Origin of the sequence: Escherichia sp. MOD1-EC7003 (assembly GCF_002965065.1) — a bacterium.
Taxonomy (GTDB): domain Bacteria; phylum Pseudomonadota; class Gammaproteobacteria; order Enterobacterales; family Enterobacteriaceae; genus Escherichia.
On record NZ_PTRE01000081.1, the window covers coordinates 1 to 44935 of the forward strand.

The following is a 44935-nucleotide window of genomic DNA, read 5'->3' on the forward strand; positions in this document are numbered from 1 at the left end:
TGATCGATAAATCCATCAATTTATGGACGTTTTCGTCGTCCCAGGTCTGGCAGAAAGTGGCCATGTTCTGACGCGCGTTGCCATCAAGATATAATTCATCATTGATAATCTGGAATGCGACATCATCGCGCATTTCGTGCAGCGGGAATCGTTTTGACTCCGCGATAGTAGAAATGGCCTTTGCGCCAAAACGTGAATCGAGTAGTTCCGACCTTAAATCCATTACTTGCTTCTTATCCATTTTAAACTCCTTAAAATGATTGGATTGCATTAAAAAAGTAGGATTTATCGATAAAGTAAGCAAGTGCAAAGGGCTCGGGGTTAAATAACAAAATCCTAATATCATTTATCGCAAGATATTGCGTGCATGATATTTTTATATTGAGAAAACAATGAGATAGAAATATAGTAGGTGTAGTCAGGTGTTTCATGGTGTTATTTTGATGCGAATTTTGACTCACCTGAGTTATCACATAAAAATCAGACCTTAAAATATCACTATTAGTACTCGATTATTATTTTGAACGCCTTTGTAAAATAATTACATAAAATATCGACTATTGCTAAAATCCCCGCCAACGAGATGTTGACGGGGCTGTTATTATTTTGGCAATAATACTCCGGTATAGGTATTCACTGGATGAGAAAGATATTCTTTAACTGCAGTGTTAACGTGCTCTACCGTCATGTGTTTCAACAATTGCTCCTGTTCAGTCCAGGCGGCAGGATCGTCATATTGAATAAGACTATTTACAATGGTGTTCGCTAATTGTTGAACGCTACGCTGTTGGATATCGAGGCGGCGCTGAACGTTTTGCTGGTATTCGTTCAGTTCTTGCTCACCGATCCCTTTAGCCAGACGCTTAACCATCACTTCATTCGCTAACCTTAACAGTTCATCATGTCGTTCTGGTTGACAAGTAAAAGCCAGCAAATGGCTGATATCTTTGGCCAGAGGATCAACCGAGAGGCGAGAAGAAACGCTGTATGCCCCAGATGCCTGTTCACGAATATTAATTCGCAGATCTTTTGCCAGTGCGACGTTAAAAGCATCCAGCGCCATACGCGTTGTCAGATTAACAGGTGTTCGGGAATCATAACGATTCCACTGTGAGACATGTGCCACAGGTTCATTTTGTTCTTTTACCGTAACCGATGCGTTGTCTGTCGCGCGGGTTAATGGTTTACCTGCGGCTAATGGTGAATCAGAGTGTTTGATTGATCCTAAGTAACGTGTAATTAACGGCAGGAGTTTGTCTTCAGCCACATTACCGACAATGACAAAAGTGATATCGGCTGGAGATGCAAACAAGTGGCGATCGGCAGCCAGTGCGTCTGCGGCAGTAAACTGTGCAATCTGTTTTTCTTGCAGTAATTTCGTGCGGTCATCAGCATAGCGCGTCTCATACATCTGCTGGGTGAATTTCTCCGCTGGACGCTGGTCGAGCGTTTTCAACGCCTGAATTTGAGCATTTTGTAGCGATGCCCAAATATTGTCGTTAATCGTGCTGTGGGTGATTCGTTGGTTAATCAACTGGAAACCAGGTTCAGGGTTATTAGCCCGCGCGCTAACGGAGAGCAACGTATTCATACCACTGACTTTAGTGCTCATGGTTACCGAATTTTCCGCGCTCCAGCGTTTCAGGCTGGAAGAAGTGAGCTCACCAACGCCGCTGCCGCTTACCGCTTTATTTGCCAGCGCGATAAGTGATTTTTGCTCCGCAGGGAAACTTAAATCACCTTTATTAGATACGGCAATAATTTGTAGCTTTTTCTCTTCCCCGGCGGGTTTTGCCAGAATAACCCTGGCACCATTAGAAAGTGTTAATGAGGTCAGATTTTCAGCCAGCGTTTCTTTGCTGCTAATTTCTGCCAGGGAAGATGTAAGCTGCCAGCTTTTTGTTGGCGTACTCTTTTTCCAGTGCCAGGATAGCGTCAGGAGACAATGCTTTTTGGGCTGCAACCTCGTTGTTCACCATTTGCTCCCAAAATGCGTCCTGGTTTTTTCTTAACTGCTGCCATTTTTCCACCAGACTTTGCACGGTAATTTTCTGCCACAGACGTTTAGAAAGCTGATATGTCTCTTCTGGCGACAAGAATGGCGTGTTATTTAACGAGCTGGACGCCAGGCGACTGGTCAGCATACGTAAATCACGTTCTGCTTGCTGATCAACCGCATTTTTCAGCCAGGTGAGGCGGGTCGCTTTGACATCATCGAGTTCTTCAGCAGAAAAACCATGTTGGTCGATGGTTGCCAGCTCGGCCATCAATGCATTTGCAGCATCCTGCATATTATCGTCACGTGCATTTACACGGAAAAATAGCGACTGATAATCGGGGGCAATTTTAACGCTGCGTGCAGTGCCACCAGAAATAGTCTTCAACTCGCCCGACTGTATGCGCTCCTGCAGACGTTGATTGAACAGCTGAACTAACATGCTCCATTCCGCTTGTTCGATAAAGCTTTGCTCATCGTTCACTTGTACCATTGGCAGGCGATAATAGAGTGCGATGCCGTTCACCCGGTTTTCTTTATCATTAATGATATTAAAGCGTAGGCGGTTTTCTGCTTTTATCGGCCATACCCGATTTTCAACGGTTTTGTTAGCCGGAAGCTTACTTAAATTATCCTTTATCAGCTCCAGTGCTTCTTTACTGTCGATATCGCCGACCACAATAAAGGTCATATTATTTGGTTGATACCAGCGTTGATAAAATTGGCGTAATTGTGTTGGTGTTACCGTGGCGACAGTATCCATCAGGCCGATAGGTTCACGGTCTAAATTACGGGTATTTGCCAGCAGGAAAGGGCGGCGTGCCTGAGAGGTGCGCCATTTCACATCCTGATGTGCACGCCATTCCTCAGTAATTACGCCGCGTTCAGCATCTACTTCAAGTTTTTCAAAGGTTGCGGCATGACTCCATTCACTGAAGATTGCCATCACTTGTTGCAGATTTTGTTTCTGCGTAGTCGGCAAACTCACCTGATACACCGTTTCGTCATAGCTGGTATAGGCATTAACATCGCGACCAAAACGCAGGCCCATCGACTCAAATGTTTCGATGACTTTATTACCTGGCCATGTTTTTGTGCCGTTAAACATCATATGTTCTACAAAATGAGCCACACCGCGCTCATTGTCTTCTTCCTGTAATGAACCGGTATGAATTTGCAGCCATAAATTTACTTGATCCTTTGGTTGAGCATGCGGATAAATCATATATCGCAAGCCATTGTCCAGTTGCCCGGTAATTAATTTTTCATCCTGCGGTAAGGCGGCGGCAATCAGTCGCCCGGGGAACAACAGCGTTGCCACTAACGTCAGTAAGAAACAGAGGTTTCTCATAATCATCTCCATGCGAAAACCGGGCGAATTTACCCGGCCATATAAAATCCGAAGTATTAAAATTTCATGCTGACATCAAGCCAGAAAGTACGGCCAGGGGCGTAGGTCGCCACACCGGTATTCGTTGTATCAACAGCGGTTTTGCTATCCAGTACATTGAGAATATCGGCACTGATCGTCAGGTTTTGTTGTTTAAGAAATCGTGGCGTCCAGGGCACGCGGGTGTCCCAGGTCAGGCTGCTATCCAGTTTTTCGTCAACATACTGCTTGTAATCTGAATATTCGCTGATGTATTGCGCATTTGTCTTACCGAGGATAATGCGAGCTTTACGTGCTTCTTGCCAGGCCAGCGTATTTGCCCACACCAACCCGCTCGGTTGATGCGTGAAATCCATGTTTAAGGAGATCTTTTATGGGTTATTAAAATCTGCCACCGGAACACTATCGTAAGAGACCAGATTACCGTTATAAACCACCTGGTTATCATCGGTATTACTCTCTTCATAACCATTGTTTAACGACAAGTTGCCCTTGCTCTTGATATAGCTAAAGACAATTTGCGGGTTAATATCTACCTGGCTGATATGCAGGGGCTCGGCCAGTTCAAAACTGAGGTTGAACGAATGCGTTTTGGTTTTGCCGTCGTTGTTATATTCAGTAATGGTGGTTTTAGTGGCGCTATCGGTACGACTGCTTTTGCTGATTTGATCATGCGCTTCACGGTAAACATAGTTTGCGCGCGCAATAACGTTCTTACCTATTTTTTGCTGCAATCCCATTGCCAGTTCATCGTTATAAGGCGTTTTCAAATCTTGATAACGCGTCAGGGTTTTATTGCCTGATACCGATTCCGTCCAGCTATTGCGGATATCACGTAACCCCATATCAAGAATATTCCCGCCATAGTAGCGGTTATAACCCGCGGTAATCATTGAGGTTTGATCAGCAAAAATATCCCATTCCGTCATAAAGCGTGGGGAGATATTGTGGTTTGACAGGTAGTTGTCATAGTCATAACGCACGCCAGGCATCAACGACACATTGCGCCAGCTAATGCGATCAGCCATATACAGCGTGTAGTTGTCAATTCCCAGGCTGCCTTTACCTTTATGGTAAATAGTATGGTTAGTTTTCTTTCCGGCAGCATTAATCACATAAGATTCAGACTGATTATGGCGTTCGGTCCACGCATCTGAATAGATGTATTCTGCACCGAAGTAGGGTTGATGCGAAACATTACCCATGGCGAATTTTTGCCAGTCCAGGCGTGTTTTAAAGGTGTAATTATCTACAGCCTGTGAAATGTGTCCTAACCCGCCACGGGTGCAGCGCCCTGAAATATCACCATATGTACATGAAAGTTCGGTGTACCAAATGTCATGATCGTGACGGGTATAATCGCTAATATGATCCCAACCAACGGTGGTACGCAGTTTTGCCCATGCGAGTTGCGTATCCATATCCCATGCCAGACCGTAGGATTTATTACCCATTTCGCGGTCAGACTCCGGGAAGGTACTGGTATTATAATCACGGCTGGAGCCGGTATATTTTAAGGTTAAATCGTGGGTAAAGCGGTCGCTGGCAAACCAGGTAAATTTGCTCACTGCGGTATCGATAACGTTTTTATACTGTGCCCGACCGGCGATAATGCCGTCATTCGAAACATAATCCGCGCGGATAATATCAGACTGGCGGCGCGATAAACCGGCGGTGACGCCAAAGTTATCAGCGAGTTCCTGATTAAACGACAAGGTATAAAAGTTCTTTTTAAAATCTGGAGAGTAATAAGTACTTCCTGAAGAACCTTGATTGAATGCGCTCTTGTTATTCTCATCGATATGAGATGTTAACCAGTCCGAACGCGTTGTACGATAACCCAGTTTCACGCTGCTATCATCAGCGTTGAAGCGTTTGATCTTTGCATCAATTACCCCGCCATTGAAGCGACCAAATTCAACCGGCACAAAACTGTCATAAAGCGTCACATTGTCCAGTAAACTGACATCAAGATAATAACCCTGTGACATCCCACTAATATTGGTTGCACTACTGGCGTCGGACTCATTTGCCGGGTTCAGATTGTTAGTTGCACTAATACCGTCAATCAAATAGGCATTCTGATAGGGCGACGCACCGTGAATAGAGATTTTCTCTGGACGAATATCTCCCTGGTTTAACGAGGTACTTTGCGTTGAATCCATGCGCACCGCAGGGTTGGTTTTCAGCAGATCGCTGATATTGCCATTTCCGGTCGGTAAACGCTCGATGCTTTCACTGGTATAATGTGTGTTGCCGTTTACGGGCACAGGGACCGGAGCATAGACCGTCATCTCTTCAAAAGCATGCATGTACATGTTTTTGTCATCGACGGCCTGCGCCACATCAGCGCCACATAAAATGACGCCAGGAATAAGAACTCGCTTCATTTATTTTTATCTCCGTACAGCAGGGCTTTTATTGTTTTTATAAAACCGCGCTAATGTCACAAATATCATCAGCCAGGTTCCAGACACCGGATTGATGTGTAACCATAATGACGCCGCTTGTAGGTAACTTTTCACGTACTAAACGCAGTAAGCGGATAGCCTCTTGTTCCTCAAGATGAGAGGTGGTTTCGTCGAGAAATATCCATTTCGGACGTCGTAAAATTAATCGTGCCAAGGCGATACGTTGTTTTTCTCCGCTGGAAAGAATATCGCCCCAGCGATCATGATCATGAATACGTGCAGCCAATTTTCCCAGACCAACCTGGTGCAGTACTTCGCTCAACGATTTATCGTCTACGGGCAGGGGAAGTGCTTTACAAATAATCTCTTTCAGTAGGCCGGTTTTGATTAACGGTGTTTGTGACACATACCAGCTGTCAGCAGGAGAAGAAATATCACCTTTAAACCACGGCCAGCAGTGGGATAATGTTTTAAGTAGTGTGGTTTTTCCCGCACCAGAGTAACCTTTCAGTAATAGCCATTTGCCTGGTGAAACATGAAAGTTCAGGTTCTCTAATATGACCTTATTATCAGGAGTACGAATACTCGCGTCAGCCACTTGTACCGCATGTTGACAATTTTTAGGTTTATGCGTAGGACGCTGTTCGGTGAGTTGATGGAACTCATACAACCGATCGATAACCGCAGCCAGTTCAGCGAGTTCGCCATATTTATAAATAAACCAGCTTAAATTGTTGGATACCAGCATAAATGCCTGGCGCGATTTCATCAGGCCGCCCAGATTGATCTGTCCGCTAATAAACTGAGGCAATAACAGAAAGTAGGGAAGAACGCTAAGCGAGCGCGAATAAATATTCTGCTAGTAATCAAGCCACCGCTGGCGATTCATTAAACGATGCCAGTTCTCTTTAATGGTATAAAAATTGTCGCTCAACTCCTGGCGTTGTAGAGACTCAGCATTGCTTAACGCAATCAGTTCTGCTTGCTTATTATGCTGCACAAGATTAGTTCGAAATGTCGCTTCGCTACGTTGTTTTTCCACATTAAGCGGGCGAATACGTTTACCAACCTTATGGGTAAATAAAGTTCCACCGAGCACAATGAGCACGACGGTATAGACCATATACCCCTGGATATTCCATTCTGTGCCACCAACAGTGAATGAGAGCGTACCCGCGCTTTGCCAAAGAATAACGGTAAAGGTGATCAGCATGCTAAGTGACTGGATGAATCCAAATGAAAGACTGAGTGTTTTGTTGATCAGTAAGTGAATGTCTTCAGCGATACGTTGGTCAGGATTATCTGTATTTTTATGCTCGCCGTAGATCTGCGTGAAGTAGTAGTTTTTATCTGCAAACCAGCGATCAAGGTAGTAATCCGTTAACCATTCGCGCCAGCGAATAGTCAGTAGTTTAATTAACCATGTTTTGTTTACGGATATTAATACAAAGATCCCCAGCAGGGCAGGGAACCACAGGACAAGTTGCCAAAGTTTATCTGTTTCTTTCTGGCTTAGCGCATTGAAAAAATCATTATTCCAGTCGTTTAACCAGACCTGAATTTTAACCACGGCAAGGATCATGGCGAGGATAATAATGATTAATAATACTGAAGTGTTATTATTCTTACGTAGCCAAAAGGGCTTCAGCAGGCAGAGATACTTTGCGATCAACATACAAAACGTAATGGGAATGGTTATCATTAACGAAAATTGATTGTGCCATCCAATGATTGTCTATGGCAATGATTTACTGATAAAATATATTTAAGTGTTGCTTAACACTATGAAATACAAAGAAATATTTAATTTCAGCGGTTATGATTATACTATTGATAATCAAGGGTATTGTTAATGCCCTGACGCAAACAACGTAAGCCAGGATTCGCACTCTTGCTTCCCAGGAGAAGATAATGATGACGGAGCACCCGACAGGAATTTATGTCGGGTGTCTTGCTAAGAGCATAAGACGGCGGCTAAGACTGGAGCTAAGAGGGGCTTTATTTATTATTCTCCATTTGCTTTGCAACATCCATAATGTGGTAAAGCGGTACTCTATTTTTAGCTAACTCCACCATGGCATTCATATAAGGCACCATGGTTGAAAAAAGGATTTTATAACCTTCGCAAAAATAGGAAACAGTCTCATTGTTTACTTTAGTAATACGATGCTTAGGACAACCGCCATTGCAGATAGGTTTATAAGCACATTGTTGACATTTCTCAGATATCAGTTTTTTTTGCGCTGTCAGTTGTGCGCTGTTCATCGTTTTGAGTTCAGATTTATTGATGTTTCCAATTTTGTACTGTGGATATACAAAATGGTCGCATTCGTAAATGTCACCATTACTTTCAACAACCAGATTATCCTTGCAGGACTCCTGGAAAATACAACTGGTATGCCCATTCCCCAAAAAACGGCTGACAAAGCTTTCAAACTGACGGATGAAAATTTCACCTACATCGTTTTTAACCCATTGCATAAAAATGGATGACATAAACTTGCCATAAGCCGTGGGAGGCACAGAAAAGTCGATAATACGGAATGCGTTCTCACTATGACCACTGAAATCAATATTCGGCGTCCCGGTTTCCAGCAATTCGATAAATTGCATATGTTTACTGCCGATAGATTTTAAAAAATTATAAACCTCAAGAGGGTAATGGACATTAATGTTATTAATGACGGTTAACGTATTAAATTCAACTTGATATGATTTCAGACGCTCGATGGCTGCTATCACTTTTGCAAAAGTTCCGTTGCCTGAATTACTGCGTCTGTAACAATCATGTAGCTCTTGGGGTCCATCAATTGAGATGCCAACCAGAAAATCATGTTCTTTGAGAAAGGCACACCATTCATTACTCAATAAAATGCCATTTGTTTGTAACGCATTAAAAATACGTTTTTGGCCTGCATAGCGTTGTTGATAGTGAATAACTTTACGGAAAAAATCCAGACCAGCCAGAGTAGGCTCGCCGCCTTGCCAGGTAAAATAAACCTGATTGCCAGACGCTGCGATATATTGTTTGATGAACTCTTTCAGAGTGCTGTCATCCATCCATTTTTCATGAGTAAACTGCGACTCTTTTTCAAGGTAAAAACAGTAATCACATTTGAGATTACATTGAAAACTGGAGGGCTTGGCTGTAACGTGCATCGCTATCTCGCTCAATAAGGCGGCGGAAAAATCCGCCGCATGAAGGTTTAGTTATTTCGTTTCGCTTAGTGCTTTCTTGATATTGTTAAACTTATCCTGATTTACCTCGCTAAGCGGCGGCTGGCTGTTGTTAATAAACTCTCTCACCACACCTTGCATTTCTTTAACGACCTGCGGATTGGCGGTGGCAAGGTTATCTTTTTGCTGTAGATCGGTCAGTTTGTATAGACCTAATTTATTGTTTTCTACTGTATAGACAAGCGAATAATCGTTATTTCTCACCGTATATGAGAATTGGCTTAAATCCTCGGTGTTGGGGTTATGCGGGTAATCGTCTGACTGATGTCGGACAAATTTGTGGTAATTATCCCAGAATGGAATATTTTCCTCATCAAACCAGTGAGAATAAGATGTTATCCATGTCAGGTTTTTATGTGGCTCACCTTGTTTCTTATCTTGCAACCAGGGCAGCAATGAAACGCCATCCAGTTTAAGGTCTTTTGGAATGCTGATATCGGCTGCATCAAGAGCTGTAGGGTAGAAATCCATTGCAGAAATCAACTTGTCATAATTACCGGGCTGAAGTTTTCCTTTCCACCACATAAACATTGGTGTGTGAGTCCCGCCTGGATAGGTCTGGCTCTTATAGCCTTTTTGCGCCCCATTCAGTGGCAGAGGACCATCGATAACCGCACCATTATCGGAGGTAAAGAGAATAATGGTATTATCATACTGCCCGTTTTTCTTCAGTTGTTCGAGAATGCGTTTTACGCCCTGATCAACAGAATAAACGGAAGCGTAGTAGTTATCTGCTGTTTGGCTACCGGTATTAAATTGCTTCTGATATTGCTCCGGTGCAGGATTGTCATTTGGCAGGTGCGGAGCATTATAAGCCAGGTAAAGCATAAAAGGCTGGTCGAGCGTTTTAGCACGATCAACAACGCCAATTGCCTCATCGGTTAACTGATCGCTGATATAACCTTTTGCGGGAACGCGTTCACGGTTTTTGAAAAGTGAAGGGGAGTTGTAATATGCCGTTCCTGCAGCATGGAATCCCATAAAGTAATCAAAGCCACGGTTTTGAGGTTGCCATTCTTCCGCAGAAAAGGTGGTGAAGTTGTCATGATAGTCACGCGTTTGTTTATCTTCCGGTACCGGCACATTACTGATTTTTGACAAGTGCCATTTACCTACTGCTGCAGTGTAATAACCATGATTCTGGAATAATTCAGGCAAGAAAGTTTCTGTTAGTGGAATACCATCCTGAGCATCGGTATTGGAATAGACACCAAAGCGAGCGGGCGCTCTACCGGTCATTATTGCGGCTCGGGAGGGGCCGGAAACACCGTGCGCCACATAGCCGTTTGTAAAACGTACACCTTCATCCATTAATGAAAGGAGGGTTGGTGTTGATTTTTGTGCGGCTTCAATGGCTTTGTCTATCCCTATTTTGTAGGTATCGACAACTTCACGATTTTCCATTGTTTTTGGGTCAAAAGAACCCTTATCAAAAGGAAGTTGTCCATAACCAAGATCATCCATGGTCAGTACGATAATATTTGGTTTTCCTTTAGTACTGTATTCAGTCGGCGTAAAGTCTGAGAAAGCAACGTTAGTTTTGGTTGCTTTCAGCTTTACATCATCTGCCGCGTGAGCGGTAAATGCAGCCATACCAGATGCCAGTATCAAAGATATCGAAGTACTTACGACACTTTTCTTCAATGCAGACTTCATAAATGTTCCTCTTCTTATTGTACTTAATTCCAAAGTAATTTTATGAAGAGAAATAAGTTCGTGTAAGTGAAGTGAGTCACATAAAGAGATAGCAGATTTATCTAAAAAATGGAGATAAGTTCTCATAAAGCGTTGACATTATTTTCGGATCTACTAAGTAATTTCTCGTCGATAAACAACTAATTTATTGATATTTAATGAGTTATTGTATTTTGCTGACAAAGCTACAAATTGAGATCATAAATAATCATGCAACAGGTTATGCAGATGCATAAATATGTGATATCTGTCACTTATGTATTTCATGAAATGCAACGCCTAAAATATCAAGGGGCAGGGAATGGCAGTCCCCATTTAATTCTTTCGCATGACTACTCGTTAGCGAATAATCAAATTGCTAAAACATTCATTGTATTGTCCGTGTTCATCCCCGTGTGCCTATATGAAAAATAAGACTCTGGCTTCAATTGCGCACGGATTTTCTTACGGGGGTAGGATATAGGAGCAGATTTTCTTCCATTAATTATCTGAACTATCCACCACTTCAAATAGATCCGTGACGCCTTCGTAGTGAACGCGATTCTGCACCTCAATTGTTTGTATTCAAGGGCAAAAAGGGGTCAGCAGTGTGCGGATTTCACCGTCAGTATTTGCTTCAGAAGACAGCACATAACCTGTCGTTGAGCTTCGTCACGGCGCAGTCACTGTGCGCTTGTATTGTTTCTAGTCTGCACCTCACGCAAGAAATAGGAGGGATGCTTTAGTGAGAAGCCATGAAGAGAGATGAAGTTGTTTATCACTGCATGGCATTTAACATAATATACATTATGCGCACTACAATGAGCCAAGGAAGAATCCAGTCTTTAGCGGTTAGATTGGGTATCTCACTTAATTCCGTAATCTCGGTTTAGCCGACCGTGCAACCTCAACACATTGGTTTCAATTGCCGCCACCACATTCTCCGGAAAATCTGCCGGTAATGAAGTCTTCACGTTCTCCAGTGCTGCGGGAATCATTCTGGCAAAGTCTCTCAGGATTTCATGCATCTGCACCTCCGGAAATTTCAGCGCCTTTGCTGTCGCCAAAAAATGTCGCGGATAAATTTTATCGATTGCCGTTTTTCTGCCTTTAGATGCGTTAAGCCCCATTGCCAGTTTGAGATCGCTGATATGTATTCCCGCGCCACCCAATACCGGAAATGCTGAAATGATGTCGTAAAATGGCGTGAGTCGGTAACTGCCACCGGCCTGGATAAAAACTGAGAAATTTTTCGCATGACCGTCCGTGGCGCCAATCAACCACTGGAATACCTGGAATTTCATAAAATCATAACGATCGCGAAGCGCCTCGCTGGACCCCATCAAAAACGCCATGATCCGCGCGATGCCAGGGCCTCCATCTGATTCATATTTCACCGATGAAGGTAAACCGAATGTCTGACACATATCTTCCTGTGGCAAGCGAAGTAAAACCGTTCGCTCAGTATTCCAACGCCTGTCAAAACGTTCGACCGCTAACGCACGCACCCTTCCCGCTTTTATGATTTCTGCGCCTGGAACATTCAACCCGAGTTCTTTCGCCAGTAGCAAACAGTAATACTCATTATCAACACTCTGACTGAGATCGAGCGTCGCGTTGGGCTGCCTGATTTCCCCAATCGGTAATTTAATGATGTGCGTCGTAGGCGTTATTCCTTTTGGAATACACCAGTCATTGCCCATTCTGAGCAGCGCCGTCTTCTCCTGCGCGCCAGCAACCGAGATGCGAAAGTCATTTTCCTCCCTAATCATGCCTAGCGGGATATCTGTTTTATAAGCCGTTAATACTTCTTCAAGCCTGTCTTCAGTGAGCTTTTCCCATGCCATTATCGGGCGTGTTACGGTTTCATCTTCGGGTAATAACGTCACGGCACCAACGCTGTCTCGCCCTATTTCTGACAATAAATCAAACGGCTGCCTGGATTTAGCATGATAACGTTTAACGATCCGGTCGCGTACAATCGGGCTATCGGGTAACAGGTTATCGAAGAAATTAAACACGGCATCAGAGGTGATATTCCCCCTCTGCAATGGCAGCGAAAGTGACAAAGGTCTGGCATAACGGTTGGCTAACCACTCCGCTGCATACTTAAAAGTGTGCGCGCCATTGGCTAATTTCGTTAACTCGCCTACCCGCTGGTTGTTCATCCATGTGACAAGTTTAGGCATTACCACTCCAGATCTTGCTGTTTTGTTGATTCTGGCGAGGCATTTTTCGTGTCACATAGCGTCATTGAGAGTTCTAATGACTGTAATATCTTAAAAAATGTCGTCAGCGTGGTGTTATCGGGATTATTCTCGAAATTCGAAATTGTCGCCTGCTTAATGCCGATTTTTTTCGCCAGCTCGCTCTGCGTCCAGCCATTTTGCTGACGTACAAGTTTCATTGCATTCGCTAATTGCTTTGGGCTATAGATCATCGGAAAGCTTATCATGCCATAGGTCCACAAGATGTTTATCCGCTTAAGGGGATATTGTCAGTTTTATCCCTTAGTAAGGATAAAGTCAATCTGCAAACGCATTTTATCCGCGCTACGGGATAAACGTTGCGATATCCGCAATCGCGGATAAAAGAGAGGATTTAAAAAACGACGCTATTTGCTGCAAGTTACACGCTTATAGGTGTCGATGCCTAAACAGTTTTTCTTCGGCACAGAAAGCATTGTGGAACCTGCGCATGGTATGTCCGGTAAAAAAGTTTATAGATTCAGCTTGTACCATGTCAGGTCTTTATGACCGGGCCGCGAAAAAAACGTCAGTTTAATGGTCTGATGCCGTGAGGCGAATTTATCAGTTTTATCTACAATTGGAGTAACACGCTGACGGGAGTAAAAAATGTCTGACTGGAACCCCTCTTTATATCTGCACTTCGCTGCTGAACGATCGCGGCCGTCGGTGGAGCTACTTGCCAGAGTGCCGTTGGAGAATGTCGAATACGTTGCCGATCTTGGCTGTGGCCCAGGTAATAGCACCGCCCTGCTGCATCAACGTTGGCCCGCTGCCAGAATAACAGGCATCGACTCGTCTCCGGCGATGGTTGCCGAAGCACGCCGTGCTTTGCCGGACTGTCAGTTTGTGGAAGCTGATATCCGCAATTGGCAACCGAAACAGGCACTCGATCTGATTTTTGCTAATGCCTCACTGCAATGGCTGCCCGACCACTACGAATTGTTTCCTCATCTGGTTTCGTTACTTAATCTGCATGGCATGTTGGCAGTACAGATGCCAGATAACTGGCTGGAGCCAACCCACGTGCTCATGCGCGAAGTCGCCTGGGAACAAAACTACCCGGATCGCGGGCGTGAGCCGCTGGCTGGCGTTCATGCTTATTACGATATTCTGAGTGAAGCCGGATGTGAGGTAGATATCTGGCGAACTACTTACTATCACCAGATGCCGTCGCACCAGGCGATTATTGACTGGGTTACCGCCACCGGATTACGTCCGTGGTTACAGGATCTGACCGAGAGCGAACAGCAGTATTTTCTTATGCGCTACCATCAGATGCTGGAAGAGCAGTATCCACTGCAGGAGAATGGTCAGATACTGCTGGCATTTCCGCGTCTGTTTATTGTTGCCCGGCGAACGGAGTAATTATCACGTCAGCTGGTAATGACGAGCGGGAAGAATCTTCGCTGGAATTTCTGCTTCATCGTTCATCTGTAACAGGTTAATTTCAATGGTATTGCCGATGGCATCCAACGGTAACTCATTGTTTTTAACCCTCTGTTTTTCTGCAAGACAAAGATACGGCGCAGTCAGTGTTGTTGTGGACGAACAATCATGGTTATCTTCAGGTGTTACATATGGCACCTGTGAATGATAAAGGTGTATAGGATGTTGTAACTAACATGAGTCGGTGAAAAACCCGGTCGAAACCGGGTTCAGAAGTAACGGTGTTATTAGCACAACGGGCGTACCGCTTCGCGCATTCCTTTTTCGAGAATCGCATCCAGGTCATGAGCTACCTGCTCGACCAGACCTGGTACTTGCGTCAGGTCCTGTTCCCAGTGGTCCTTTTCAGCCAACACAGCAGCAACCAGTTCCTGGGTACCAATAACACGGTCACCATGCTGGCTCCAGAGTTGCTGATAACGTTCCAGCCAATGTGCATCGTCCTGTACCGGATACGTTTCACCGTTACGCTCACCGCGATAGAATGCAATCAATGCCGCTAATGCGAAAGTGAGGCGCGCTGGTAGTGTGCCGGTTGCTTTCTGCCCTGCCAGCAGCTGCGGCAGGATGCGGGTGCGGAACTTGGTCATACCGTTGAGCGCGATAGACAGCAGCTGATGCTTGATGTACGGGTTACGGAAACGCCCGGTGACTGCACTGGCAAAAGATTCCAGCTCATCACGAGGCAAATCCAGTACCGGAATAATCTCTTCATAGATGGCTTTTTCAACGAATGCGCAAATTTCAGCACCGTTCATCGCTTCACCTACGGTATCCAGCCCTGCCTGGAACGCCACCGGCACCAACGCGGTGTGTGCGCCGTTGAGGATTGCCACTTTGCGTTCTTTATATGGTTTAATATCGTCAACAATCAGTACATTGAGCGGATATTTGTCCAGACGCAGTTCTGTCGCTAAGGATTTCGGCCCCTGAATAACAAACAGGTAAAAGTGTTCAGCGGTGTCGAGGAAACCATCGTGATAACCCAGCTCTTCTTCCAGTTTAGCTACTTCATCACGTGGATAACCGGTAACAATACGGTCCACCAGCGTAGAACAGAAGCTGTTAGCCTGGTCCAGCCATTGGATAAATGCTTCTGGCAGTGCCCACTCTTGCGCGTAGCGCAGCACCAGTTCACGCAAGGCGTCGCCATTGTAGTCGATCAACTCACACGGAATGATGATCCAGCCTTTATCCTGCGCTCCGTTGAAATGACTGAAACGTTCGAACAGTAGACGGGTCAGTTTTGCCGGATAGCTTACCGCTGGCGCGTCATCGAATTTATCGCCTGCATGGTAGCTGATACCCGCTTCGGTGGTGTTAGAGAAAACAAAGCGCATTTCCGGGTTGTGCGCCAGTTTCAGGAATTCATCGTATTCACTGTAAACGCTGATTTCACGATTAACAGAGCGAATCAGACGCGCGTCGCTGACCGCTTCCCCCTTCTCATTCAGGCCACGGATAATGGTGGTGTACAGACCATCCTGCGTGCTCAGTGACGGCGGGAATGAAGTTTCAATCGGACGAACAACGACCACGCCAGAATTCAGATCGGTGTGCTCATTCAAGATATCGATTTGCCAGTCAACAAAGGCGCGCAGGAAATTACCTTCTCCAAACTGAATGATACGTTCTGGATACTGTGCACCGGGAAAATCGCGACGATTTAGTGTTTTCACAATGGGTTCCCTTCTGATTAGTCATACAACCCGCTTGAATTGGTACAACAGGTTAGCAAACTTTAATACACTGAACCCTTGTTTTGATCAACTCCTGATGAATAATGAGCCGTTTTATGAAAAAAATGTGGCGCTGATCGTGGTTTAATCGAGGAGTAACGCCTTTTCTTCACTCAATAAAGTGGTAGAACACATTGCAATTAAATCGCTCTGAATGAACAAAGATGTCAGACAACTTGCTCACCAATGCAGGCTCCCCGCTCCACCAATGACTACCGAGGCAATAACCGACACAATAAGCGCAATGATGAGCATCATCTGCTCTGCTTTAACGCACGCATCACTCCGCTATTTTATTCTCATGGCTGATTCATCTGTATAACCAGCCAGTGATAGATTACCGCCACGATATAACGTTGTTGTTCCTCGCTTAACGAAACACCCTGCGGAATGTTATGCCACTTAGCCAGGCAACCGCGACAGCAGGTCGCGGTTGCGTGCTGAGCGATAAACACCGGATGCCCGCGCATGGGGGTTTGCTTACCGTCTTTAGCGGGTAATGCCGGAGCAAGACGTTTCGCGACAAAATCCACCGCATGCTGTTCGATGACTGGTGCGCCTTTCTCCAGGCAATACTGGCGCTCTTTCACGCCCAAACGAAAGCGAGAGCGAAATTTTGAACGGGATAAACGTGCGAAGAGTGGCTCGAGAGACTGCATTAATAAACCGAACGCCCTAACTGTTTCGTCAATTGTTCAAGGACGGCGATACCCGCAAGCGAGTTACCTGCCTCATCCAGTTCCGGACTCCAGACTGCGATGGCCATTTCATGCGGAACAATCGCCACAATACCGCCACCAACGCCAGATTTCGCCGGTAGCCCCACCCGCCAGGCAAATTCCCCCGCGTTCTGGTACATACCACTGGTCGCCATCAACGCGTTAATTTGCCGCGCCTGCATTGGCGTCACCACAGGCTCATCGATATGAATAGCTTTACCCTGATTTGCCAGAAAGACAAACGTCCGGGCCAGCTCTACACAGCTCATTTTCAGAGCGCAATAATGAAAGTAGTTTTGCAAAACGGTGGTCACATCATGATGAAAATTGCCAAACGACTTCATCAGCCAGGCGATAGCCGCATTTCGCGCGGAATGTTCAAATTCGGAACGCGCTACTACCGTATCGTAGGAAATATCAGACACACCGCTTAAGCCGCGCACGACTTCAAGCATACGTTGCCGTGGCGCACTTAAGCGCCCTTGCAACATATCGCAGACCACCAGCGCACCGGCATTAATAAACGGATTACGCGGAATACCCTGCTCCATTTCGAGTTGTACCAGGGAATTGAACGGTGATCCAGACGGATCTTTGCCGACGCGTTGCCAGATTTCCTCTTCGGAGTAATGACGCATGGCGACAACGAGACTCAGCACTTTGGAAATAGACTGAATGGAAAAACGTTCTTGCGCGTCTCCAGCCTGAAAAAGCTGCCCGTCAACGGTACAGATAGCAATGCCCAATCGGGAACCATCAACCGTCGCCAGCGCCGGAATATAATCCGCGACTTTCCCCTGACCAATGAGCGGCCTCACTTGCCGCAAGATGTTTGCTAAAATTGCATTATCTATGGCGACTGCCACTTTCTACTCCTGGACCGCAGGTCTGAAAAGACCTGCGAGTATATCAGAGCGGAATATGAAGCGTCAGATCCGGTCTTTCCACACCGTCTGGATATTACAGAATTCGTGTAAGCCGAAATGGGAAAGTTCACGACCAAAGCCACTCTTCTTCACGCCACCAAAGGCGACTCTCGCATCGCTGGCACAGTAACCATTGATGAACACGCCACCGCATTCCAGACGTGCCGCCATCTGTCTGGCCTGTGTTTCGTCGGTGGTGAAAATGGTCGCTGAAAGGCCGAACTCACTGTCATTAGCCAATTCCAGCGCATGCTCTGCATCTTTCGCAATGGTGATTGCCGCAACGGGGCCAAACACTTCTTCCCGAAACGCGGTCATTTCAGGGGTAACATTCGCCAGAACCGTTGGCAGATAGTAGTTACCTGCCCCAGCTATCTTTTCCCCGCCCAGTAACAAACGCGCACCCTGCGCCAGGGTTTTCTCCACCTGATGATGCAGCTCATCACGTAAATCAAAACGAGCCATGGGTCCGATATCGTTCTCTTCGTCACAGGGATCGCCCATTTTCAACCCTGCCGCCGCTGCCACAAAACGCTCAGTAAACGCCGAAGCTATTCCCTCTTCGATGATAAAGCGTTTTGCAGCCGCGCAAACCTGTCCGGTATTCTGATAACGTCCGGCAACAGCCGCTTTAACCGCCAGTTCCAGATCGGCATCGTTAAGCACAATAAACGGATCCGAACCACCCAGTTCCAGTACGCATTTTTTCAGGGCCGCTCCAGCCTGTGCGCCAATAGCCGCTCCTGCCCGAACACTTCCGGTCACGGTGACAGCAGCAATGCGCGAGTCTTTAATCATCTGGCTGACACCGTCGTTGTCGGCATTCAGCCAGCCATATACGCCTTGTGGGATACCCGCATCTTTAAACACCTGGGCAATGAGCTGTGCACAGCCCATCACATTCGGCGCATGCTTAAGTAAGTAACCGTTACCTGCAAGAATGATAGGGACAGCGCCACGCATCACCTGCCATAACGGAAAGTTCCACGGCATAATCGCCAGAATCGTCCCCAACGGTCGATACTCAATAACCGCCTGCTGATTTTCCACCAGTGTAGATTCTGCCTTCAACATTGCCGGACCATGTTCTGCATACCAGTCACACAAATTCGCTGATTTCGCCACTTCAGCGCGCGCCTGGTTGATCGGTTTGCCCATTTCACGGGTGATCATTTGCGCCATTTCTTCGCTACGGGCGCGCAGAGCCTTACCGATATCACGCAGTTTTTCGGCACGATGATCTACATTTGTCTCGCGCCAGTCGCGAAAGCCTGCTGCCGCCAGCTGAAGTGCGTATTCGATATCGTCAGCGCCAGCCCACGGCAGTACAGAAAGTTGCTCACCAGTGGCAGGATTTATCGAAATAGCATGAGTTGCCGGAGTAATGGTCATCGGGGTATCTCCTTTATGAGTTATGGTAAGAAGATACGCAGATTTACTCTTTCTTGAAAATGAATAATATTAAGCCACTTATTCACGAATAGAGAATATTATGGATCTGACCCAACTGGAGATGTTCAACGCTGTTGCCGAAGCTGGCAGCATTACCCAGGCTGCTGCAAAAGTGCATCGTGTGCCTTCGAATCTCACTACCCGTCTACGCCAGCTGGAAACAGAACTGGGAGTTGATCTATTTATTCGCGAGAATCAGCGTTTACGTCTCTCACCTACCGGGCATATCTTTTTACGCTATAGCCAACAAATTCTCGCGTTAGTGGATGAAGCACGGAACGTTATCGCTGGTGATGAACCACAGGGATTGTTTTCTCTTGGTTCGCTGGAAAGCACCGCCGCAGTGCGCATTCCGGCCACGCTGGCAGAATTTAACCGTCGTTATCCCAAAATTCAGTTTTCACTTTCCACCGGCCCTTCCGGCACTATGCTGGAAGGTGTGCTGGAGGGAAAACTGAATGCGGCGTTTATTGATGGGCCCATTAACCATACTGCCATTGACGGGATACCGGTGTACCGCGAGGAGCTGATGATCGTCACGCCACAAGGACATGCGCCAGTCACTCGCGCCAGTCAGGTTAATGGCTATAACATTTATGCATTCCGCGCCAATTGTTCGTATCGTCGCCATTTTGAGAACTGGTTTCATGCTGACGGTGCAGCGCCGGGGACCATCCATGAGATGGAGTCGTATCACGGTATGCTGGCCTGTGTGGTCGCAGGTGCAGGCATTGCGCTTATTCCACGCTCTATGCTGGAAAGTATGCCAGGGCATCACCAGGTTGAAGCATGGTCGTTGGCTGAGCAATGGCGTTGGTTAACAACCTGGCTGGTCTGGCGTCGTGGTGCGAAAACACGTCCTCTTGAGGCGTTTATTCAACTGCTCGATGTGCCTGACTAAATATGATGAAAATTTTTCAGATCTGTGTTGCACTTGCTACCTACACAGTAGTTGGTACAACATGAAGCGGCAAAATGCGATCCAGATCACAAATACATTGTACTCACTGCATTAACCGTTTTAAGATCATTTCATCACTTTTTCGCAACTCTCCCGATAATCTATTATGACTATAAACACTGATTCCCGCAAAGTGGCGTGGCTACGGGTCGTTACGCTGGCAGTCGCCGCCTTCATCTTCAACACCACCGAATTTGTCCCCGTTGGCCTGCTCTCGGACATTGCGCAAAGTTTTCATATGCAAACCGCTCAGGTTGGCATTATGTTGACCATTTATGCATGGGTAGTGGCGCTAATGTCATTGCCTTTTATGCTAATGACCAGCCAGGTTGAACGGCGCAAATTACTGATCTGCCTGTTTATGGTGTTTATTGCCAGCCATGTACTGTCGTTTTTGTCGTGGAGCTTTACCGTTCTTGTGATCAGTCGCATTGGTGTGGCTTTTGCACATGCGATTTTCTGGTCGATTACAGCGTCTCTGGCGATCCGTATGGCTCCAGCCGGGAAGCGAGCACAGGCATTAAGTTTAATTGCCACCGGTACAGCTCTGGCAATGGTATTAGGTTTACCTCTCGGGCGCATTGTGGGGCAGTATTTTGGCTGGCGAATGACTTTCTTCGCGATCGGTATCGGGGCGCTTATCACCCTTTTGTGTCTGATTAAGTTACTTCCCTTACTGCCCAGTGAACATTCTGGCTCATTGAAAAGCCTCCCGCTATTGTTCCACCGCCCGGCATTGATGAGCATTTATTTATTAACGGTGGTGGTTGTCACCGCCCATTACACGGCATACAGCTATATCGAGCCTTTTGTGCAAAACATTGCGGGATTCAGTGCCAACTTTGCCACGGCATTACTGTTATTACTCGGTGGTGCGGGCATTATTGGCAGCGTGATTTTCGGTAAACTGGGCAATCAATATGCGTCTACGTTGGTGAGCACAGCGATTGCGCTGTTGCTGGTATGCCTGGCACTGCTGCTACCTGCGGCGAACAGTGAAATACACCTCGGGGTGCTGAGTATTTTCTGGGGGATCGCGATGATGATCATCGGGCTTGGTATGCAGGTTAAAGTGCTGGCATTGGCTCCAGATGCCACCGATGTTGCGATGGCGCTATTCTCCGGCATATTTAATATTGGTATCGGTGCTGGCGCGTTGCTGGGTAATCAGGTGAGTCTGCACTGGTCAATGTCGATGATTGGTTGTGTGGGTGTGGTGCCCGCTCTCGCTGCGTTGATATGGTCGATCATCATTTTTCGCCGCTGGCCAGTGACACTCGAAGAACAGGCACAATAGTTGAAAGGCCCATTCGGGCCTTTTTAATGGTACGTTTTAATGATTTCCAGGATGCCGTTAATAATAAACTGCACGCCCATACATACCAGCAGAAATCCCATCAGGCGGGAGATAGCTTCAATTCCCCCCTTGCCCACCAGCCGCATAATTGCGCCAGAGCTGCGCAGGCTTCCCCACAAAATGACCGCCACCAGGAAAAAGATCAGCGGCGGCGCAACCATCAGAACCCAATCAGCGAAGGTTGAACTCTGACGCACAGTGGACGCCGAGCTAATAATCATCGCAATAGTTCCTGGACCCGCGGTGCTTGGCATTGCGAGGGGGACAAAAGCGATATTGGCACTAGGCTCATCTTCCAGCTCTTCCGACTTGCTTTTCGCTTCAGGTGAGTCAATCGCTTTCTGTTGAGGAAAGAGCATCCGAAAACCGATAAACGCGACGATTAAGCCGCCTGCAATTCGCAGACCGGGAATCGAAATGCCAAATGTATCCATCACCAGTTGCCCGGCGTAATACGCCACCATCATGATGGCAAATACATACACTGAGGCCATCAACGACTGACGATTACGTTCGGCACTGTTCATGTTGCCTGCCAGGCCAAGAAATAACGCGACAGTCGTTAATGGGTTAGCTAACGGCAGTAACACCACCAGCCCCAGGCCAATTGCTTTAAACAAATCTAACATTGGTAGTTGTTATCCTGTGCATCCGGGTTATCAGCGAAAAGTATAAGGGGTAAACAAGCATAAAGTGTCACTCTTTAGCTAACCTTGCATCGAATTGACCAAAACTTAAACCGATTTAGCAAAACGTGGCATCGGCCAATTCATTCATTTGACTTATACTTTCCTGGGCAATATTATCCACTGCAACTAATTACTTGCCAGGGCAACTAATGTGAAAAGTACCAGCGATCTGTTCAATGAAATTATTCCATTGGGTCACTTAATCCATATGGTTAATCAGAAGAAAGATCGCCTGCTTAACGATTATCTGTCTCCGCTGGATATTACCGCGGCACAGTTTAAGGTGCTCTGCTCTATCCGCTGCGCGGCGTGCATAACACCGGTCGAACTGAAAAAAGTATTGTCGGTCGACCTGGGGGCACTAACCCGTATGCTGGATCGCCTGGTCTGTAAAGGCTGGGTGGAAAGGTTGCCGAACCCGAATGACAAGCGCGGCGTACTGGTAAAACTTACCAACAGCGGCGCGGCAATATGTGAACAATGCCATCAATTAGTTGGCCAGGACCTGCATCAAGAATTAACAAAAAACCTGACGGCAGACGAAGTGGCAACGCTTGAGCATTTGCTTAAGAAAGTCCTGCCGTAAACAAAAAAAGAGGTATGACGATGTCCAGACGCAATACTGACGCTATTACCATTCATAGCATTTTGGACTGGATCGAGGACAACCTGGAATCGCCACTGTCACTGGAGAAAGTGTCAGAGCGTTCGGGCTACTCCAAATGGCACCTGCAACGGATGTTTAAAAAAGAAACTGGCCATTCATTAGGCCAATACATCCGCAGCCGTAAGATGACAGAAATCGCGCAAAAGTTGAAGGAAAGTAACGAGCCGATACTCTATCTGGCAGAACGGTATGGTTTCGAGTCCCAGCAAACCCTGACCCGAACCTTCAAAAACTATTTTGATGTTCCACCGCATAAATACCGAATGGCTAATATTCAGGGCGACTCGCGCTTTTTACATCCACTGAATCATTACACTAGCTAATTAAAACGTGACAACGTCACTGAGGCAATCATGAAACCCCTTTTATCCGCAATGGCAACTGTGCTTATTCTCTTTTCCGCGCAGAGCATTGCGGAACAAACCACGCAGCCGGTTGTTACTTCCTGTGGCAATGTAGTGGTTGTTCCCCCATCGCAGGAACAACCACCGTTTGCTTTAAATCACATGGAGACTGGCAGTGATAAGTCGGATGCTCTCGGCGTGCCCTATTATAATCAACACGCTATGTAGTTATTGTCAGGCTCTAATCACAGAGCCTGACATCTCCGCAATATCTTTTTGAAGTCTCAAATATTTTCGCCATTGTTGGCGATGAGATTACGCCACCGCAAGCCAAATACATTGATATACAGTCCGGTCATAATGAGCACCGCACCGAAGAATTGCAGACCCGTTAAGCGTTCATCCAACAATAGTGCCGCACTTGCCAGTCCTACAACGGGCACCAGTAACGATAACGGTGCAACCCGCCAGGTTTCATAGCGTCCAAGCAGCGTCCCCCAGATCCCATAACCGACGATTGTCGCTACAAACGCCAGATACATCAGAGATAAAATGGTGGTCATATCGATAGTGACCAGGCTGTGAATCATAGCTGCGGAACCATCGAGAATCAGCGAGGCAACAAAGAAAGGAATAATCGGGATTAATGCGCTCCAGATTACCAGCGACATCACCGCCGGGCGCGTTGCGTGCGACATGATCTTTTTATTGAAGATGTTGCCACACGCCCAGCTAAATGCTGCCGCCAGGGTCAACATAAAGCCGAGCATCGCCACATGCTGACCGTTCAGACTATCTTCGATGAGCACCAGTACACCCAAAATCGCTAAGGCGATCCCCGCAAATTGTTTGCCATGCAGTCGCTCACCGAAAGTAAACGTGCCAAGCACGATAGTAAAAAACGCCTGTGCCTGTAACACCAGTGAGGCCAGTCCAGCTGGCATACCAAAGTTAATGGCGCAGAAGAGAAAGGCAAACTGCGCAAAACTGATGGTTAAACCATACCCCAGCAGCAAATTCAGCGGTACTTTCGGTCGTGCGACAAAAAAGATGGCCGGAAAAGCGACCAGCATAAAGCGCAAACCGGCCAGCATCAGGGGAGGCATGTTATGAAGCCCCACTTTGATGACCACAAAATTTAGCCCCCATACGACCACTACCAGTAGCGCCAACACCCCATCTTTTCGCGACATTCTACCGCCTCTGAACTTTCATCTTTTGTAAGTAATCAACTTAGCTGAATTTACTTTTCTTTAACAGCTGATTCGTTAGTCGCCGGTTACGCCGGCATGAATGCGCAAATAAGCCGCTATACTTCGAATGCAAGGGGCCTGATTTTTATGATGGCGAAAAAAAACCGCCAGTAAACCGGCGGTGAATGCTTGCATGGATTGATTTGTGTTTTGCTTTTACGCTAACAGGCATTTTCCTGCACTGATAACGGATCGTTGACACAGTAGCATCACTTTTCTCAATGAATGTTAAACGGAGCTTAAACTCGGTTAATCACGTTTTGTTCGCCAATAAACATACCGCAATTTCTTCCGGTGAGGTTTGCCCTGGCCCAACTGCTGCAATTACTGCTATAACCTGGCTGGTCTGGCGATATTTCCAGGCCAGCCACTGGTGATTTTTAAACGTTCAGGCCACGATGCTGTAGCATCGGCATAATCTGGGGTGCCTTTCCACGCCATTGACGATACAGGCGTTCCAGATCTTCGCTGTTTCCTCTGGAAAGGATCGCCTCGCGAAAACGTTGCCCATTTTCACGCGCTAATCCACCCTGCTCAACAAACCACTGGTAACCATCATCAGCCAACATTTGCGTCCACAGATAAGCGTAATAACCTGCGGCATATCCACCACCAAAAATATGGGCGAAATAACTGCTGCGATAGCGCGGCGGTATAGCGGGAAGAGCCATATTTTCTGCCACCAGCGCTCGCAATTCGAAATCATCGACATCCTGCATTGCGTCGTTTTCTTCCAGACAGTGCCAGCGCATATCGAGAAGTGCGGCGCTAAGCAATTCGCTCATCTCATACCCTTTATTGAACAAACTGGCATTACGCATCTTCTGTTGCAGTTCGTCAGGCATTGCTGCCCCGCTCTGATAATGTCGGGCATAGCGAGCGAACACCTGCGGATGCGTTGCCCAGTGTTCATTGATTTGCGACGGAAATTCGACAAAATCACGCGGCGTGTTGGTGCCGGAAAGCGTGGCATAGCGCTGGCGGGCAAACAGACCGTGCAGCGTATGACCAAATTCATGGAATAAGGTTATTACATCATCCCAGAGTAACAACGCAGGCTCACCAGCGGCAGGTTTCTGATAATTGCAGACGTTATAAATTACCGGGTGCGTTTCATTAAGTGTTGATTGCTCAACAAAATTGCCCATCCATGCACCGCCGCTTTTTGAATCACGGGCGAAAAAATCACCGTAAAATAGCGCCAACCCCACACCATTATGATCAAAAATTTCCCACACACGAACATCAGGGTGGTAGACAGGAATATCAAAACGTTCGACAAACTCAATGCCGAAGAGCTGATTCGCGGTCCAGAATACACCTTCATTCAACACCGTGTTTAATTCGAAATATGGCTTGAGCTGCGCCTCATCAAGATCAAATTTCTCCCGCCGTACTTGTTCCGCATAAAATGCCCAGTCCCACGGCTGAGCGCTAAACCCGCCCTGCTGCTTATCGATAATTGCCTGTATAGAGGCTAATTCATCGCTCGCCCGTTGACGCGCCGCCGGAACAATTTCCCGCATAAAGTTGAGTGCCGCCTCTGGCGTTTTTGCCATCTGATCGGCGATTTTCCATGCAGCATAATGGGGAAAACCAAGTAATGTCGCCTGCTGTGCACGGATCTCCACCAGCCGTTGAATGATAGCGCGGGTATCATTGACATCATTTTTTTCCGCTCGTGTCCAGCCCGCCGTAAACAGTTTTTCACGCGTCGCACGATCGCGCATTTCAGCAAGCGCCGGTTGTTGGGTGGTATTAAGCAACGGAATAAGCCATTTGTTATCCAGACCTTTCTCGCGAGCCGCCTCTGCTGCCAGCGCAATCTCTTGCTCACTCATTCCCGCCAGTTGCGCGACATCGTTCACAACCAGACCGCCGGATTTATTTGCTGCCAGTAACCGCTGGCTAAACTGGCTGGTCAGGGTCGCCGCTTCTGTATTCAGTACTTTTAATTTTGCTTTATCAGCTTGTGCAAGTTTGGCTCCGGCAAGGACAAAACGTTGATGAATCACCTCCACCAGGCGGATGGATTCACTATCAAGCCCCAGGCACTCACGGCGCTGCCAGACAGCATCTACCCGCGCGAATAATTCACCGTTCAGATAGATATCATTAGCCAGTTCTGCCAGTTCAGCGGAAAACTGTTCATCAAGACGCTGTAATTCATCATTGGTATGCGCCGCGGTCATCGCAAAAAAAACACTGGTAACGCGGGTCAGCAGTTCTCCACTCTGCTCCAGTGCCAGAATAGTATTATTGAAATCAGGTGTTTGCGGGTTAAGCGCGATGGCGGCAATGTCTGCCCGCTTTTGCTGCACTCCCTCATCAAATGCCGGGCGATAGTGATGATTGGCAATTTGATCAAAATGGGGAGCCAGATACGGGAGTGTGCTTTGCACAAGGAAAGGATTCATTGTTGTCATTTTCTTCTCCTGAACGCGAGGTGTTCCATAGCGTAGGCTTACTGATAACGGAGTGCAATCTTGCAAACCAGTATTACCCGCTCTTAAGCATCACGTGCTATGTTATTGACACACAAAATCGTTGAGGAACAGTGAGATGATCGTTTTAGTAACTGGAGCAACGGCAGGTTTTGGTGAATGCATTACTCGTCGTTTTATTCAACAAGGGCATAAAGTTATCGCCACTGGCCGTCGCCAGGAGCGGTTGCAGGAGCTAAAAGACGAACTGGGAGATAATCTGTACATTGCCCAACTGGACGTTCGCAACCGCGCCGCTATTGAAGAGATGCTGGCATCCCTTCCAGCCGAGTGGGGCAATATTGATATCCTGGTAAACAATGCCGGTCTGGCGTTGGGCATGGAGCCTGCACATAAAGCCAGCGTTGAAGACTGGGAAACGATGATTGATACCAACAACAAAGGCCTGGTATATATGACGCGCGCTGTCTTACCGGGCATGGTTGAACGTAATCATGGTCATATCATTAACATTGGCTCAACGGCAGGCAGCTGGCCGTATGCCGGTGGTAACGTTTATGGTGCGACAAAAGCGTTTGTTCGTCAGTTCAGCCTGAATCTGCGTACGGACCTACATGGTACGGCGGTGCGCGTCACCGACATCGAACCGGGTCTGGTGGGTGGCACCGAGTTTTCCAATGTCCGCTTTAAAGGCGATGACGGTAAAGCCGAAAAAACCTATCAAAACACCGTTGCACTGACACCAGAAGATGTCAGCGAAGCTGTCTGGTGGGTATCTACGCTGCCTGCTCACGTCAATATCAATACTCTGGAAATGATGCCGGTTACACAAAGCTATGCCGGACTGAATGTCCACCGTCAATAATTTTTATACCCGGCGTAACTGCCGGGTTATTGCTCGTCACAAAAAAGTGATAGACTCATGCAGTTAACTCACTCACAAGCAAGAACGAATGACCGTCGAAACACAACTTAATCCCACACAGCCTGTCAATCAGCAGATTTATCGTATTCTTCGCCGCGACATTGTCCATTGCCTGATTGCACCGGGCACGCCGTTGTCGGAGAAAGAAGTTTCTGTTCGTTTCAATGTGTCACGCCAACCAGTTCGTGAAGCCTTTATTAAACTGGCCGAAAACGGCCTGATTCAAATTCGTCCTCAGCGTGGCAGCTACGTCAACAAAATTTCCATGACCCAGGTGCGCAACGGCAGTTTTATCCGTCAGGCCATTGAGTGCGCGGTGGCGCGTCGGGCGGCAAGCATGATTACCGAAAGCCAGTGCTACCAACTGGAACAAAATCTTCACCAGCAACGCATTGCTATTGAGCGCAAGCAACTGGATGATTTTTTTGAACTTGATGACAACTTCCATCAACTCCTGACTCAAATTGCCGACTGTCAACTGGCGTGGGATACCATCGAGAACCTGAAAGCGACCGTTGATCGCGTGCGCTATATGAGTTTCGACCACGTTTCTCCACCAGAAATGCTGTTACGCCAGCATATCGATATTTTCTCTGCCCTGCAAAAACGTGATGGCGATGCGGTAGAACGTGCAATGACGCAACACTTGCAGGAAATCAGCGAATCCGTGCGCCAGATCCGCCAGGAAAACAGCGACTGGTTTAGCGAAGAGTAATTCATGTCCTCTCATCCCGTCCGGGGTGAGAGTCTTTCCCCCTCGCCTTATGGCTCATGCAAGCGTCAAAAAAGATGTGAGCTTGATCAAAAACAAAAAATATTTCACTCGGCAGGAGTATTTATATTGCGCCCGTTACGTGGGCTTCGACTGTACATCAGAAAGGAGAAAACACCTATGACGACCTACGATCGTAACCGTAACGCAATCACCACTGGCAGCCGTATTATGGTTAGCGGCACCGGTCACACTGGCAAGATCCTGTCGATTGATACTGAAGGTCTGACCGCTGAGCAAATCCGCCGCGGAAAAACCGTAGTTGTTGAAGGTTGTGAAGAGAAACTGGCACCTATGGACCTGATTCGTCTCGGCATGAACTAAGCGTGTGAATGCCGCCGATGGCGGCATTGCTTTTTTTACTTCACGGAATATTTCGCCACGGTCGCTTTCGCGCCATGCGCTAACAAAGACAAGTACGCTTCCGTTATCTTTGCAACGAACAAAGCATTATCTGGTAAATCATCACCAAATATCGCCTGAATCGCCAACAATGACTGCACGCGCGCTTTCCCTTCGACGCTACTTTGTACAGCGTTCTGAATAACCGGTAACAGTGGATCACTGATTTTAATCGGATTTCCCTGTTCATCAACACCGCCGACATAACGCATCCACCCCGCGACGCCCAGCGCCAGCAGATCGAACTTGCTGTCATGTGCCAGATGCCAGCGAACAGAATCCAACATCCTCTGCGGCAATTTCTGGCTGCCATCCATCGCAATCTGCCAGGTCCGATGACGTAGTGCCGGGTTGCTATAGCGTTCAATTAATCGATTAGCGTAATCTTGCAAATCAACGCCCTGCACTTTCAGCGTCGGCGCTTGTTCCTGCAACATCAAGGCATACGCCGCATAACGATAATGTTCATCGTCCATGCAGTCATTAATGTGCTGATATCCGGCAAGATAACCCAGATACGCCAGGAATGAATGACTGCCATTGAGCATACGCAACTTCATCTCTTCATAAGGCAGTACATCGTTAACCAGTTCAGCACCGGCCTTTTGCCATTCCGGACGTCCGGCAACAAAGTTATCTTCTATTACCCACTGGCGAAAAGGTTCACAGGCAACGCCTGCCGGATCGCGCACACCGGTAAGTTGTTCGATTTTCGCCAGCGTATCCTCTGTCACTGCGGGCACAATACGGTCCACCATTGTTGATGGAAAAGTCACGTTTTCTTCGATCCATTGTGCCAGTTTTACATCGACGGCTTGCGCGTAGGAGGTGACAACGTCACGTATAACATGACCGTTTTCTGGCATGTTGTCACATGACATGACTGTAAATGCGGGAAGTCCAGCCGCTTTACGGCGAGCCAGCGCCTCGACAATCACCCCTGTTGCTGTTTTCGGCTGGTGGGGATTTTGCATGTCAGCGGCCACCATCGGGTGATCGAGCATTAACTGTCCGGTCGCCGGAGAGTGGAAATACCCTTTTTCAGTAATTGTCAGAGAGACAATCGCGATTTGCGGTTCACACATCGCAGCCAGCACGGTTTCTAAACCATCTATTTGCACGTGCAGGGCTTTTTTAACGACGCCAACGACGCGAGCCGTCCACGCATCAGCCGACATTTCCGCAACGGTATAAAGATTATCTTGCTGTTTTAGATCGATAATCTGTTGTTCACCACCGATTAAGTTGACCTCATAATATCCCCAGTCACTGAAATGTTCCGTAGCAAGAATATCGGCATACACGCCCTGATGCGCACGGTGAAATGCACCAAAGCCTAAATGAACAATTCTTGGGGCCAGGTTATTACGATCATAAACAGGGAGCGTCGCTTTTGCTGATAACAAATTATTTCCCATAACAATTCCTTAAATTTCACTATGGCAAGCTACATGTTCTGTTATATAAATAAAAAATCCCCTCTCCAGTAAGAGAAGGGATTGAGGATTTACAGGCTTCCTGAAGGTTGCGCAGCTCTTACAACTCGCGGTTGATCTTCAGCGGCGTCTTCCAGCGCACTTAAATCACGGTATTTCACTTCTGGCATTTTTAGCGCAGAGATTAAACCAATCACTGAATATGCCATGATCATTATGGCGATCGGATACCAGGATTCCGTCATGGTGCAGAAAATACCCGCAAGGATAGGACCAAAACCGGAAGCGATAAGACCACCAATTTCTTTAGAAATGGCCATCCGGGTAAAACGGTTTTTACAGCCGAACATTTCTGCCATGGTAATGTTTTCAAGAGCAAATAATCCCAGCACCGCACAGTTATGAATCACAATCAGTGCAACCATAATGGTGCTCGGGGCATAGCTTTTATCTACGATGATAGAAAGCATTGGCCACGCCAGCACAATCGCTGAAGTATTCATAATAATATACGGGATCCGGCGACCAATTTTATCGGATAACCAACCGAGGAATGGAATGGTCATAAAGCCGAGAATCGAACTGATCATCAATGCATCTGTCGGGATCGCTTTATTAAACAACAGCGTTTGCACTAAATAGCCAGCGAGGAAAGTCTGAATTAAACCAGAGTTACCCGCCTGACCAAAACGCAGCCCTGTTGCCAACCAGAAGGATTTGCTCTGGAACATGCTACCGGCAGGTGCAGGTTTTGCTGTCGGTTGGTTGCTGTCGTTAACCTTCTCAAAGACAGGGCTTTCTTTCAGATTCATACGCAACCAGATTGCAAAGACCATTACGACAACGCTCGCCAGGAACGGTATACGCCATCCCCACGCCAGCAGTTCCTCTTTGCTGAGAATGAAGAACATAAAGGCCCAGATTGCCGTTGCGCTCAACGTGCCACAGTTAGTCCCCATAGCCACAAATGAGGAGATAATTCCGCGCTTACCTTTTGGCGCATATTCTGCCAGCATCGTACCGGCACCGGAAATTTCCGCGCCTGCCCCCAGCCCCTGAATAATACGCAGCGTCACCAGCAAGATTGGCGCAAAAACACCAATCTGCGCATAGGTCGGCAATACACCAATTAAGGTGGTACAGATCCCCATCATGGTGATGGTAATAAAAAGCACTTTTTTACGCCCTATTCTGTCGCCCATTTTGCCGAAAATAAATGCTCCGACAATACGTGCCACATAACCTGCTCCGTAGGTTCCCATTGCCAGAATTAACGCCATTGCCGTTGATGATTCCGGAAAAAATATTTCATGAAACACTAACGCTGCGCCGAGCGAATATAACTGGAAATCCATAAATTCAAGCGCAGTGCCCAGCCATCCCGATACTGCTGCTTTCACTAAATCCTTAGTGCTTCTTTCGTGTTTTTCTATTGTCATAATGGTTATCTCTAAAAAAGAGGTAAGATGCGTACTACTTACTCGCCGTTATTGGTATTATTCAGAAAAAGTGAGTAAGACTTTGCAGCAATGTTTTTGATCCTGTTCAAATAAACTAATGGCATCAGCAACATGCTGGAAATCAAACATATGGGTAATTAATTTTTCTGGTTTAATTAACCCTTTACTTAGCCAGTCGATAACGACCGGGAATTTATTTGCATTTAAGCGTGAAGAGAAAATAGAAAGTTCTTTTCCGGTAATTCCTTGCTGAATCACTTCAGACGGTTCACTGGAGAAACCCATCAATACAATACGAGCCGCCGGTGAAGCCAGCATTACGGCCTCTTTCAAGATAGAAGGATGACAAGCTGCATCGATAATTAATGTCGGCTTGATGCCTTTTTCAGTAAAAATCTCGCCAAGCGGTGTGTGGCTGTTATTAATCGCCCAGTCTGCCCCGCTCTCTTTCGCTTTTTCCAGTCGTTCATCAATGCGATCGGCAACAATCACATTTTTAACGTGATAAACGCCTTTTAAAACCTGCACGATCGTCAGGCCGATTGGACCGGCACCGTAAACCAGAACGGTATCATTTTCAGTCGGTTGACCATGTCCGGTAACGTTAGCCGCAATGGTAAAAGGTTCGATCATCACCGCATATTGATCGGCCACTGCTTCAGGAATTTTCCACGCATTTTTTGCCGGAACCACAGCATATTCACTGAAACCACCGTCAGCGTGCACACCTAATACAGCCAGTGTCGTACAAACGTTCGGTTTACCTATAGAGCACGGATAGCAATGCCCACAGCTGACCACCGGATCGACAGCAACACGTTCACCGACTCTGGCGCTTTCCACGCCGTCACCCACTGCATCAATGACGCCAAAGAATTCATGACCAATGACGCGCGGATATTTCGCAAAAGGATTATGCCCACGATAAATATGGCTATCTGAACCACAAATTCCGGCAAGTTTCACTTTTACTCGTACTTCACCCGCTAAAGGGGTGGGTATTTCACGTTCGATAATCGCCAGTTGATTCGGCTTTTCAATTAATATGCTTTTCATTATCTTACTCCTTACCAGTTCCACAACGTGCCATCTTCCAGACGTGCGACTGGCAGATAAGCGGGTTCATAGGGATATTTCGCCGCCAGCTTTTCATCGAATTCGATGCCAAGACCCGGTTTGTCTCCCGGATGCATATATCCGTTATCGAAAGTCCAGTTGTGCGGGAAGACTTCGAGCATTTGTTCGGAATAGCCCATGTATTCCTGGACACCGAAATTGGGGACCCACAGATCAAAGTGCAGCGCCGCAGCCATGCAGACAGGTGACAAATCGGAAGGACCGTGTGAGCCAGTACGTACCTGATACAGCGAAGCAAAATCGGCAATTCGGCGCATGCCGGTAATGCCACCTGCATGGGTCAGCGTGGTGCGGATATAATCGATGAGTTGCTCTTCAATCAGTTGCTTGCAGTCCCAGATGCTGTTGAAGACTTCACCCACCGCGATTGGCGTAACGGTATGTTGGCGAATGAGACGGAAACATTCCTGGTTTTCCGCAGGCGTCGGGTCTTCCATCCAGAACATGCGATAATCTTCAATGCTTTTACCAAAGCGCGCCGCTTCAATAGGCGTTAAGCGATGGTGCATGTCATGCAGTAAATGTTCATTAAAACCAAACTTGTTACGTACTGCGTCGAACAATTTCGGCATGAAATCGAGATATTTCTCCGTCGACCACAACTGCTCTTCCGGCCACTGTCCTTTGGTTGCGGGTTCATAAGCCAGACCTTTACCTTTCGACATGCCGTAGGTGGTTTTCATACCAGGGATTCCGCACTGCACGCGGATGGCTTTGAATCCCAGCGCCTGATGACGGGCATAATCATCCAGAGCTTCATCAATACTGTGACCAGTGGTATGGCAATAAACCATCACCCCTTCACGAGACGCGCCGCCGAGTAACTGGTAAAGCGGCATGTTGGCAGCTTTGGCTTTAATGTCCCACAGCGCCATATCAACAGCTGAAATGGCCGACATAGTGACCGGCCCACGACGCCAGTAAGCACCTTTATAGAAAAACTGCCAGATATCTTCGATACGATGGGCGTCGCGGCCTATAAGTTGCGGACAAAGGTGATCCTGCAAATAAGAGGCCACAGAAAGCTCACGTCCATTGAGGGTGGCATCTCCAAGGCCCGTAATACCGTCCTCAGTGGTGATTTTTAAGGTGACGAAATTACGCCCCGGACAGGTAACAAAAACTTCAGCCTTTACGATCTTCATGTTCGATTCCTTGCATCGCTTGTCGTGATGCATGAAATCTACGCAACTGAGCTACTACCATACAAGTATGAAGATCAAAAAAAGCCAGAGTGATCACAAAAAAGGCGCATAGTTGCGCCGTGAATGGTTGACAAAAGATGAAACAGAATACTTTTTGCCAGCGAACTCTTCCTTGTATCTTATTGATAAAATGGATTTATGTCCTTATGCACGCCCCCAGCCCGCAACGATAATCAACATGCCGCAAAGCGCAATCAACGCCCCCGTCCAGTCATAAAGACTTAACTTCACGCCATCCACGACTCGCAGCCAAATCAACGCCGTGCAGACATAAACACCACCATAAGCCGCGTAAACTCGACCACTCGCCGCAGGATGCAACGTTAATAACCAGACAAACAGCGCCAGTGAAATCCCTGCCGGAAGCAACAGCCAGATACTGGCGTTTCGTTTTAACCACAACCAGGGCAGAAAACATCCAAGAATTTCACACAGCGCTGTAGCAAAAAACAGTAACGTTGTTTTAATCATCTTTGTCACTTATTGACATCATGTATAGTTATAGGACGTCATAATATCATCAATATAAACATTCTCCCGTTACGTTTTGCGTTCGCAGCGGATGGTGTAGAATCGCCTTTAATCATTCATACAGAGAATGAATCATGAAAATAACTCTCCACAAAAGAATCTGTCTGCTCGCATTTATGCTGCCTTGCGCACTGGCATTGAGCACAACGGCCCATGCCGAAACTAACAAACTGGTGATTGAATCTGGCGATAGTGCGCAAAGCCGCCAGCACGCCACGATGGAAAAAGAGCAATGGAATGACACGCGCAATCTGCGTCAGAAAGTGAATAAACGCGCTGAAAAAGAGTGGGATAAAGCCGACGCCGCATTTGATAACCGCGATAAATGCGAGCAAAGCGCCAACCTCAATGCCTACTGGGAGCCGAATACTTTGCGCTGCCTGGACCGTCGAACTGGCCGCGTTATTACCCCCTAACCTGTTATTGATATAAGGAATGTAAGGACACGTTATGCCAGGCGCCCACAATGTTAAGTTACGCCCGCTGGAGCGTGAAGATCTACGCTATGTACATCAGCTCGACAATAACGCCAGTGTGATGCGTTACTGGTTTGAGGAACCCTACGAAGCCTTTGTTGAACTCTCTGATCTGTATGATAAGCATATTCACGATCAGAGCGAACGGCGCTTTGTGGTGGAATGTGACGGCAAAAAAGCGGGTCTGGTGGAGCTGGTGGAAATTAACCATGTTCATCGCCGCGCAGAATTTCAGATAATTATCTCCCCGGAATATCAGGGGAAAGGTCTGGCAACCCGCGCAGCGAAATTAGCAATGGACTATGGTTTCACCGTTCTCAATCTCTATAAGCTGTATCTGATCGTCGATAAAGAGAATGAAAAAGCGATTCACATTTACCGCAAGCTTGGCTTTACGGTTGAAGGTGAATTGATGCATGAGTTCTTTATTAATGGTCAATATCGTAATGCCATTCGTATGTGCATATTCCAGCATCAGTATCTGGCAGAGCACAAAACACCGGGGCAGACTCTCCTGAAGCCGACCGCACAATAGCATTAATAATAATCGATGGTGTTTTTGATGGTGTAAACCTGTTCGACGGCGGGTTTTACTCCCTCATCAACAATGATGAGATGACAGTCCACCTGATTGGCGTGACTGTCATATTCACAGCTCTGTTTTACATTACCAACCTGTTGATTATTCAGTAAAGTAACTGCCGTATAATCTAATTCGTTTCGTCACTTCACCTTGCTCATTCATTAATGTCTGAGTGAAATCTTTTACCGGACCACGCAGCGGATCAAAATCGAATTCGTTAGAGAAACTGGCCATCTCAGGGGTAAATGAAAGTGTTACCTCTGTGCGGTCGCATCCTGTGAGTAATATCGCGAATAAGCATAGCAGTAATTTGTATTTCACAGCAATCACCAGACAGTAGAGATGATTCTCAATCAGAGTAGCAAATACAGTACTTTACACGTTAAATGCTATGCTTAGAGACGTTATCTTCGCGTAAGGAGCTTATGATGAAAATCTCAATTTACTGTGCTGCGCTTATGCTCGCCCTCGCCTCACCCGCGGTACTCGCCGCACCGGGATCCTGTGAACGCATAAAGAGCGATATATCACAGCGCATTATCAATAATGGCGTACCCGAAAGCAGCTTCACGTTAAGTATTGTACCCAATGACCAGGTTGATCAGCCTGATTCCCAGGTCGTCGGGCATTGCGCTAATGATACGCATAAAATTCTCTACACCCGCACCACCAGCGGTAACGTGTCTGCCCCCACGCAGTCTACCCAGGATGGATCGCCTGCCGAACCGCAGTAACACATTATCGACTGAACGCCGGATACGACAGGTCCGGCGATTTGAACATACAACATAATCCCATCTTATTACTCATACCCTCTATTGATATGGATTAATAATTATTAACCCCAAATAGGTAGACTTCCTCTGTTGTTAGCACGCTAAATATTCAATATATAAGCATTTATATAATGATAAAGAACAGGGGGTGAGTTATGTCCAAAAATGAACAAATGGTGGGCATCAGCCGCAGAACACTCGTTAAATCTACCGCGATAGGTTCTCTGGCGCTGGCTGCAGGCGGTTTTTCTTTACCGTTCACCCTGCGCAGTGCAGCGGCAGCGGTACAACAGGCCAGCGAAAAAGTGGTCTGGGGTGCTTGTTCCGTCAACTGTGGTAGCCGCTGTGCACTTCGTCTACATGTTAAAGATAATGAAGTGACCTGGGTGGAAACTGACATCACCGGCAGCGACGAGTATGGCAACCATCAGGTACGCGCCTGTTTGCGCGGTCGGTCCATCCGTCGGCGCATTAATCATCCCGATCGCTTGAATTACCCAATGAAACGCGTGGGCAAACGCGGCGAAGGCAAATTCGAACGGATTAGCTGGGATGAAGCCCTGGATACTATCGCCAGTATCCTGAAAAAAACCGTCGAACAATATGGCAATGAGGCTGTATATATTCAGTACTCTTCGGGGATTGTTGGCGGCAATATGACTCGCTCTTCGCCGTCAGCCTCGGCGGTCAAACGCCTGATGAACTGCTACGGTGGTTCGCTCAACCAGTATGGCTCCTACAGCACCGCGCAAATTTCCTGTGCCATGCCCTACACCTACGGCAGTAATGATGGCAACAGCTGAAAACAGCAAACTGGTCGTGATGTTTGGTAACAACCCGGCAGAAACCCGCATGAGCGGCGGTGGTATCACTTATCTTCTTGAAAAAGCGCGCGAGAAATCGAACGCCAAAATGATTGTTATCGATCCGCGATATACCGACACGGCTGCCGGTCGTGAAGACGAATGGCTTCCTATTCGCCCGGGCACCGACGCTGCGCTGGTGGCGGGAATTGCCTGGGTATTGATTAACGAAAATCTCGTTGATCAACCTTTTCTCGATAAATACTGCGTCGGTTATGACGAAAAAACCTTACCCGCAGATGCCCCCAAAAATGGTCATTATAAAGCCTATATTCTTGGTGAAAGTGACGATAAAACAGCGAAAACGCCGCAGTGGGCTTCACAGATCACCGGTATCCCGGTGGACCGTATCATCAAACTGGCGCGTGAAATCGGCACAGCAAAACCAGCCTATATCTGCCAGGGGTGGGGGCCGCAACGCCAGGCAAACGGCGAGCTGACCGCACGCGCTATTGCTATGTTGCCTATTCTGACGGGCAATGTCGGCATCAGTGGCGGGAATAGTGGCGCACGTGAATCGACTTATACGATTACGATAGAACGCCTGCCGGTGCTGGATAATCCGGTCAAAACGTCAATATCCTGCTTCAGCTGGACAGATGCTATCGATCATGGCCCCCAAATGACGGCAACCCGCGACGGTGTTCGTGGCAAAGATAAACTGGATGTGCCCATTAAATTCATCTGGAACTACGCGGGAAATACCCTCGTCAATCAGCATTCTGACATCAACAAAACGCATGAAATTCTGCAGGACGAATCGAAATGCGAAATGATTGTGGTCATCGAAAACTTTATGACCTCATCGGCAAAATATGCCGACATTCTGCTGCCAGACCTGATGACCGTTGAGCAGGAAGATATTATTCCTAACGACTACGCCGGTAACATGGGATATCTCATTTTCCTCCAGCCAGTCACCAGCGAAAAATTCGAGCGCAAACCGATTTACTGGATCCTGAGTGAAGTCGCGAAACGACTTGGACCTGACGTCTATCAAAAGTTCACTGAAGGGCGCACTCAGGAACAATGGTTACAACATCTGTACGCCAAAATGCTTGCCAAAGATCCGGCGTTACCGTCTTACGACGAACTGAAAAAAATGGGTATCTATAAGCGTAAAGATCCCAATGGTCATTTTGTCGCCTACAAAGCATTTCGTGACGACCCCGAGGCAAATCCACTTAAAACGCCTTCCGGTAAGATCGAAATTTATTCCAGCAAGCTGGCAGAAATCGCCCGTACCTGGGAACTGGAAAAGGACGAAGTGATAAGCCCACTGCCGGTTTATGCCTCAACCTTCGAAGGCTGGGACGCCCCTGAACGGAGTACCTTCCCACTGCAACTATTTGGTTTCCATTACAAGTCCCGTACTCACTCGACCTACGGCAACATTGACGTCCTGAAGGCAGCCTGCCGTCAGGAAGTGTGGATTAACCCTATTGATGCGCAGAAGCGCGGGATTGCCAACGGCGATATGGTGCGGGTGTTTAACCGTCGTGGCGAAGTTCGGCTCCCCGCCAAAGTGACACCACGCATTCTTCCTGGGGTTAGCGCTATGGGCCAGGGAGCCTGGCACGAAGCCGATATGTCTGGCGATAAAATCGACCACGGCGGCTGTGTGAATACGCTAACCACTCTGCGCCCTTCACCACTGGCGAAGGGAAACCCGCAGCACACTAATCTGGTCGAGATCGAAAAAATATAACCCACTACGACCATAAATTTTGGCATGGCATTTTGTTTGAAAAGCAATAAGAGAGCAATGATGAAAATCCATACCACAGAGGCGCTCATGTCGGCTGAAATCAGCCGTAGAAGTCTGATGAAAACCTCTGCTCTTAGCAGTCTCGCGCTGGCAAGCAGTGCTTTCACGCTGCCATTTTCCCAAATGGTCCGAGCGGCAGAGGCACCAGTAGAAGAGAAAGCGATCTGGAGTTCCTGCACCGTTAACTGCGGGAGCCGCTGTCTGTTACGTTTGCACGTAAAAGATGACACCGTGTACTGGGTGGAGTCTGATACGACGGGTGACGACGTCTACGGTAATCATCAGGTTCGAGCGTGTTTACGCGGACGCTCCATCCGCAGACGGATGAATCATCCTGATCGGTTGAAATATCCCATGAAACGCGTCGGCAAGCGTGGTGAAGGTAAATTTGAACGGATAAGTTGGGACGAAGCCCTGGATATCCTCAGTGATAATCTTCGGCGGATCCTTAAAGATTACGGCAATGAGGCTGTACATGTTCTGTACGGAACAGGCGTAGATGGTGGAAACATCACCAACTCAAACGTCCCGTACCGTCTGATGAACTCTTGTGGTGGTTTTCTCAGTCGCTATGGCAGCTACAGTACCGCTCAGATCAGTGCCGCAATGAGTTATATGTTCGGTGCCAATGATGGCAACAGTCCGGATGATATCGCCAATACGAAGCTGGTCGTTATGTTCGGAAATAACCCTGCGGAAACGCGGATGAGCGGCGGTGGCGTCACTTACTACGTCGAGCAAGCCCGCGAGCGTTCAAACGCACGCATGATCGTCATCGATCCACGTTATAACGACACTGCTGCCGGGCGTGAAGATGAGTGGCTGCCCATACGCCCGGGCACCGATGGCGCACTGGCCTGTGCGATTGCCTGGGTGCTGATTACTGAAAACATGGTCGATCAGCCATTTCTTGACAAATATTGTGTTGGTTACGATGAAAAAACGCTGCCCGCCAGCGCACCACGTAATGCACATTATAAAGCCTATATTCTGGGCAAAGGGCCTGATGGCACAGCTAAAACGCCGGAATGGGCAGCAAAAATCACCAGCATTCCGGCAGAAAAAATTATCCAGTTGGCACGAGAGATCGGTTCAGCAAAACCTGCTTATATTTGTCAGGGCTGGGGGCCACAACGACACTCCAACGGCGAGCAAACGTCCCGTGCTATTGCCATGCTTTCCGTGCTCACCGGTAACGTCGGTATAAATGGCGGCAACTCAGGTGTACGCGAAGGTAGCTGGGATCTGGGGGTAGAATGGTTCCCGATGCTTGAGAATCCGGTTAAAACGCAGATTTCCGTCTTTACATGGACAGATGCCATCGACCATGGCACGGAAATGACCGCGATCCGTGATGGTGTTCGTGGAAAAGAAAAACTGGACGTCCCCATCAAGTTTTTATGGTGCTACGCCAGTAACACATTGATCAATCAACATGGCGACATCAATCACACCCATGAGGTACTTCAGGATGAAAGCAAGTGCGAGATGATTGTTGGTATTGACCACTTCATGACCGCCTCGGCTAAGTATTGCGATATCCTGTTGCCCGACCTGATGCCAACAGAGCAAGAAGACCTTATCTCTCATGAATCTGCAGGGAATATGGGCTATGTGATCCTCGCCCAACCCGCAACCTCAGCAAAATTTGAACGCAAACCCATCTACTGGATGCTGAGTGAAGTCGCCAAACGCTTAGGACCAGACGTTTATCAAACCTTTACTGAAGGTCGCAGTCAGCATGAATGGATCAAATATCTCCATGCGAAAACGAAGGAACGTAACCCTGAGATGCCCGACTACGAGGAGATGAAAACGACCGGGATCTTTAAGAAAAAATGCCCGGAAGAACACTACGTCGCTTTCCGCGCATTCCGTGAAGATCCACAGGCAAACCCGTTGAAAACACCTTCGGGGAAAATCGAAATTTATTCTGAACGACTGGCGAAGATTGCAGATACCTGGGAATTGAAAAAAGATGAAATTATTCATCCCCTTCCTGCGTATACCCCAGGTTTTGATGGCTGGGACGATCCCCTGCGGAAAACCTATCCACTGCAGTTAACGGGCTTCCACTACAAAGCGCGTACCCACTCCAGCTACGGCAATATTGATGTGTTACAGCAGGCCTGCCCACAAGAGGTGTGGATCAACCCCATTGATGCTCAGGCTCGCGGTATCCGTCATGGCGATACCGTGCGGGTATTTAACAATAATGGAGAAATGCTGATTGCCGCAAAAGTGACTCCGCGTATTCTGCCTGGCGTTACCGCCATCGGGCAAGGTGCGTGGCTTAAAGCGGATATGTTTGGTGACCGGGTCGATCACGGCGGCAGTATTAATATTCTGACCTCTCACCGCCCTTCACCGCTGGCAAAGGGAAACCCGTCGCACAGCAATCTTGTCCAGATCGAAAAGGTTTAAGGAGTAGCCCATGACCACACAATATGGATTTTTTATCGATTCCAGCCGCTGTACTGGCTGTAAAACCTGCGAACTGGCGTGCAAAGATTTTAAAGATCTTGGCCCGGAAGTCAGTTTCCGCCGTATTTATGAATATGCTGGCGGCGACTGGCAGGAAGATAATGGCGTCTGGCACCAGAACGTGTTCGCTTATTATCTCTCCATCTCCTGTAACCATTGCGATGACCCCGCATGTACAAAAGTCTGCCCCAGCGGCGCAATGCATAAGCGTGAAGATGGCTTTGTGGTGGTTGATGAAGATGTTTGTATCGGCTGCCGCTACTGCCACATGGCTTGTCCGTACGGCGCGCCACAGTACAATGCTGAAAAAGGGCACATGACGAAGTGCGATGGTTGTTATTCACGCGTCGCCGAGGGGAAACAACCCATATGTGTCGAATCCTGCCCGCTGCGTGCACTTGAGTTCGGTCCAATTGAAGAGCTGCGCCAGAAGCACGGTACTCTGGCTGCCGTTGCGCCACTGCCGCGCGCGCATTTCACAAAACCCAATATCGTTATCAAACCTAACGCCAACAGCCGCCCGACCGGCGATACCACTGGTTATCTGGCTAATCCGGAGGAAGTGTAAAATGGGAAATGGATGGCATGAGTGGCCACTGGTTATCTTTACCGTATTAGGCCAATGCGTAGTAGGCGCGCTGATTGTTAGCGGAATTGGCTGGTTCGCCGCCAAAAATGACGCAGACCGTCAGCGTATTGTCCGTGGCATGTTTTTCTTCTGGCTGTTGATGGGCATCGGGTTTATTGCCTCTGTCATGCACCTGGGATCGCCACTGCGGGCGTTTAACTCACTGAATCGAATCGGCGCTTCCGGCCTGAGTAACGAGATTGCTGCCGGTTCAATATTCTTTGCCGTTGGCGGCTTATGGTGGCTGGTGGCGGTCATCGGTAAAATGCCCCAAGCGTTGGGTAAACTCTGGTTACTTGTCAGCATGGCGCTCGGTGTCATTTTCGTCTGGATGATGACCTGCGTGTATCAAATAGACACGGTGCCAACCTGGCATAACGGTTACACTACGCTGGCTTTCTTCCTGACGGTATTGTTGAGCGGTCCAATACTTGCTGCCGCAATTCTGCGGGCAGCCTGCGTTACGTTTAATACCACACCGTTTGCCATCATTAGCGTTCTGGCGTTGATCGCTTGTGCCGGGGTGATTGTGCTGCAAGGTGCGTCTCTGGCATCTATTCACTCATCCGTACAACAAGCCAGCGCACTGATACCCGATTACGCCTCCCTACAGGTCTGGCGTGTGGTATTGTTATGCGCAGGTCTTGGATGCTGGCTTTGTCCGCTCATTCGTCGCCATGAACCTCACGTTGCCGGACTTGCTCTGGGGATAATCCTCATACTTGGCGGTGAGATGATCGGGCGTGCGCTCTTTTATGGCCTGCACATGACGCCTGGAATGGCTGTTGCAGGTTAACAAATTGGTGCGGGCTACCTCGCACATTTCAGGATGTTAGGAATGACCCATTTTTCACAGCAAGATAATTTTTCTGTCGCGGCGCGCGTGTTGGGCGCGCTGTTTTATTACGCTCCAGAGAGTGCAGAAGCCGCACCTCTGGTTGCGGTACTCACCAGCGACGGTTGGGAAACTCAGTGGCCGCTGCCAGAAGCGTCATTAGCACCGCTGGTGACGGCGTTTCAGGCACAGAGTGAAGAGACTCTAGCCCAGGCCTGGCAGCGTTTGTTTGTCGGCCCGTGGGCACTACCGTCTCCACCGTGGGGGTCGGTCTGGCTGGATCGCGAATCTGTGCTGTTTGGCGATTCAACATTGGCACTTCGTCAATGGATGCGCGAGAAAGGCATTCAGTTTGAAATGAAGCAAAACGAACCTGAGGATCATTTTGGTTCATTGCTGTTAATGACTGCGTGGTTGGCAGAGAATGGTCGCCAGACAGAATGCGAAGAATTGTTGGCATGGCACCTTTTTCCGTGGTCAACACGTTTCCTCGACGTTTTTATCGAAAAAGCAGAACACCCTTTCTACCGTGCACTGGGTGAACTGGCTCGCTTAACGCTGGCGCAATGGCAATCACAACTGTTGATCCCTGTCGCGGTTAAACCACTGTTTCGATAAGGGTGCCGTAATATTGCCGGATGGCGACAATGACGCGCAATTCGGCAATAATACGTTACATTGTCACGTTTTTGTCTCTTAAAGCACGCACTGCTTTTGCGGCTGGCCTCTTTTGCCGCAAAATATGCCCGTGTTTCATTGTCCATTTCTGCTCATGCATCATCTACACATCTATCCGGATCTGCGCACTATGTTCCGCCGTCTGCTTATCGCAACAGTAGTCGGTATTCTTGCAGCCTTTGCCGTTGCCGGGTTTCGTCATGCGATGCTGCTACTGGAGTGGCTGTTCCTCAATAATGACTCCGGCAGTCTGGTCAATGCAGCGACGAATCTTTCTCCGTGGCGACGACTGCTAACTCCTGCGCTCGGTGGGCTGGCAGCCGGTTTGTTGCTGATGGGCTGGCAGAAATTTACCCAGCAACGCCCTCATGCGCCGACTGATTACATGGAGGCGTTGCAAACCGATGGTCAGTTCGATTACGCAGCAAGCCTGGTTAAATCGCTTGCCTCTTTGCTGGTAGTAACCAGCGGCAGCGCAATTGGTCGCGAAGGCGCGATGATTCTTTTAGCTGCCCTTGCCGCCTCCTGTTTTGCTCAGCGTTTTACGCCACGCCAGGAGTGGAAATTATGGATCGCCTGTGGAGCTGCTGCGGGAATGGCTGCAGCCTATCGCGCCCCGCTTGCTGGCAGTTTATTTATAGCCGAAGTGCTGTTTGGCACCATGATGTTGGCCTCTCTCGGCCCGGTGGTTATTTCTGCCGTCGTGGCGTTGCTGGTTAGCAATCTTATTAATCATAGCGATGCGTTACTCTACAGCGTGCAACTTTCAGTGACGGTTCAGGCTGGTGACTATGTGCTAATTATCAGTACAGGTGTGCTGGCAGGTCTGTGCGGACCGCTGTTGTTAACATTGATGAACGCCAGTCATCGTGGATTTGTTGCTCTCAAACTTACGCCGCCCTGGCAACTGGCTCTGGGCGGGGTGATCGTGGGTCTGCTTTCCCTGTTCACCCCCGCCGTGTGTAAGCGGCTCGTCAGAACCGTATTGATATTTACTGAGAGCTCAGATCAACTTTCCAGGG

At 47.8% G+C, this 44935-nt stretch carries 34 protein-coding genes and 9 pseudogenes; 20 read left to right on the forward strand and 23 right to left on the reverse strand.

All coding sequences use genetic code 11. From position 1 onward, the window contains the following. The 4 genes and pseudogenes from A7090_RS14980 to A7090_RS15000 form a co-directional block, all read right to left on the reverse strand. A partial coding sequence (locus tag A7090_RS14980; protein ID WP_241957274.1) for a pyridoxal-dependent decarboxylase occupies positions 1-241 on the reverse strand: 241 nt, incomplete at its 3' end. A 360-nt stretch (positions 242-601) separates the two neighbouring features. Then, positions 602-3347 (reverse strand): annotated as a pseudogene (locus tag A7090_RS14990) (M16 family metallopeptidase). Between the two features lie 56 nt (positions 3348-3403). Beyond that, a pseudogene (locus A7090_RS14995) lies at positions 3404-5776 on the reverse strand (TonB-dependent receptor plug domain-containing protein). Positions 5777-5813: 37 nt separating this feature from the next. Next, positions 5814-7499: pseudogene (locus tag A7090_RS15000) on the reverse strand (ABC transporter ATP-binding protein/permease). Between the two features lie 212 nt (positions 7500-7711). Between A7090_RS15000 and A7090_RS25810 the strand changes: the two are divergent. Next, positions 7712-7833 (forward strand): annotated as a pseudogene (locus A7090_RS25810) (hypothetical protein). On the opposite strand, the gene A7090_RS15005 reads toward A7090_RS25810, so the two are convergent. The 5 genes and pseudogenes from A7090_RS15005 to A7090_RS26620 all read right to left on the reverse strand — a co-directional run. Then, entirely contained in the window at positions 7796-8956 is a 1161-nt protein-coding gene (locus A7090_RS15005; protein WP_105274620.1) for an anaerobic sulfatase maturase, read from the reverse strand. The pseudogene A7090_RS25810 and the gene A7090_RS15005 sit on opposite strands and share 38 nt — an antisense overlap. A gap of 51 nt (positions 8957-9007) precedes the next feature. Beyond that, complete coding sequence (locus tag A7090_RS15010) at positions 9008-10690, reverse strand: sulfatase-like hydrolase/transferase (protein WP_105274621.1); 1683 nt, start codon at positions 10688-10690, stop codon at positions 9008-9010. Positions 10691-11574: 884 nt separating this feature from the next. Continuing rightward, complete coding sequence (gene hipA, locus A7090_RS15015; protein ID WP_105274622.1) at positions 11575-12897, reverse strand: type II toxin-antitoxin system serine/threonine protein kinase toxin HipA; 1323 nt, start codon at positions 12895-12897, stop codon at positions 11575-11577. Further along, positions 12897-13163 (reverse strand): type II toxin-antitoxin system antitoxin HipB, encoded by a 267-nt coding sequence (gene hipB, locus A7090_RS15020; protein ID WP_105274623.1) that lies wholly within the window; start codon positions 13161-13163, stop codon positions 12897-12899. Before hipB ends, hipA begins: the two co-directional genes overlap by 1 nt. 190 nt (positions 13164-13353) lie before the next feature. After that, positions 13354-13455 (reverse strand): annotated as a pseudogene (locus tag A7090_RS26620) (hypothetical protein); the annotation flags it as partial. Positions 13456-13563: 108 nt separating this feature from the next. Here A7090_RS26620 and tam point away from each other — a divergent pair. Continuing rightward, the gene (gene tam, locus A7090_RS15025; RefSeq protein WP_105274624.1) at positions 13564-14322 is read left to right on the forward strand and encodes a trans-aconitate 2-methyltransferase; all 759 of its coding nucleotides are present in this window, start codon (positions 13564-13566) and stop codon (positions 14320-14322) included. Between the two features lie 3 nt (positions 14323-14325). Here tam and A7090_RS26625 read toward each other — a convergent pair. The 5 genes and pseudogenes from A7090_RS26625 to sad all read right to left on the reverse strand — a co-directional run. Then, positions 14326-14445 (reverse strand): annotated as a pseudogene (locus A7090_RS26625) (bestrophin family protein); the annotation flags it as partial. Between the two features lie 185 nt (positions 14446-14630). Continuing rightward, entirely contained in the window at positions 14631-16082 is a 1452-nt protein-coding gene (gene uxaB, locus A7090_RS15035) for a tagaturonate reductase (protein ID WP_105274625.1), read from the reverse strand. Positions 16083-16441: 359 nt separating this feature from the next. Continuing rightward, a complete protein-coding gene (locus A7090_RS15045) occupies positions 16442-16801 on the reverse strand; it encodes a DUF4186 domain-containing protein (RefSeq protein ID WP_105274626.1) in 360 nt (119 codons plus the stop codon). Next, positions 16801-17727 carry a glutaminase B gene (gene glsB, locus A7090_RS15050; protein ID WP_105274627.1) on the reverse strand — a complete coding sequence of 309 codons (927 nt, stop codon included), beginning with the start codon at positions 17725-17727 and terminating at the stop codon, positions 16801-16803. The genes A7090_RS15045 and glsB overlap by 1 nt, the downstream gene beginning before the upstream one ends. 63 nt (positions 17728-17790) lie before the next feature. Next, on the reverse strand, positions 17791-19179 hold the full coding sequence (gene sad / locus A7090_RS15055) for a succinate-semialdehyde dehydrogenase (RefSeq protein ID WP_105274628.1): 1389 nt from the start codon (positions 19177-19179) through the stop codon (positions 17791-17793). A gap of 100 nt (positions 19180-19279) precedes the next feature. On the opposite strand from sad, the gene ptrR reads away from it, so the two are divergent. After that, on the forward strand, positions 19280-20140 hold the full coding sequence (gene ptrR / locus A7090_RS15060) for a putrescine utilization regulator PtrR (RefSeq protein WP_105274629.1): 861 nt from the start codon (positions 19280-19282) through the stop codon (positions 20138-20140). A 166-nt stretch (positions 20141-20306) separates the two neighbouring features. Beyond that, complete coding sequence (gene ydeA / locus A7090_RS15065) at positions 20307-21497, forward strand: L-arabinose MFS transporter (protein ID WP_105274630.1); 1191 nt, start codon at positions 20307-20309, stop codon at positions 21495-21497. Positions 21498-21520: 23 nt separating this feature from the next. Here the strand turns inward: ydeA and marC are convergent, their stop codons facing one another. Beyond that, positions 21521-22186 (reverse strand): NAAT family transporter MarC, encoded by a 666-nt coding sequence (gene marC / locus A7090_RS15070; protein ID WP_000885033.1) that lies wholly within the window; start codon positions 22184-22186, stop codon positions 21521-21523. Between the two features lie 211 nt (positions 22187-22397). Between marC and marR the strand changes: the two genes are divergently transcribed. Genes marR through marB form a run of 3 tightly spaced genes read left to right on the forward strand, consistent with a single transcriptional unit; the run spans position 22398 to position 23485 of the window. Then, positions 22398-22832 (forward strand): multiple antibiotic resistance transcriptional regulator MarR, encoded by a 435-nt coding sequence (marR, locus tag A7090_RS15075; RefSeq protein WP_105274631.1) that lies wholly within the window; start codon positions 22398-22400, stop codon positions 22830-22832. Between the two features lie 20 nt (positions 22833-22852). Next, complete coding sequence (gene marA, locus A7090_RS15080) at positions 22853-23236, forward strand: MDR efflux pump AcrAB transcriptional activator MarA (protein WP_105274632.1); 384 nt, start codon at positions 22853-22855, stop codon at positions 23234-23236. Positions 23237-23266: 30 nt separating this feature from the next. Then, on the forward strand, positions 23267-23485 hold the full coding sequence (gene marB, locus A7090_RS15085; RefSeq protein WP_105274633.1) for a multiple antibiotic resistance protein MarB: 219 nt from the start codon (positions 23267-23269) through the stop codon (positions 23483-23485). Between the two features lie 56 nt (positions 23486-23541). Here the strand turns inward: marB and eamA are convergent, their stop codons facing one another. Then, a complete protein-coding gene (gene eamA, locus A7090_RS15090; RefSeq protein WP_105274634.1) occupies positions 23542-24450 on the reverse strand; it encodes an O-acetylserine/cysteine exporter in 909 nt (302 codons plus the stop codon). 128 nt (positions 24451-24578) lie between these two features. Here eamA and mgtT point away from each other — a divergent pair. Next, positions 24579-24635 (forward strand): annotated as a pseudogene (gene mgtT / locus A7090_RS27285) (protein MgtT); the annotation flags it as partial. 255 nt (positions 24636-24890) lie between these two features. Here mgtT and dcp read toward each other — a convergent pair. Beyond that, on the reverse strand, positions 24891-26936 hold the full coding sequence (dcp, locus tag A7090_RS15095; RefSeq protein ID WP_105274635.1) for a peptidyl-dipeptidase Dcp: 2046 nt from the start codon (positions 26934-26936) through the stop codon (positions 24891-24893). A 136-nt stretch (positions 26937-27072) separates the two neighbouring features. On the opposite strand from dcp, the gene ydfG reads away from it, so the two are divergent. The 3 genes from ydfG (at position 27073) to ydfZ (ending at position 28975) form a co-directional block, all read left to right on the forward strand. Beyond that, a complete protein-coding gene (ydfG, locus tag A7090_RS15105; protein ID WP_105274636.1) occupies positions 27073-27819 on the forward strand; it encodes a bifunctional NADP-dependent 3-hydroxy acid dehydrogenase/3-hydroxypropionate dehydrogenase YdfG in 747 nt (248 codons plus the stop codon). Positions 27820-27907: 88 nt separating this feature from the next. Continuing rightward, positions 27908-28594, forward strand: coding sequence for a DNA-binding transcriptional regulator rspR (rspR, locus tag A7090_RS15110; protein WP_105274637.1), 687 nt, complete (start codon positions 27908-27910; stop codon positions 28592-28594). A 177-nt stretch (positions 28595-28771) separates the two neighbouring features. Further along, entirely contained in the window at positions 28772-28975 is a 204-nt protein-coding gene (gene ydfZ / locus A7090_RS15115) for a putative selenium delivery protein YdfZ (RefSeq protein ID WP_105274638.1), read from the forward strand. Between the two features lie 35 nt (positions 28976-29010). Here the strand turns inward: ydfZ and A7090_RS15120 are convergent, their stop codons facing one another. The 5 genes from A7090_RS15120 to A7090_RS15140 all read right to left on the reverse strand — a co-directional run bounded on the left by A7090_RS15120 (position 29011) and on the right by A7090_RS15140 (position 34762). Then, positions 29011-30471 carry a mannitol dehydrogenase family protein gene (locus A7090_RS15120; RefSeq protein WP_105274639.1) on the reverse strand — a complete coding sequence of 487 codons (1461 nt, stop codon included), beginning with the start codon at positions 30469-30471 and terminating at the stop codon, positions 29011-29013. A gap of 89 nt (positions 30472-30560) precedes the next feature. Then, the gene (gene ydfJ / locus A7090_RS15125) at positions 30561-31928 is read right to left on the reverse strand and encodes an MHS family MFS transporter YdfJ (protein ID WP_105274640.1); all 1368 of its coding nucleotides are present in this window, start codon (positions 31926-31928) and stop codon (positions 30561-30563) included. Between the two features lie 57 nt (positions 31929-31985). After that, positions 31986-33005: a Zn-dependent oxidoreductase gene (locus tag A7090_RS15130; protein ID WP_105274641.1), complete on the reverse strand. Its 1020-nt coding sequence runs from the start codon at positions 33003-33005 to the stop codon at positions 31986-31988. 11 nt (positions 33006-33016) lie between these two features. Continuing rightward, complete coding sequence (gene rspA, locus A7090_RS15135; RefSeq protein ID WP_105274642.1) at positions 33017-34231, reverse strand: starvation-sensing protein RspA; 1215 nt, start codon at positions 34229-34231, stop codon at positions 33017-33019. Between the two features lie 204 nt (positions 34232-34435). Further along, positions 34436-34762: a YnfA family protein gene (locus A7090_RS15140; protein ID WP_105274643.1), complete on the reverse strand. Its 327-nt coding sequence runs from the start codon at positions 34760-34762 to the stop codon at positions 34436-34438. A 134-nt stretch (positions 34763-34896) separates the two neighbouring features. On the opposite strand from A7090_RS15140, the gene A7090_RS15145 reads away from it, so the two are divergent. Next, positions 34897-35238, forward strand: coding sequence for a DUF1283 family protein (locus tag A7090_RS15145; protein WP_105274644.1), 342 nt, complete (start codon positions 34897-34899; stop codon positions 35236-35238). A 34-nt stretch (positions 35239-35272) separates the two neighbouring features. Further along, on the forward strand, positions 35273-35833 hold the full coding sequence (speG, locus tag A7090_RS15150) for a spermidine N1-acetyltransferase (protein ID WP_105274645.1): 561 nt from the start codon (positions 35273-35275) through the stop codon (positions 35831-35833). A gap of 2 nt (positions 35834-35835) precedes the next feature. Here speG and A7090_RS15155 read toward each other — a convergent pair. Beyond that, positions 35836-36202, reverse strand: a pseudogene (locus A7090_RS15155) (YnfC family lipoprotein). 107 nt (positions 36203-36309) lie between these two features. On the opposite strand from A7090_RS15155, the gene A7090_RS15160 reads away from it, so the two are divergent. From A7090_RS15160 to clcB, 7 genes and pseudogenes are all read left to right on the forward strand, one after another. After that, a complete protein-coding gene (locus A7090_RS15160) occupies positions 36310-36615 on the forward strand; it encodes a DUF1161 domain-containing protein (protein ID WP_105274646.1) in 306 nt (101 codons plus the stop codon). A 197-nt stretch (positions 36616-36812) separates the two neighbouring features. Further along, positions 36813-39228: pseudogene (ynfE, locus tag A7090_RS15165) on the forward strand (selenate/tellurate reductase subunit YnfE). Between the two features lie 60 nt (positions 39229-39288). Then, complete coding sequence (gene ynfF, locus A7090_RS15170; RefSeq protein ID WP_105274647.1) at positions 39289-41712, forward strand: selenate/tellurate reductase subunit YnfF; 2424 nt, start codon at positions 39289-39291, stop codon at positions 41710-41712. Between the two features lie 10 nt (positions 41713-41722). After that, positions 41723-42340 carry a DMSO reductase like molybdoenzyme iron-sulfur subunit YnfG gene (ynfG, locus tag A7090_RS15175; RefSeq protein ID WP_000213028.1) on the forward strand — a complete coding sequence of 206 codons (618 nt, stop codon included), beginning with the start codon at positions 41723-41725 and terminating at the stop codon, positions 42338-42340. 1 nt (position 42341) lies between these two features. Then, complete coding sequence (gene ynfH / locus A7090_RS15180) at positions 42342-43196, forward strand: selenate reductase membrane anchor subunit YnfH (protein WP_105274648.1); 855 nt, start codon at positions 42342-42344, stop codon at positions 43194-43196. 42 nt (positions 43197-43238) lie between these two features. Next, the gene (gene dmsD, locus A7090_RS15185; protein WP_105274649.1) at positions 43239-43853 is read left to right on the forward strand and encodes a Tat proofreading chaperone DmsD; all 615 of its coding nucleotides are present in this window, start codon (positions 43239-43241) and stop codon (positions 43851-43853) included. Between the two features lie 154 nt (positions 43854-44007). Further along, positions 44008-44935 (forward strand): voltage-gated ClC-type chloride channel ClcB (gene clcB / locus A7090_RS15190; protein WP_241957275.1); only part of this gene is annotated, 928 nt, incomplete at its 3' end.

Excerpts from the sequence above, each read along its gene's own strand:
- A7090_RS15005 (WP_105274620.1), bottom strand. The coding sequence starts at position 8,956 with ATGCACGTTACAGCCAAGCCCTCCAGTTTTCAATGTAATCTCAAATGT.
- A7090_RS15010 (WP_105274621.1), bottom strand. The coding sequence starts at position 10,690 with ATGAAGTCTGCATTGAAGAAAAGTGTCGTAAGTACTTCGATATCTTTG.
- hipA (WP_105274622.1), bottom strand. The coding sequence starts at position 12,897 with ATGCCTAAACTTGTCACATGGATGAACAACCAGCGGGTAGGCGAGTTA.
- hipB (WP_105274623.1), bottom strand. The coding sequence starts at position 13,163 with ATGATAAGCTTTCCGATGATCTATAGCCCAAAGCAATTAGCGAATGCA.
- tam (WP_105274624.1), top strand. The coding sequence starts at position 13,564 with ATGTCTGACTGGAACCCCTCTTTATATCTGCACTTCGCTGCTGAACGA.
- A7090_RS15045 (WP_105274626.1), bottom strand. The coding sequence starts at position 16,801 with ATGCAGTCTCTCGAGCCACTCTTCGCACGTTTATCCCGTTCAAAATTT.
- sad (WP_105274628.1), bottom strand. The coding sequence starts at position 19,179 with ATGACCATTACTCCGGCAACTCATGCTATTTCGATAAATCCTGCCACT.
- ptrR (WP_105274629.1), top strand. The coding sequence starts at position 19,280 with ATGGATCTGACCCAACTGGAGATGTTCAACGCTGTTGCCGAAGCTGGC.
- ydeA (WP_105274630.1), top strand. The coding sequence starts at position 20,307 with ATGACTATAAACACTGATTCCCGCAAAGTGGCGTGGCTACGGGTCGTT.
- marC (WP_000885033.1), bottom strand. The coding sequence starts at position 22,186 with ATGTTAGATTTGTTTAAAGCAATTGGCCTGGGGCTGGTGGTGTTACTG.
- marA (WP_105274632.1), top strand. The coding sequence starts at position 22,853 with ATGTCCAGACGCAATACTGACGCTATTACCATTCATAGCATTTTGGAC.
- marB (WP_105274633.1), top strand. The coding sequence starts at position 23,267 with ATGAAACCCCTTTTATCCGCAATGGCAACTGTGCTTATTCTCTTTTCC.
- eamA (WP_105274634.1), bottom strand. The coding sequence starts at position 24,450 with ATGTCGCGAAAAGATGGGGTGTTGGCGCTACTGGTAGTGGTCGTATGG.
- dcp (WP_105274635.1), bottom strand. The coding sequence starts at position 26,936 with ATGACAACAATGAATCCTTTCCTTGTGCAAAGCACACTCCCGTATCTG.
- ydfG (WP_105274636.1), top strand. The coding sequence starts at position 27,073 with ATGATCGTTTTAGTAACTGGAGCAACGGCAGGTTTTGGTGAATGCATT.
- rspR (WP_105274637.1), top strand. The coding sequence starts at position 27,908 with ATGACCGTCGAAACACAACTTAATCCCACACAGCCTGTCAATCAGCAG.
- ydfZ (WP_105274638.1), top strand. The coding sequence starts at position 28,772 with ATGACGACCTACGATCGTAACCGTAACGCAATCACCACTGGCAGCCGT.
- A7090_RS15120 (WP_105274639.1), bottom strand. The coding sequence starts at position 30,471 with ATGGGAAATAATTTGTTATCAGCAAAAGCGACGCTCCCTGTTTATGAT.
- ydfJ (WP_105274640.1), bottom strand. The coding sequence starts at position 31,928 with ATGACAATAGAAAAACACGAAAGAAGCACTAAGGATTTAGTGAAAGCA.
- A7090_RS15130 (WP_105274641.1), bottom strand. The coding sequence starts at position 33,005 with ATGAAAAGCATATTAATTGAAAAGCCGAATCAACTGGCGATTATCGAA.
- rspA (WP_105274642.1), bottom strand. The coding sequence starts at position 34,231 with ATGAAGATCGTAAAGGCTGAAGTTTTTGTTACCTGTCCGGGGCGTAAT.
- A7090_RS15140 (WP_105274643.1), bottom strand. The coding sequence starts at position 34,762 with ATGATTAAAACAACGTTACTGTTTTTTGCTACAGCGCTGTGTGAAATT.
- A7090_RS15145 (WP_105274644.1), top strand. The coding sequence starts at position 34,897 with ATGAAAATAACTCTCCACAAAAGAATCTGTCTGCTCGCATTTATGCTG.
- speG (WP_105274645.1), top strand. The coding sequence starts at position 35,273 with ATGCCAGGCGCCCACAATGTTAAGTTACGCCCGCTGGAGCGTGAAGAT.
- A7090_RS15160 (WP_105274646.1), top strand. The coding sequence starts at position 36,310 with ATGAAAATCTCAATTTACTGTGCTGCGCTTATGCTCGCCCTCGCCTCA.
- ynfF (WP_105274647.1), top strand. The coding sequence starts at position 39,289 with ATGAAAATCCATACCACAGAGGCGCTCATGTCGGCTGAAATCAGCCGT.
- ynfG (WP_000213028.1), top strand. The coding sequence starts at position 41,723 with ATGACCACACAATATGGATTTTTTATCGATTCCAGCCGCTGTACTGGC.
- ynfH (WP_105274648.1), top strand. The coding sequence starts at position 42,342 with ATGGGAAATGGATGGCATGAGTGGCCACTGGTTATCTTTACCGTATTA.
- dmsD (WP_105274649.1), top strand. The coding sequence starts at position 43,239 with ATGACCCATTTTTCACAGCAAGATAATTTTTCTGTCGCGGCGCGCGTG.